The following is a 46,884-nucleotide window of genomic DNA, read 5'->3' as shown; positions in this document are numbered from 1 at the left end:
CCCGGCCGCTCGCGCTCGGCCTCCCAGTCCGCCGCCGCCAAGCCCGGCCGCTCGCGCTCGGCCTCCCAGTCCGCCGCCGCCAAGCCCGGCCGCTTGCGCTCGGCCTCCCGGTCGGCCGTGGCGAGGCGTGTCGGCTCAAACTCGGCGTCCCACGCGGCCGCTACCGAGGCTGTCGACTCCGGCTCCTGGACCGGCGTGCCATGCTGCCCCGCAACGGCACCGCCGCGTGACTCCCGCACCGGGTTGACGACGCTCAACAGCACCGCGGCGATCAGCGCGAGCAACAGCATGGGCACAAAACTCGTCGCCCGCCGCTCGATGAACAACGGCAGCATCCACATGCCGACCAGGTACACCGGAACGACCGCGATCGCGACCCGGGCCACCCGCGGGATGCCGTAGCCCCGCTGCCCGCGCGCCCGCAGCATTGTCGCGACGAACTGCGCCGCCAACACGACCACAAACGCGAGCACCGCGTGCACGACATTCTCATACAGCCCGGCCAGCAAAACCGTCACCAGAGCGGCCCGCAGCACGAGCTTGACCACCACGGGCACGCGGTCCCACAGCGGCACGACCGGCCGCACGCGCGGAAAGTCCGGCGTCTTCACCAGGGCCTGCGCAACCGCCCGCCCCGCCGCCGCGACCATGGCCGCGATGACCACCCATCGCCCGTTGAGAATGACCGGCTGGGGCGGCAGCTCGCCCGCCCACACGTGCACCGGCCGCAGCACCAGCGGGACGGCCTTCACCCACGCATACACGAGCAGCCCGGTAATGAGCACGAACGCGCCCAGCCCGACCACCGCTCGCAGCACGCCCGGCACGGATTCGGGCAGCCGCAGCTCCGCCGCGAGCGACTTGGCGGCAAGCGGCACCCCGACCGCGAGCAACAGCAACGGCAGATACTGCAGTCGCATCGTCCACAGTGGACTGTCAGCGAACGCCAGATCGCCGATGACAAACCCGATGGTGAGGTACAGCCCCACGGCACCAGACAGCGCGCCGACCACCGCGATCCCGATCAGCAGCCACAGCGCCTCGATGAACAGCACCTCGAAACCCGGGTGCACCGCACCGACGAACACTCCGGCGGCCAGGCCCACGATCGGGGCGATCAGACCGACCCACGGCCACGACGCAAGCCAGATCCCGTCGGAGGCGGCGACGGCCAGGCCGCGGGAAACCCTGCGCACGGCAAGCGGTACACCGGCCCAGACCGCATTGGTGACGATCACCTCAGCAGCCTAAGCAGCTCATGTCCATTCGCGACAGTGGCATCGGCCTCCTCGGCCCCACCCGGCCCGAGGAGGATCGCCGCGCCCGTCCCGGCCTTGCGCGCGCACTCGATGTCCTTGCCCTGATCCCCGACCATCCAGCAGCGCGTGACCGGCTCGTCCAGGAAACGGGCCGCCGTCCAGATCATCTCGGGGTGTGGTTTGCACACGCCGAGCTCGTCGCTGTAGATCTGCGCGGCGAACGCGGGGGTCAGCCCGAGCCGCTCCAGCTTGTCGCGGTGCGCCTGCCCGCTGCGGGTGTTGCTCACCACGACCACCGGCAGGCCCTCCCCGAGCGTGTAGTCGAACAGCTCGTACATGCCGTCGACCACTCTCCAACTCGGACGGTACGCCCACAGGTAGGTCAGCTCGTCGGCATGCGCCAAGAGTTTTTCCCGCGCGTCTTCGGGCCACAGGTCGGCGACCAGTTCGCCCCACAGCTTCTGCGCGCTCACCTCGACGTGATCGTGGGAGGAGTCGCGCAACTGGTCGCGCAGCGCGTCGGCACGGCGCAGCTCGGCCGCGATCTCCTCTGCCGAAAGTAAGCCGCCGATCAGCTCCTTGACCCGGTTGACGACCCGAGGCAGCAGCTCGTCGTCTGGCGTCCGCGGCGAGTCGACGATGACCCCGCCAAAATCCAGCAACAGGGCACGAGGGGCAGGCAGCACGGAATCACATTACTATCGCCAACGCTAAGCCACCGATCATGAGTGAAGAGATAAGTGCCGTCCACAGGCGACCCTTGGGCGTGTTCAATGTCTTGCCCAACAGCGCCCCTCCGCCCGCGATCAGCAGTTGCCAGCTTGCGGAGGCCACGAACACCGCCGCGATCCACACCGCACCCATCGCGCCGTTGAACCCGCCCGATGCCTGCCAACCCAGCACGAGCGCGCCGAAATACAGGATCGTGGTCGGGTTGAGCAGTGTCAGCCCGAGCAACGCACCGAACGCCCGCAGCGGCGTGCTGACGTTCAGGCCCACCTCGCCCGGCTTGCGCAGCGCGCTCAAGGCGATCCGCACGGCCAGGTACAGCAGGATCACCACGGCGATCCACCGCAGCGGCACGGCCACCGGCTGGATCCACCGCGAGAGTGAAGCCCCGCCCAACACCGCCACCAAGGCGTAAACACCGTCCGCCGCAGCCACACCCAGTGCCGCGGCCGCACCGACCCGCAACGACGTGCGCGCGGTCAGGCTCATCAGCAGGGGAGCGATCGCCCCGATCGGGATCGCCACGCCATAGCCGGCGATCAGCCCCGCCACCACCGCGGCGGTCATGCCGACGCCTTCTCGCCGGCGCTCGGAGGCGCCGCCCTGACGCAACTGCGGACCTCGCGGGAGCGCTCGGTCATGACTGCGCCTGACGCACCCGCCCCTTCGTGGCCACCGTCTGCTGTCGGCCAGCACCAATCGCCGCGACGATCAGGGGCCTTCGCATCCGATGGGGATCAATCATGCGCCCATTCTCATCCGCCCAGCTCGCCGCCCGCCAGCGATTATTCGGCGTTCTTCTCCAGCTCGACGAGGGTCGTCATGCGCGTCTGGGCATAGGCCAGACCACCGTCGGCCGTGCGCACCAAATCGTGCTGATAAACCGTCGCGTCGTCGCGGCTGTCGGCACGTTCCACCCGCCAGTACTCGGGATGCCCGCCTGCGCGTCGTGGCGTGGCTTCGTAACGCGGTTCATCTCCTGGGAGGACGGCGACACGATTTCGATGGCGATGGCCGATGGCGGGAAAGGCGACATCCTCGTCGAACGCATGGTGAAACACCGCGACATCAGCCGTCCGTGAGTCACGAGGTCCAAACTTTGATGCCCACCGCACCGGAAACGGGACGACCTGCTCGCGACAGCGCTGTGACCAGCCGCATGATGGCTTTGAAGTGCCAGGCGGTAGCCGGTGAGAGGATGAGGAGATTCCCTTCGTGCAGCTCATAGCGGAAGCCATGGTCAGGGAGCTTCTCAAGATCATCTACGGTTGGATCCGGCGTCAGTTCCATCGCGTCATGCTGTCTCTCTTCGCCAGAAAGCCTAGGCCACCGTCTTGTGTCTGACCCAGACGTTGGGCTCGATGTAGACGGCGCGGTCGTGCTCGACGTCGCACAGCACGGGCGTGAGCGCCTTCGGGACAATGACGGGCCCCGATTGGTCGAACGGCAGGCCGGTCCACTCCCGCCATTCGGCGAGCGTCCCGGGGATCACCATCGAGCGCGTTGCCACCTTCTCAATGACCCCGCCCACGCGCACGTGCACACGCAGCCATGGATCGACGGGCAGCCCGTCGTCGCGCACGCGGAAGGCGTAGCTCGACATCGGCTCGGTCGGGTCGGCCTTGCCATTGGGCCGCACCGGCGCGAACAGCTCGCGGAATCCGAGCCGCGCCACGTTTTTCCGCATGGCCGCCAGGATTTTTCCGGACAGCCCGAGCCCCTGGAGCCCCGGCTTGATCACGATCTCGATGGCCGACACCGTGTCCGGTGTGTCGCCGACGAGCTTGGTCCGCAGCGCCCGCCGGATCACGCCGTCCCAGCCGTCGTCGAACAGTTCGTCGCCGACCGACTTGAACGGGGCAGTGTAGGCCTTCGCGACGATCTCACCCCGCTCGTCCTCGAAGACCAGGATGTAGTCGGCGAACAGCTCGACGGCCACGGCGTAGTAGGTGTTGCCGATCGGGTCGTGTTTCATAAATTCGGGCCACGAATCCTCCATGTCCCAGAACGCGTCGCCCCACAGATCGGGCCGATCGGCAAGCACTGACGTACGAAGCTCCATGGGGAGGATCTTTTCGCATCGCCCGCATGAACAAAACCAAATTACCTATATGGCATATCAGCCGAATGCCCGATTGAGGCGATATGTGCGCACGAGGAGGCTTGAACCCTCAACATCGAGGTATTCGGGGGGATCCCGATGGAGAGAACGAGGTCCGCCGGCCGGCACCTCACCCCTTGGGCCAACGCCACAGCGGCTCGGCTCATCACATGCCCCATGCCCGCCTCGCAGTCCGGGCGGGCAACACCGCGGTACCCTCAAAAATCAGACGTTGAAGCCCAAGGAGCGCAACTGATCCCGGCCATCATCTGTGATCTTGTCGGGACCCCACGGCGGCATCCACACCCAGTTGATCCGGAAGTCGGACACCAGCCCGCCGCCCGGCCCGGTGCACAGCGCGGCCCGGGTCTGCTCCTCGATGACGTCGGTCAGGGGGCACGCCGCGGAGGTGAGCGTCATGTCAAGCGTGGCAACGTTTTCGTCATCCACGTGCACGCCGTAGACCAGGCCCAGGTCCACCACGTTGATGCCGAGCTCGGGATCGACGACGTCCTTCATCGCCTCGGTGACATCATCAGCCTTTGTTGCCATCACTAACCTCCACCGAACGAACCAGCGCGTCCTTCAACGCCATCCATGCCAGCAACGCGCACTTGACCCGCGCCGGATACTTCGCCACTCCGGCGAACGCGATGCCGTCGCCCAGTATTTCCTCGTCGGGCTCGATCTGGCCCTTGCCCTGCATCAGCTCCGTGAACGAGGCGTGCGCGGCCAGGGCATCGCCGACCGTGCGGCCGGTGAGCAGCTCGTGCAGCACGCTCGCCGAGGCCTGGCTGATCGAGCAGCCCTGCCCGGCGAACGAGATGTCGGTGACCTTCTCGCCGTCCACGGCGACCCGCAGGGTGATCTCGTCGCCGCAGGTCGGGTTCACATGGTGCACCTCGGCCGAGTACGGCTCCCTGAGCCCTCGCCCGTGCGGGTGCTTGTAGTGGTCCAGGATGATCTCCTGGTAAAGCTGATCGATCTGCATGGCTAGCCGAACATCCTCTTCACCTGCTCAAGGCCGCGCACCAGGGCATCAACCTCTTCAGTCGTCGTGTAAAGGTAGAACGAGGCCCGGGTCAGGGCCGGTACCCCGTAGCGTTCGCAGACCGGCTTGGCGCAGTGATGCCCGACCCGGACCTGCACACCCAGGGAGTCGAGCACCTGCCCCACGTCGTGCGGGTGAATCCCATCCAGGCTGAACGATATCGTGGCGCCGCGGCCCACGGGCACCTTCGGCCCGGCGATCCGCAGCCCCTTCACCGTGTCGAGCGCGTCGAGCGCGTACGCCGTGAGTTCCTTCTCGTGCCAGGCGATCGCGTCCATGCCGATCGCCTCCAGGTAGTCGACCGCCGCGCCGAGCCCGACCGCCTGCGCGATCGGCGGCGTGCCGGCCTCGAACCGGGCGGGCGGCGCGGCATATGTCGTGCCGGTCATCCGCACCGTCTCGATCATCGAGCCGCCGCCCTGGAACGGGGGCATGTCCGCCAACAGCTCGTAGCGCCCCCACAGCACGCCGATCCCGGTGGGCCCCAGCATCTTGTGCCCGGTGAACGCGATGAAATCCACGTCGTAGTCCACGACGTCGAACCCGCGATGGGGCACGGTCTGCGAGCAGTCGAGCATCAGCAGCGCGCCGACCTCGCGCACCCGCTCGGTGATCCGGGCCGTGGCATTGATCGTGCCCAGGACATTCGACGTGTGCACGATCGAGACCAGCTTCGTGCGCTCGTTGATGAGCTCCTCCACATTGGACTCATCCAGCCGCCCGGACTCGGTGAGCCCGAACCAGCGCAGTGTCGCGCCCGTGCGCTCGCACAGCAGCTGCCACGGCACGATGTTGGAGTGGTGCTCCATCTCGGAGATCACGATCTCGTCGCCCGGCCCCAGCCGGCTCGCGAGCGAGTGTGCCACCAGGTTGATCGCCTCGGTCGCGTTCTTGGTGAACACGACCTCCTCGGGCCGCGGTGCGTTGATGAACCGCGCCACCGTGGCCCGCGCGCCCTCGTACGCCTCGGTCGATTCGGTCCCGAGCGTGTGCACCGACCGGGCCACGTTGGCGTTGTGCATCGCGTAGTGCTCGCTGATCGCGTCGATCACCGATTGCGGCTTCTGCGACGTGTTCGCACTGTCCAAATAGACCAGTGGGTGCCCGTTGACCTCCCGGCTCAGGATCGGGAAGTCCTGCCGGATCCGGGCCACGTCAAGGCGCGGCTCCTCGGAGTACTGCGGCATCCCGTCCGGGATGGTCAGCGTGGTCATGACTCTCAGGCCCCCTGCACTGCCTTGTAGCGGTCGTAACCCTCGGCCTCCAGCTTGTCGGCAAGCTCCGGGCCGCCCTCCTCGACGATCCGCCCGCCCACGAACACGTGCACGAAGTCGGGCTTGATGTAGCGCAGGATCCGCGTCCAGTGTGTGATCAGCAGGATGCCGACATCGGTAGTCTCGTGAACCCGGTTCACACCCTCACTCACGACCCGCAGCGCGTCTACATCCAGCCCCGAGTCGGTCTCGTCCAGGATCGCGATCTTCGGCTTGAGCAGCTCGAGCTGCACGATCTCGTTGCGCTTCTTCTCGCCACCCGAGAACCCCTCGTTGACGTTGCGCTGGGCGAACGCCGGGTCCATGCCCAGACGCTCCATGGCACCCTTGAGCTCGCCGCTCCACGTGCGCAGTTTCGGGGCCTCCCCCTCGATCGCGGTCTTGGCGGTCCGCAGGAAGTTGGCCATGCTCACGCCCGGCACCTCCACCGGATGCTGCATCGCCAGGAACAGCCCTTCCCGCGCCCGCTCGTCAACGCTCATCGCGAGCACGTCTCGCCCGTCAAGCGTCACCGACCCGCCTGTGATCTGGTATTTCGGGTGTCCCGCAATGGAATAGGCCAGCGTCGACTTGCCGGAACCGTTGGGCCCCATAATCGCGTGGGTCTCACCAGCCCCGACGGTCAAATTCACCCCGGACAGAATGGGCTTCAGCTCCCCATCCGGCAGCTTGACCGACACCTGCAGGTCACGGATCTCAAGGACGCTCATTCGCTTACTCCAACATAGATTTCACCGTCGCGGATCTCGACGGGATAGACAGGGACCGGCTCGGTGGCGGGCAGCCCAGTCGGCTGACCGGTACGCAGATCAAAACGGGAACCGTGCAGCCAGCACTCCAGGGTGCACCCGTCGACCTCGCCCTCGGACAGGGCCACGGCCGCGTGCGAGCACTCGTCATAGATCGCGTAGAAGTTGTCGTCCTCGGCGTGCACGACCGCGACCGGGGTGTTGCCGACCTCCACGGCGATCGACGCGCCCTTCGCGATCTCGTCGACCGACGCCACTCGCTCGAAGTTCAATGGCATCCCTCCGCTGCCCTCCGCGGTGCCTGGCTCTTGACTCGCTCGGGCAAGCCACTCGCTCATGCGCCCGCCTCCAGAAGACGCGCCTCAATCTTCGTGCCCAGCCGCTCGCGCAGCTCCTCCACCGGAATCTTGTCGAGCAACTCCGCGAAAAAGCCCCGCACGACAAGCTTCCTGGCCTCGTCCTCGCGGATCCCGCGCGACATCAGATAGAACAGATGCTCGTCGTCAAAACGCCCAGTGGTGCTGGCGTGCCCAGCCCCTGCGACCTCACCGGTTTCAATTTCCAGATTTGGTACCGAGTCAGCGCGCGCCCCGTCGGAGAGCACCAGATTACGGTTGATTTCGTAGGTGTCGGTGCCCGTGGCCTCCGCCCGGATCAGCACGTCGCCCACCCACACCGTGTGCGAGTCGGACCCCTGCAGCGCGCCGCGATAGCCCACATACGACCGGCAGTCAGGCACGGAATGGTCGACCAGGAGCCGGTGCTCCAGGTGCTGCCCGCCGTCGGCGAAGTACAACCCCCAGGCCTCGAGGTCGCCCCCGCGGCCCGCGTATTCCACGCTCGTGTATTGCCGCACGAGATCCCCGCCCACGCTCACGTGCACGTGGATCACGCGTGCGTCCTTGCCCACGCGGAACCGGATGTGTTGCGCCTGAACGGTTTCGCGGTCCCAGTCGGCCACGGTCACGAACGTCAGCTTCGCGCCGTCACCGACCACGACCTCCACGTTGTCGGCGAGCGTCGCCGTGCCCTGCTGGTCCAACACCAGCACGGCCTCCGCGAACAGCCCCACCTTCACGAACGTGCGCGCGAACGCAAGCCCTTCTCCCCCGCCGGTCACCTTGACCACCGCCGGGCGCTCCAGCACCCCATCGACCTCAATCAGCGTCACGCCATCGGCCTTCTCATAGGCCAGCGCGCTGATCCGGTCGAACGGCACCAGGACCGGGTCCACACTGTCCACAGTGGACAGCTTCACCCCGTCCGCCTCATACGCGAGCTTCGCCGACGCGCCTTCAGTCGTCGTGGCCAGCCCACGCAACCGCCGCAGCGGCGTGAACCGCCACTCCTCCTCGCGCCCGGTCAGCGTGGGGAAATCGGCAACGTGGAACGACCTCAGCGCCTGCGACTTCGTCTTGGGCGGAGCGGTCTCAGTCAGTGTGCTCATTAACCGACGGCGCCTTCCATCTGCATCTCGATCAACCGGTTGAGCTCCAACGCGTACTCCATCGGCAGTTCCTTGGCGATCGGCTCGATGAAGCCACGGACGATCATCGCCATCGCCTCGTCCTCGGTCATGCCCCGGCTCATCAGGTAGAACAGCTGATCCTCGCTCACCTTGGACACGGTCGCCTCGTGCCCCATGGCCACGTCGTCCTCGCGGATGTCCACATACGGGTAGGTGTCGGAGCGCGAGATCGTGTCCACCAGCAGGGCGTCACACTTCACCGTCGACTTCGAGTGGTGCGACCCCTCCAGCACCTGCACGAGCCCGCGATAGCTGGTCCGGCCACCACCACGCGCGATCGACTTCGAGATGATCGTGCTGGACGTGTGCGGCGCGGCGTGCACCATCTTGGCGCCCGCGTCCTGGTGCTGGCCCTCACCGGCCATCGCAACGCTGAGCACCTCTCCCTTGGCGTGCTCACCGGTCATGAAGACCGCCGGGTATTTCATCGTGACCTTCGACCCGATGTTGCCGTCGATCCACTCCATGGTCGCGCCCTCGTGCGCCACGGCCCGCTTGGTCACGAGGTTGTAGACGTTGTTCGACCAGTTTTGAATCGTCGTGTACCGGCAGCGGGCATTGCGCTTCACGATGATCTCCACCACCGCGCTGTGCAGCGAGTCGCTGGAGTAGATCGGCGCGGTGCACCCCTCCACGTAGTGCACGTACGATCCCTCGTCCACGATGATGAGCGTGCGCTCGAACTGGCCCATGTTTTCCGTGTTGATCCGGAAGTAGGCCTGCAGCGGGATCTCCACGTTGACGTTCGGCGGCACGTAGATGAACGACCCACCCGACCACACGGCCGTGTTGAGCGCAGCGAACTTGTTGTCCCCCACGGGGATCACGGTCCCGAAGTACTCCTTGAAAATCTCGGGATGCTCCTTGAGCGCCGTGTCCGTGTCCAGGAAGACCACGCCCTGCTCCTCAAGATCCTCCCGGATCTTGTGGTACACCACCTCGGACTCGTACTGCGCCGCCACACCGGCCACGAGCCGCTGCTTCTCCGCCTCGGGGATACCGAGCCGGTCATAGGTGTTCTTGATGTCCTCGGGGAGCTCTTCCCAGCTGGTTGCCTGCTTCTCGGTCGAGCGCACGAAGTACTTGATGTTGTCGAAGTCGATGCCGGACAGGTTGGCGCCCCACGCCGGCATCGGCTTGCGCTGGAACAGGCGCAGGCCCTTCAGGCGCAGGTCGAGCATCCACTCGGGCTCGTTCTTCTTCGCCGAGATGTCTCGCACCACGGCCTCGGACAGACCGCGCTGCGCCGCGGCACCCGCGATGTCCGGGTCGGCCCAGCCATACTCGTAGGTGCCCAGCCCAGCCAGCTGGTCGTGAGCGGTCTCAGTCATCGATCTTCCTCACTATATGTTGCCCGGGAATGTGCGTGGTACACACACCATCCCCATGAGCGATGGTCGCGAGACGTTGCACGTGCGTGCCGACCAGGCGAGAGATCACCTGGGTCTCGGCCTCGCACAGCTGCGGGAACTCGGCGGCGACGTGCGCCACCGGGCAGTGATGCTGGCACAGCTGGCCGCCGGAGGCGATCGTGGACGCGCTGGCAGCGTAACCCTCGGCGGTCAGCGCGGCCGCGAGCGCCTCCGCACGGGCGAGAGGATCGTCACCCGCCTCCCGCACGGCGGCCGAGCACCGCTCCTCAAGCGCCTCCACCTGCGCGGCGGCGAAGCTCGCCACCGCCTTGTCGCCCTGCCGGCTGATCCACCTCAGCGCGGCCGTGGCCAGGTCGTCGTAGGTGTGCTTGCCGTAGCCCTCGCGGGCGGCGTCGGTCAGCACGAAGATCTTGGCAGGCCGCCCTCGACCGCGAGGCCCGCGCTGGACCCGCTCACGCTCGGTCACGAGCCCTTCGGCTAGCATCGCGTCGAGATGCCTGCGGATGGCCGCCGGCTTGAGGCCCAGCTGGGCCCCCAGCTCACCGGCCGTGGCAGCACCGTGGGACAGCAAGGCCATGACCCGGTCCCGCGTCCGCAGGTCGGGCACCTCGCTCGCCACCAGCGCAGCCTTTTTCACTACGCCAGTGTGACTTATTTCCGGGCGATCGGGCAAACGCCGCGCTCGGTGACACGCCCCACCTAAAGTTAGCCTCCCCTAACCCAGCCCCTCCAACCGCCATGGCGGCGGCAGCGCAAGAGGGGTGAGGGAGCAAAAGACCCACGTGGCGTCGGGGTGCCGACTCGGCTGGACAAGGCCGTTAACCACGTGGGTCTCGGTAGCTGTTTTACGTCGTCGGCCGCTTCACACGGACTCGACCAGTATTTCTGTCAAGGACAGCGGCTAACGAACAGCCACCTCATGTGTCCCGTTGCTATCCAACTTAGGATCACCTCCTTTCGCCGTGTACCGCGAACAGTAGCCACGAATGATCCTGATCCGCAACGGACTATTCTCGGGCCGTGCGAAAAAAGCTGCGCCAGCTCACGTTGGCCAACCTCGTGGCGAACGTCGGGATCGTGATCACGGGCGGGGCCGTGCGCCTCACCGGCTCCGGGCTCGGGTGCCCGACGTGGCCCAAGTGCACCGAGGATTCCTACGCGACAACACCCGCGCTGGGCGTCTACGGCGCGATCGAGTTCGGCAATCGCGTGCTGTCCCTGGTCGTCGGCGCGATCGCGATCCTCACGCTGTTAGCCGCGTGGCGCACATCACACCGCCGCCTCGCTGCGCTCGTCCTCGGCGGCGTGCTGTTGCAGGGGCTCGTGGGCGGGCTGACCGTCACCTTCGACCTGAGCCCGTACTTCGTCGGGCCACACTTCCTCATCTCGATGGCGCTGATCGCGGCCGCGTACCGGCTATGGCGCTCCGCAAACCCCAATCCACAGCTGACCGAGCCGCGTTTGAGGCCGCTCGCCTGGGTCGTGACGGTCGCCAGCGCACTGGTGCTCGTTGTCGGTGTGGTCGTGACGGGCAGCGGGCCGCATGCGGGCGACGACAAGGCCGTGCGCACCGGGCTCGACCCGGAAATGATCTCGCAGCTGCACGTCGACTCGGTGTTTCTGTTCGCGGGGGTCACGGTCGCGATGTGGTTCGCGGCCCGCGCGCTGGGAAGTGCCTCCGTCGCCCGCGCGGTCGTCGTGCTGGGCGTCGTCCTGCTCTCCCAGGGCGCGATCGGCTTCGTGCAGTACTTCACCGGCCTGCCCGTGATCCTGGTCGGCTTCCACCTGCTCGGCGCCTGCCTGGTGTGGATCGCAACGCTGCGCACGCTGGACACGACCGCGCCACGGCCTGCCGACTTGGCCCCCGCCGAACAACACATCGCCAAGCCTTCCGAACTGGCCGGCGTCTAGGGGTCAGCCGAGGCGGGCGCGAATCGCGGCGGCGAAGCGGGCGGGGGCATCGAGGTCGTAGCCGAAAAACAGCGACGGCTCGGTGAGCTCGACCTCTACCAGCAGCGGGTTGCCGGCCTCGTCAGGGATCAGGTCGACGCGCGCGTAAAGCAAACCTTCCGGCAGCACGGCGATCACCGCATCGCCCACGGCCAGCTCGGTCGCGGTGGGCACGCGCGGCTCGATCTGCTCCTCCTTGTACAGTCCGGGCACCCCGGTGTAGGGCCCGGAGAGCATGGGGCCCTTGCGGATCGCGTGGCTGAACACCAGCTTGCCGTCGGCCGGGTCGGCGAAGTACAGCAGCGCGGTCTCGCCATAGGTATCCACCGCGGGCAGATATGGCTGGACCATCACGAGCCGCCCGTCGGCCTGCAACCGTCCGATGTGGGCGGACGCCTCCGCCGCATGGCCCGGACCGTAGCGCCCGGTGTCGAGGCTGCCCGCGCTCACCGCCGGCTTGATCACATAATCCCCGCCGCTCGCCGGGGGCGACCAGACCTCGCCCGGCCCCACGAACGTCGTCGGGATCACGGGCACGCCCGCGGCCGCGAGCTCGGCGAGGTAGCGCTTGTCGGTGTTCCACTCCACCACCGGCGCCGGGTTGGCCAGCCGCGCCACGCTGTGTGCCCAGGCGACGAACTCCTTGCGCCGGCCGATGTAGTCCCACGGGGAGCGCAGCACGGCCAGGTCGTAGGCATCCCAGTCGACGTCGGGCGCGTCCCAGACCTCGGCCACCGCCTCGACGCCCAGTGCTCGCAGCGGCTCGACGATCAGCTGGTCGTCGGGCTCAAGCTCGGCCAGGTCGGCGCAGGTAACAAGAGCGACCCGGGCCTCAGCCCGGGTCGACGAGTGAACGGGGGTACTCACAAGATCATGTTATCAGGCGAGCTAACGCGTAAGGGTCCGCTTCGACATTGAACGCCACAGGTCGTTCGTCGGTCGCATGAGCTCGATGAGCTCCCGCTCCCACTCGTTCTCTACGGTGATGCCAGCCCGGACGCAGGCTTCGCGGGCGATGTCGGTGCTGTCGGCGAACTGGTCGCCCCACTCACCGTCGTTGCCCACGAGCACGATGCGAGCACCGCGCTTGCCCACGTATTCAATGACGCCCTTGGCTCCGCCATGCGCGGCGGCGAACTCCTTCAGGCCTGTGATCAGGCCTGCGTTTGGATGTTCGAGCGTCACCGTCGTATCTGAACCATCTGCCATGTACTGCACCTTACGCAAAACCGGGCCGCGTTTGCCGCCCCCTGATCGCGGTTTGTGACTCCTGTTACGGGACTGCAATCGCAGATTCGCCCGGTTCAGCGCGGTTTATCCGGGCCAATCAACCACACATCGGACAGCCAGTTCCAGCATCGTTCGGGTGACCCGAAAAATCCGGCGATTCTTGTATAAGCCGCGGCATTCCAGGTCAGTTGCATGACGAAACCATGACGGCCACTACGCGATCAGATGAAGACGTCGACGGCCGCGGCCACGAACACGATCGTGAGATAGGCGGTGGACCAGTGGAACAGGCGCATCGGGTTGGCCGTCTCACCGCGCCGGGTGCGCCCGTAGAGCCCGTGCGCCTCCAACAAGAACATGCCACCGCAGACGATGGCCGGTACCCCATAGATGGTGGAAAATCCCCAGGGCCAGGCGGCGAGGGAACACAGCACCGTGAGCCAGGCGTAGATGACCGCGTCGCGGGCCACATGGATCGGTGTGGCCACGACCGGCAGCATCGGGATCCCCGCACGGGCGTAATCGTCACGGAACCGGATGGCCAGCGCGTAAAAGTGCGGCATCTGCCAGAAGAAGACCACGCCGAACAGCAGCCACGCCAAGGGCGCGAGCGATCCGGTGACCGAAGCCCAGCCGATCAGCACCGGCATCGCCCCGCACACCCCGCCCCAGAACGTGTTGTGCTTGGTGGTGCGCTTGAGCCAGGCCGTGTAAATCAGGTCGTAGTAGACGATCGCGCCCACGGTCAGCCAGGTGGCCAGCGGGTTGGTGAACGCGGCCATCAATGCGACGGAGATCACGGCAAGGGTCAACCCGAAGATCAGCGCATTGCGCGGGGCGATCGCCCGGGTCACGATCGGCCGGCGCGACGTGCGGCCCATCAGCGGATCGATGTCACGGTCGAGGTAGCAGTTGATCGCACTTGACCCACCCGCGGCCAGGGACCCGCCGACCAGCACGACCGCGATCAGCCACAGCGACGGGAGCCCGTCGGCGGCCAGCATCATGGCCGGAACCGTCGTCACCAGAAGCAATTCCACGATGCGCGGCTTGGTCAGCGCGATGTAGGCCTTGATGGTCGCGAGGCGGGAGGCGGATACAACTACAGAGGCCGTGCTCACCGGGCCAAGGTTACGGCGGGTTCACGCGTGGGCTGTGCGCGGGGTGGGTAGGGTCAACTAGCGTGGAGCAACTGACTTGGTCACAGCTTGACCGCCGCGCCGTGGACACCGTCCGCGTGCTCGCGATGGATGCCGTGGAAAGTGCCGGAAACGGGCACCCCGGCACCGCGATGAGCCTCGCCCCCGCCGCCTATCTGCTGTTCCAGCGGGTGATGCGGCACGACCCCAACGATCCCGACTGGCTGGGCCGGGACCGCTTCGTGCTGTCCTGCGGGCATTCGAGCCTCACCCTCTATATACAGCTTTACCTTTCCGGGTACGGGCTCCAGCTCGGTGACCTGCGTGCACTACGGCAATGGGGCTCCCTGACGCCGGGTCACCCGGAGTACGGCCACACCCGCGGCGTCGAGACGACGACCGGCCCGCTGGGCCAGGGCCTGGGCAACGCGGTCGGCATGGCCATGGCGGCCAGGCGCGAGCGCGGCCTGCTCGACCCCGACGCCGCTCCCGGGGCGAGCCCGTTCGACCACCACATCTACGTTTTCTGTTCCGACGGCGACATCGAGGAGGGGGTCAGTCACGAGGTGTCGGCCCTGGCCGGGCACCAGAAGCTGGGCAACCTCATCGTCATTTACGACGACAACGAGATCTCGATCGAGGACGACACGAAGATCGCCAAGTCGGAGCACGTCAACCAGCGTTACGAGGCCTACGGCTGGCACACCCAGACCGTCGACTGGCGCGGCGGCGACACCGGCTACCACGAGGACGTCGAGGCGCTGTGGGCCGCGATCCAGAACGCCAGGGAGGTCACGGACCGACCGAGCTTCATCTCCCTGAAGACCGTCATCGGCTGGCCCGCGCCCAACAAGCAGAACACCGGCAAGATCCACGGTTCGGCGCTGGGCACCGACGAGGTGGCCGCGACCAAGAAGATCCTGGGCCTCAACCCGTCCTCGTCCTTCGAGGTCGATGCCGAGGTGCTCGAGCACGCGCGCGCGGTCGCACGGCGCGGACGCGAGCTGCACAAGGAGTGGGAAGCCCGGTTCGAGCAGTGGGAGAAGGACAACCCCGACCGCGCGGAGCTGTTGCGCCGCATGCAGACTCGGACCCTGCCCAACGGCTGGGCCAAGGCGCTGCCCACGTTCCCGGCCGACGCCAAGGGCATCGCCACCCGGGCCGCGTCCGGCCAGGTGCTGGGCGCGCTCGCGCCCGTGCTGCCCGAGCTGTGGGGCGGCTCGGCCGACCTCGCCGAGAGCAACAACACGACCATGAAGGGCGAGCCCTCGTTCGTCCCGGCGGAGTTCTCGACGAAGGAGTTCTCCGGGCATGAGTACGGTCGCGTGCTCCACTTCGGAGTCCGCGAGCACGGCATGGGCAGCGTCCTCAACGGCATCGCGCTGCACGGAGGCACCAGGCCGTACGGAGGCACGTTCCTGGTCTTCAGCGACTACATGCGGCCGGCCGTCCGCCTGGCCGCGCTGATGAAACTGCCCGTGATCTACGTCTGGACGCACGACTCGATCGGCCTCGGCGAGGACGGGCCGACCCACCAGCCGATCGAGCACCTCGCCGCGCTGCGCGCGATCCCCGGGCTCGACGTGGTGCGCCCGGCGGACGCCAACGAGACGGCGCATGCTTGGCGTATGGCGCTGACGCACACCGACCGGCCGACCGCGCTGTGCCTGACCCGGCAGAACGTACCCACGCTGGAGCCCGGCTCGGTCAAGGGGTTCGAGCGCGGCGGCTACATCCTGGCCGAGGCGAGCGACGGGGCCGCGCCACAGGTGATCATCATTGCCACCGGGTCGGAGGTGTCGATCGCGCTCAAGGCGCGCGAGCGGCTGGAGGAGGAGGGCCACCGGGTGCGGGTGGTGTCGATGCCGTGCCGCGAGTGGTTCGACCGGCAGGACGAGCACTACCGGCATACCGTGCTCCCGCCGGACGTGAAGGCCCGGGTCAGCGTCGAGGCGGGCATCGCCATGCCGTGGCGCGATCTGGTCGGGCCCTATGGGCAGTGCGTGAGCCTGGAACACTTCGGCGCCAGCGCGCCTTATCAAGTGTTGTTCGAGCAGTTCGGGTTCACCCCGGACAACGTGGTCGCCGCGTGCCGCGCGGCGCTGTCGCGTACCGCTCAAATAAAAGGCGAGACGACGGGAAACTGAGATGTCAGGCCACGGCTTCGCCTGAAGAAACCTTGGAGAATCGATGACGGACAGATTGAAGCAGTTGTCAGAGGCGGGCGTCGCCATCTGGCTGGACGACATTTCGCGGGAGCGGCTGGCCGAGGGCGGTTCGCAGACCAATCTCGACTATCTGCGCCGCGAGAAGCATGTGGTCGGCGTGACCAGCAACCCGACCATTTTCGCCGCGGCGGTGTCCACAAGCGACGACTACGACCTGCAGCTGCGCGACTTGGCTGTGCGCAAGGTCACGGTCGAGGAGGCCATGCGGATGATCACGACGTACGACGTGCGCTGGGCGTGCGATGTGATGCGGCCGGCGTTCGACGCGAGCGGCGGCCAGGACGGGCGGGTCTCCATCGAGGTGGATCCGCGCCTGGCGCACGACACCGAGGCGACCATCGCGGAGGCCAAGCAGCTGTGGTGGCTGGTCAACCGGGAGAACCTGTTCGTGAAGATCCCGGCGACCCGCGAGGGCCTGCCCGCGATCACGGCCACGCTGGCCAAGGGGATGAGCATCAACGTGACCCTCATCTTCTCGCTGCAGCGCTATGGCGAGGTGATGGACGCGTGGTTGAGCGGCCTGGAGCAGGCGGCCAAGAACGGGCATGACCTGTCGAAGATCCAGTCGGTGGCGTCGTTCTTCGTGTCGCGTGTGGACACTGAGGTTGACAAGCGGCTCGGCGCCGATTCGGAGTTGGCGGGCAAGGCGGCCGTGGCCAACGCACGGTTGGCATATGCGGCCTATCAGGAGGTCATGGCGTCGGATCGCTGGTCCGCGCTCAAGGAGCAGGGCGCCAACGCGCAGCGTCCACTTTGGGCATCCACGGGCACGAAGAACCCCGCCTACTCCCCCACAATCTATGTGGACGAGTTGGTCGCCCCGGGTGTGGTGAACACCATGCCGGAGAAGACGCTCAACGCGGTCGAGCAGGCGACGACCCCGATCGAGGCCGACGCGATCACTCCGAAATTGTCGGACGCGCGTGAGACCATGGTGGCGCTCAAGGAAGCTGGGATTGACTACGACGACGTCGTCGCGGTCCTCGAGCGCGAGGGCGTCGAGAAGTTCTCCGCGAGCTGGCAGGAGATGCTGCAGACCGTCCAAAGGGCATTGGAGAGCCATGGATGAGGTTTCGGTCGCGGGCGGGTTGACCGTCCGCGTGGCCAACCCGCCCCACGAGGTCTATGACGGGCTGATCGCGGCCAACGCGCCCACCCGTCTGTCCGAAAAGGACCCGGCGTTGTGGGGTTCCTCCGCCGTGGAGGAGGCGCGGATCAGATTGGGTTGGGTCGACACGTTCGAGCGCAGCCGGGCGCTCGTGCCGATGCTGGCCGAGCTGCGCGACGAGCTGTCCGATCTCGACCACGTCGTGCTCGCGGGCATGGGCGGCTCGTCGCTGGCCCCCGAGGTGATCGCGCTGACCATGGGCAAGCGGCTGACCGTGCTCGACACCACCGATCCCGGCCAGGTGCGGCGGGCGCTGGGCGACCGTCTGCTTCGGACGGTGGTGGTCGTGTCGAGCAAGTCCGGCACCACCATCGAGACCGACAGCCACCGGCGGGCCTACTGGCAGGCGTTCCTCGACGCCGGGCTGACCGAGGCCGAGGCGGGCCGGCATTTCGTCGTGGTGACCGACCCGGGCTCACCGCTGCTCGAGGTCGCCCAGCAGATGGGCGCGTTCGTGGTCCAGGCCGATCCGGAGGTGGGCGGTCGCTATTCCGCTTTGACCGCCTTCGGTCTAGTGCCGAGTGCGCTTGCCGGAGTCGACGTCTCCGAGCTGCTCGACCAGGCGGACGCGTTCGCGCCATCGATCGCGTCGGCGAGCGACAACCCGGCGCTTGCGCTCGGTTCTGCCCTTGCCACAAGGGGTTTCGCAGCGCTGGTGGAGGACGGGTCGGGCATTCAGGGGCTGGGCGACTGGGCCGAGCAGCTGATCGCCGAGTCGACCGGCAAGGAGGGCAGGGGCATCCTGCCCGTGGTCATCGAGACGCCCACGAGCGTCGGCGGCAAGGGCGAGGGCGTGCTGACCGTGACCGTTGGCGGGTCGATGTTCGCCAACCACGTGGCCGGAGGCGGGGTCGAGCCCGACGTGTCGGTCAACGGGCCGTTGGGCGCGCAGTTCCTGTGCTGGGAGGCGGCGACCGCGTTCGCGGGGCAGGTGCTCGGCATCAACCCGTTCGACCAGCCCAACGTGACCGAGTCGAAGAACAACACGGCGTCCATTCTGGACAGTGGGCCGCCCGAAGAGAGACCGTCCTTTGTGGAGGGTGCGATCGAGGGTCATGGAGCGGAGAGCGTCGCCGACGCGGTGCGCAAGCTGTTGGCCGACAGCGGTTATGTGGCCGTGATGGCATACCTCGACCGGTTCGCCGACGCCAACGTGGCCGGGGTGCGCGAGCTGCTGGCCAAGGCGGGCGGGCGGCCCGTGACGTTCGGGTGGGGGCCGCGCTTCCTGCACTCGACCGGCCAGTTCCACAAGGGCGGGCCGCAGGTCGGCGCGTTCCTGCAGATCACCGGTGCGGTGAGCGAAGACCTGCCGGTGCCGGGCAAGCCGTACTCGTTCGGCGTGCTGCAGGCCGCGCAGGCCGCGGGCGACCGGCAGGCGCTCGCGAGCCGGGGGCGCCCGTTGGTGCGACTTCATCTGACCGACCGCGCAGCGGGCATCAAGCAGCTGTTGCAGGCGTTGTCATGAGCATGAACCCGCTGAGGGATCCGCAGGACAGGCGCCTGCCACGGGTGCCCGATCCGTGCGCGCTGGTGATTTTCGGCGTGACCGGCGATCTGGCCCGCAAGAAGCTGCTCCCCGCGGTTTACGACCTGGCCAACCGCGGGCTGCTGCCGCCGGGCTTCGTGGTGCTGGGCTTTGCCCGGCGCGACTGGGCCCACGGCGAGTTCGAGGAGCTGACCCGCAAGGCGGCGATGGAGCACGCCCGCACGCCGTGGCGGGAGGAGGTGTGGGCCCGGCTTTCGGGCAACATCCGGTTCGTTGGTGGGTCGTTCGACGACGACAACGCGTTCGACCAGTTGGCGGCGACGCTGGATGAGCTGCGCGACACGCACGGGATTCCGGGCAACGCGGCCTTCTACCTGTCGATCCCGCCGTCGGCGTTTCCGGTGGTGCTCAAGCAGCTGGAGCGCACGGGCATGGCCAGCAACGCCAAGGCGGGCGGGTGGCGACGCGTGGTCGTGGAGAAGCCGTTCGGCACCGATCTGGCGTCGGCCAAGGCGCTCAACGATCTCGTCGACGACGTGGTCAGCGCCGAGGACGTGTTCCGCATCGACCACTATCTCGGCAAGGAGACCGTGCAAAACATCCTCGCGCTGCGGTTCGCCAACGCGCTGTGGGAGCCGTTGTGGAACACGAAATACGTCGACTCGGTGCAGATCACGATGGCCGAGGACGTGGGCATCGGCAGCCGGGCGGGGTTCTACGAGACCACCGGCGCGGCCCGTGACGTACTGCAAAATCATCTTTTGCAACTGCTGGCGCTGATCGCGATGGAGGAGCCGACGACGTTCGACTCGGTCCAGATCCGCGCCGAGAAGCTGAAGGTGTTGCGCGCCATCAGGGTCCCGGCCGACATCATGCGCGACACGGTGCGCGGGCAATATGTGACCGGGTGGGTCGCGGGTGCACGCGTGCCGGGCTACCGCGAGGAGGAGGACGTGTCGCCCGAGTCCACCACGGAGAGCTACGTCGCGGTGCGGCTTGGCATCCAAAACAGACGGTGGGCGGAGGTGCCGTTCTTCATCCGGGCGGGCAAGCGGCTGCCGCGCCGGGTGACCGAGGTGGCCGTGCTGTTCAAGAAGGCGCCGCACCTGCCGTTCCACGCCGACGACGTGGAGCTGTTGGGGCACAACCAATTGGTCATCCGGGTCCAGCCCGACGAGGGCGTCACGCTCAAGTTCGGGTCAAAGGTGCCGGGCACGGCGATGGAGCTGCGCGACATCACCATGGACTTCGCCTACGGCGAGGCGTTCACCGAGGCCAGCCCCGAGGCCTACGAGCGGCTCATCCTCGACGTGCTGATCGGCGATCGCACGCTGTTCCCCGACGCGGCCGAGGTCGAGGAGGGCTGGCGCGTGGTCGATCCGCTGGAGGAGGCATGGGCGGGCACCACGCCATCCTTCTACCGCGCGGGCGAGTGGGGTCCGCGCGAGGCCGACGAGATGCTGGCCCGCACCGGCCACCAGTGGCGGAGGGCCTGACATGCTCGCGTTGTGGGATACGACAGGCAGTGAGGTCGTCAAAAAGCTTGCGGCCGAACGGCGCACGGGCAGCGTCACGAGCGGGCTGGCGCTCACCCTGATCGTGATCGTCGACGAGGGGCGGGTGCGCGAGGTCGAAGACGCGGCGACCATCGCGGCCGCGTCGCACCCGTGCCGGCTGCTCGTGGTCACACGCGGGCCCGTGCCGGGGCCCGACGCCACGACCGTGAAGGCCAACGAACGGCTCGACGCCGAGATCATCGTCGGCGGGCGGCTCGGCCCGTGCGAGGCGGTGGTCATGCGCATGCACGGGCGGCTTGCCCTGCACCCCGAATCGGTGGTAATGCCGCTGCTGGCGCCCGACGTGCCGGTGGTGACGTGGTGGCACGGGCCGCCACCGGAGCGGCTGGCCTACGACCCGCTGGGGGTTGTGGCCGAGCGGCGCGTGACGGACGTGACGCAGACCGCCGACCCGACGTCGTCGCTGCGCCGCCGGGCCGACGATTACGCGCCCGGTGACACCGATCTGGCCTGGACCAGGCTGACCGGCTGGCGTTCGCTGATCGCGGGCGCCTTCGACACCGTGAGCACCGGGGTGCGGGCGGCGACCGTCACCGGCTCGGCCAACGACCCGGCCACCGCGCTGCTGCGCGGCTGGCTCACGGCCCGGCTCAACCTGACGGTCGACCTGCAACCCGCGGCCACACTGTCCGGAGTGGACTTCACCCTCACCGACGACAGCCGGCTCGCCCTGCACAGCTCGGGCGACGGCACCGCGATGCTGAGCCGCACGGGCGTGGGCGACCGGGTGCTGCCGCTGGTCAAGCGGCGGCTCGGCGAGGAGCTGGCCGAGGAGCTGCGCCGGCTCGACCCCGACCAGCCCTACGCTGCGGCGCTTGAGGCGGCCACGGGCAGCGAAGGGCTCGGCCAGCGGCCAGCGACGCGCACGCACGTCTGGCGCGACCCGCTGCGGGTGAGCACGTGACGCCGCCCAACCGCAAGGAGCCGAGCCGGCGCCCGCAGGCGATGGTGGCGGGGAAGCGGTCCGACGGTCGGTGCCGTGATGGCCGCGCTCGCTTGAGGCCGGACCGGCGCGTGTGCCGCTCGGCTGGTGGCGCTGCGCGATGGGAGGGGGCGGCGTGACGGTCGATGTGGTGGTTCATGCGGACGCGGAGCTGCTGGCGCAGGCGGTGGCCGCGCGGCTGATTGTGCGCCTGATCGATGCGCAAGCCGCGCGCGGTGAGGCGTGCGTCGTGCTCACCGGCGGGCGCGTGGCGGCCGCGGTCTACGCGGCGGTCGTGGCCAACCCGGCGCGTGACGCGGTCGACTGGTCGCGAGTGGACGTCTGGTGGGGCGACGAGCGGTTCCTGCCCATTGGCGATCCCGACCGCAACGAGACGCAGGCGCGAGCGGCCCTGCTCGACGGGCTGGCGCTTGAGCCGGGCAGGGTGCATCCGATGCCGGCAAGCGACGGGCCCGACGGGGCCGATCCGGAGCTCGCCGCCGCCCGTTACGCGGGCGAGCTCGCCCATGCGGCCGCGCCCGGGTCGGCCCAACTGCCCCACTTCGACGTGCTGCTGCTGGGCGTGGGCGAGGACGGGCACGTGGCGTCGGTGTTTCCGGAGCATCCGAGCGCCTACGAGGCGCGACCGGTGAGCGCGGTGCGGGGCAGCCCGAAGCCGCCGCCGGTCCGCATCACGCTCACGCTTCCGGCCATCAACACGGCCGAGGAGGTGTGGCTGATCGCGTCGGGCGCCGACAAGGCCAAGGCGGTGGGCATGGCGCTGGGCACCGGCGCCGGGCCGGTGCAGCTGCCCGCTGCCGGCGTGTCCGGTGTGGAGCGCACTGTCTGGCTGCTGGACCGCCCGGCCGCGCACGATGTCCCCCTGCGGTCGCGCGCCTTGCGCTAGCTTGCCTGGATACATCTCGAGTTCGGTTCGCCGGTGGCTGTGGCGAACTTGCACGCTACTTGTACCCATTTGGGGGGTTTTGCGTGACTTAGCGGCGTGGTTGCTGGTGTTATCGAAGGGTGAGCCAACCGTTCAAACTGCCGCGTTTTTATATGCCGTATCCGGCCCGCCTCAACCCCAACGTCGACCGCGCCCGTGCGCACAGCAAGGCCTGGGCGCAGTCGATGGGCATGCTCAGCGAAGGGATCTGGGACGAGCGCGACCTCGACTCACACGACTACGCGCTGCTGTGCGCCTACACCCACCCGGACACGCCGGGCGACAAGCTCGACCTGGTGACGGACTGGTACGTGTGGGTGTTCTACTTCGACGACCACTTCCTGGACATCTTCAAGCGCACCCAAGATCTGAAGGGCGCCAAGGATTATCTCGACCGCCTGCCCGCCTTCATGCCGTTGGGGCCGGGCGGCGGCGACCGTCCAAACCCGACCAACCCGGTGGAGCGCGGCCTGGCCGAGCTGTGGGACCGCACCGTGCCACACATGTCCGCGAGCTGGCGGACCCGCTTCGCCGAGGCCACCTACCACCTCCTCCACGAGTCGATGTGGGAGCTCGCCAACATCAGCGGCAACCGGGTGCCCAACCCGATCGAATACATCGAGATGCGCCGCAAAGTGGGCGGCGCACCGTGGTCGGCCGGGCTGGTCGAGTTCGCCGCAGGGGCCGAGGTGCCCGCGCGCATCGCGGCGAGCCGGCCCATGCGCGTGCTGCGCGACACCTTCGCCGACGCCGTCCACCTGCGCAACGACATCTTCTCCTACCAGCGCGAGACCGAGCGCGAGGGCGAAATCAACAACGGCGTGCTCGTGGTGCAGCACTTCTTCGGCTACTCGCCACAGCAGGCCGCCGACACGGTCAACGACCTGCTCACCTCCCGTCTGGAGCAGTTCGAGAACACGACGCTCACCGAGCTCGCGCCCCTGTTCGCCGAGCACGCGCTGACTCCCGTGGAGTGCCTTGAAGTGCTCGCCTACGTCAAGGGCCTGCAGGACTGGCAATCGGGCGGGCACGAGTGGCACATGCGGTCGAGCCGGTACATGAACTCCGAACGCTCCTTCGACGGCGGGCCCACCGGCCTGGGCGTGTCGGCCGCGCAAATCTTCAAGCGGCTCAAGGGACACGCCCACGTCCCGTACCAGCCCGTCGGCGAGCTCCGGCTGCCCGACTTCCCCATGCCGTATCCCGTGCGCACCAGCCCGCACCTGGACAGCGCACGCCGCACGAGCTGGGCGTGGGCCCGCCGGATGGGCATGCTCGACGAGGGCGTGTGGGACGAGCGCAAGCTGCGCAATGGCGACTTCGCCCTGTGCGCGGCCGGGATCCATTGGCAGGCAAGCGAACCCGAGCTCGACCTGAGCTCGTGCTGGCTGACCTGGGGCACGTACGGCGACGACTACTTCCCGGCCGTCTACGGACTCAGGCGCGACATGATTGGCGCCAAGCTGTTCCACGAGCGGCTGGCGGCCTTCATCCCCGTCGATGACACCCCGATCCCGACCCCCGTCAACGCCGTGGAGCGCGCGCTGGCAGACCTGTGGGCGCGCACGACGGCCGCGGTCGCGCCCCAATCGCGGGAGCGGCTGCACCACGACCTGCGCGACATGACCGAGAGCTGGCTATGGGAGCTGGCCAACCAGATCCAGCACCGCATCCCCGACCCCGTGGACCATCTCGAAATGCGCCGGCGCACGTTCGGCACACCGTTCACGATGAGCCTCAGCCGGCTCGCCAGCGGGGGCGAACTGCCCGCACACCGGACGCTGTCCGCGCTGGAGGTCGCGGCCACGGACTATTGCTGCATCGTGAACGACGTCGTCTCATACCGCAAAGAAATTGAATTCGAGGGCGAGCTCAACAACCTCGTCCTGGTGACCCGGCACTTCCTCGGTTGCGGGCCGCAGCAGGCGATGGACATCGCGGGCGACCTGGCCGCCTCACGGATGCGCCAATTTGAGCATGTGGTCGCCGACGAGTTGCCCGCCCTCCTGGACGAGCTGCCCACCGGCGGGCGCGACGCGGTCAACACCCACGTCGGGCGGCTGCAGGACTGGATGTCGGGCTTGCTGCGGTGGCATCTGGAGGCCCGCCGGTACCGCGAGGCCGACCTGCGCGAAGACGCAGCCCGGCCCCTCGTCATGCCTCGGTCAGAACAGGGCGCGTGCGGCGGCGCTCAGCGCCTCGCCGGAGCCGGCGGCCCCGCCGGTCAGCTCCTGCTTGAGCCACAGGCCGAGCCCCACGATGCACGCGAACCACAGAATGCCCACCAGCACGGTGTATCGATCAAGATTTTTCTCGGCGACCGACGAGCCGGCGAGGCTGGTGGAGACACCGCCGCCGAACATGCTCGACATGCCGCCGCCCTTGCCCCTGTGCAGCAGCACGAGCAGCGTCAGCATGATGCTGGTGATGAAGAGCAACACGATCAACGTGTATGCGAAGGCGATCGGCATGATGTTCCTCGGTTTGGTGGACTGATGGCGGGACCAGAATACCCGTTCTCACGACGGCTGTGTCGTGCCCGGGTCGAGTAGCCCAAGCGAGGCGATATCGGGCATGCCCAACGCCGAGTGGATGAACGCCCCACCGACGTTGGAACCGTGCAACCGGATCGCCGTGCCATAGATGATCGGGATCGAGACCGCCTTCACCTGCAGCTTCTTGTCGATCTCGGCCCAGAGCTTCCACTGCCGCTCGATGTTGGCCTCCTGCATGGCCTCCTGGATCGCCTGGTCGATCTCGGGGTCCTGCAGGTAGGAGTAGTTCGAGCCGCCGACCTCCTTGGGCTCGTCGGCCACGGCGTCGCTCTTGAACAGCGGCGGGATCACCGCGGAGCCGTTGGACCAGTCCGGGATCCAGCCCGCCCACAGCAGGTCGTATTTGGCCTGCGACTCATACTCCTTGATCTTGGTGAAGTATCCGGCGTTGGGAATCGCCTCGAACCTGACCGACACACCGATCTCGATGTAGGCGTCGACAACGGTCTTCACGAACCGGTTGACCGTCGTCGGCACATCGGGGTGGGCCAGCACCAGCTCCTTGGGGCACGGCTGCCCTGCGGCCTGCGCCTGCGCCATGAGCTCCAGCGCGGTCTTGGGATCGCCCTCGCCGTTGCGCGTGAGCACGCCGTAGTGGTCGTACTTCTCGTGTGCCCGCAATGTCGGGGAGATCATGCTGTAGGCCAGGTCGCCGATCAGCGAGCCGCCCATGGCCAGCCGGAAGCGGCGCTTGTCGAACGCGTAGATCAACGCCTGCCGACACTTCTCGTTGGTGATCCGCTTGGTGTTGATGCCCAGGTAGCGGACCAGGCCCGACGGCCCGTGCGCGGCGCGCGCCGACAGCTGCGGGTCGGTCATGACCTGCTGCACGAAGTTGGGCGCGACATCCATCAGCATCACCGTGTTGCGGGCGTCGCCCACGTCCTCGATCAGCGAGTTGGTCAGCGCCGGCACGTTGCTGTTGGCCGTGATGACGATCTCGTTGGGGTAGGCCTTGCGCACCTTGTCGGTCGCGCTCGACCAGTGGGGGTTGCGCACGAGCGTCATCTCGGTCTCTTTTTTGCGCTCGTCGTCGCCGCCCACCTTGCGGGTGCCCGGCTTGACCATGTAGGGCCCGCTGGCCAACGGCTCCAGGTTGTACTTCGCGTCGTCGCTGTCGGCGCCCGGCTTCACCGGGGCGAAAACGGTCAGCGCGACCGCGTAGTTGAAGTCGCCCACCGGGAACTTGAGGTGATATTCGACCGTCTTGGTGTCGGGACACTTCACCGACTTGAGATCCGGGTTGCTGCCGACGAACGGGCCCTCATATTTGGGCGTGTTGTCCTGCAGGTAGTTGCGCGCATAGGGCAGGCTCAGCCGGGCGAAGCTGGCGAAGTTGCGTTCGGCGCCGTATTTGAGGTGCTGGCAGGTGATCGGCGAGCCATCGGCCCACTTGATGCCGTCCTTCAGCTTGAACTGCCAGACCTTGTTGTTGTCGCTGGGCCGGCCGAGGTCGGTGGCCAGGTCGGCGGCCAGCTCGCCGCTGGCCTGCCCGCTCTCGGTCTTGAACGTGGTCAGCGTGCGCGAGATGACACGGCTCACGTTGGCGTCGATCGCGGCGCTGATGCGCTGCGGGTCGAGGTTCGCCGGCAGAGTCGGCGCGGCGATCCGCAGCGTGCCACCCTCGCGCAGGCCGGGCTGCTGCTCGGCGGCGGAGTTGCAAGCTGCGACGGTCAACGCCATGGTCACCGCAACTGTGGCGGCGTAGATGCGGCGGGGGTGACGCATGGGAACACACTCTAGGTGCCGCACCCCGCCTGTGCGAAGCGGGGTGCGGCAGCTACTTACTTGCCCAGGCGACAGATGCGGACGAATTCCTCCGCGTCCAGCGAGGCGCCGCCGACGAGTGCGCCGTCCACATCGGGCTCGGCCATGATGTCGGCGACGTTGGACGCCTTCACCGAGCCGCCGTAGAGGATGCGGACCTGCGCGGCGACATCGCGGCTCACGGTCTCGGCCAGGCGTTCCCGCACCGCGCCGATGACCTCCTGCGCGTCCTGCGGGGTCGCGGTCTTGCCGGTGCCGATGGCCCACACCGGTTCGTAGGCAATGACAACCTTCGAGACTTGCTCGGGCGTCAATCCATTGAGGGCGGCGTCAAGCTGGGTGATCGTGTAGGAGACATGGTCACCGGCTTCTCGGATGTCGAGACCCTCGCCGACGCACAAGATGGGTGTGAGTTCGTTGGCGAGCGCCGCCTTCACCTTGGCATTGACCAGTTCGTCGGATTCGTTGTGGTACTGCCGGCGCTCGGAGTGTCCAACCACGACAAAGGTGCAGCCGAGCTTGGCCAGCATCGAGCCGGAAATCTCGCCGGTGTACGCACCCGAGGCATACGCCGACAGGTCCTGCGCGCCGTGCACCAGCAGCAGCTTGTCGCCGTCGATCAGGGTCTGCACGCTGCGGATGTCGGTGAACGGGGGCAGCACGGCCACCTCCACGTCCGACAGCTCCTTCTCGGTCAGGCTGAACGCGAGCTTTTGCACCAGCGCGATGGCCTCAAGATGGTTGAGGTTCATCTTCCAGTTGCCGGCCATCAGTGGGCGTCTGTTCGTCATCGTCACGCCTCCAGTGCAATCAGTCCGGGTAGCGCCTTGCCCTCCAAGTACTCAAGGGACGCTCCGCCGCCGGTGGAGATGTGCCCGAAAGCGCTGTCGTCCAGGCCCAGGGCGCGCACCGCGGCCGCCGAGTCACCCCCGCCGACCACCGTGAAACCGTCGGTCTGCGTGATGGCTTCGGCCACTCCCCTGGTACCAGAGGCAAAGGGTTTCAATTCAAAGACACCCATCGGTCCATTCCAGAAAACCGTTTTCGCGGTACCCAGAACGGCCCCGAACTGTTTCACCGTCTCCGGACCGATGTCGAGCCCGAGCCAGCCCTCCGGCACCTCGTCCACAATGGACGTTTGGGCGTCGGCGGCGAACCTGTCCGCCGCCACGATGTCGGTGGGCAGCACGATCCGGTCACCGGCGCGGGCGAGCAGGTCGCGGCAGGTGTCGACCATCTCCTCCTGCAGCAGGGAGCCGCCGACCGCCTTGCCCTGGGCCTTGAAGAAGGTGAAGCACATGCCGCCGCCGATGAGCAGCTTGTCGGCCTTGGCCAGCAGGGCCTCGATGACCGCCAGCTTGTCGGAGACCTTGGAACCGCCGAGCACCACGATGTAGGGCCGGTCGGGCTGCTCGGTGAGCCGCTTGAGCACCTCGACCTCGCGCGCGACCAGATAGCCCGCGTAGTGCGGCAGGCGCGCGGCCACGTCGTAGACGCTGGCGTGCTTGCGGTGCACCGCGCCGAACGCGTCGTCGACGTAGAAGTCGGCGAACGCGGCGAGCTGGTCGGCGAACGCGCCCCGCTCGGCGTCGTCCTTGCTCGTCTCGCCCGCGTTGAAGCGCAGGTTCTCCAGGAGCACGAGAACACTGGCGTCCACCGCGTCGCGGGCCTGCGTGCCGACCGTGTCCGACGCGAACGTCACGTCGCGCCCAAGCAGCTCGCCCAGCCGCTGCGCGACCGGGGCCAGGGTGTAGGCCGGATCGGGCGCGCCCTTGGGCCGGCCCAGGTGCGACATGACGATGACCCGGGCACCCGCGTCGAGCAGGGCCCGCAGCGTCGGCAGGACCGCGCGGATGCGGCCGTCGTCGGCGATCGCGCCGTCGGAGAGCGGCACGTTGAGGTCGGCGCGCACGAGCACGCGCCGACCTTCGATGCCTTTGCTGAGAAGTTCGTCGAGCGACTTCATTACAGCTGGGCACCAACCAGTTTCACGAGATCGGCCAGGCGGTTGGAGTAGCCCCACTCGTTGTCATACCACCCGACGACCTTCACCTGGTTGCCGATGACCTTGGTCAGGCCGGCGTCGAAGATGCACGAGGCCGGGTCGGTCACGATGTCGGCCGACACGATCTCGTCCTCGGTGTAGGTGAGGATGCCCTTGAGCTTGCCCTCGGCCGCGGCCTTGATCGCGCCGTTGACCTCCTCGACGCTCGTGTCACGCGAGGCGGTGAAGGTCAGGTCGGTGGCCGAACCGGTCGGGATCGGCACACGCAGCGCGAAACCGTCGAGCTTGCCCTTGAGCTCCGGCAGCACGAGGCCGATCGCCTTGGCCGCGCCGGTCGAGGTCGGCACGATGTTGAGCGCGGCGGCGCGGGCCCGGCGCAGATCCTTGTGCGGGCCGTCCTGCAGGTTCTGATCCTGTGTATAGGCGTGGATCGTGGTCATCAGGCCCTTTTCGATGCCGATGGCCTCGTTCAACACCTTGGCCATGGGGGCCAGGCAGTTGGTCGTGCAGGACGCGTTCGAGATGATGGTGTGGGCGGCCGGGTCGTATTTGTCGTGGTTGACACCGAGCACGATGGTGATGTCCTCGCCCTTCGCCGGGGCCGAGATGATCACCTTCTTGGCGCCGTTTTCGGCGTGCACGCGAGCCTTGTCGGCGTCGGTGAACAGACCGGTCGACTCGATCACGACGTCGGCGCCGAGATCTCCCCACGGCAGCTTGCCCGGGTCGCGCTCGGAGAACACCTTGAACGACTTGCCATCGACGGTGATGTCGTCGGCCGTTGCCTTCACCTCGTGCGGCAGGCGGCCGAGAATGCTGTCGTATTTGAGCAGGTGCGCCAGGGTCGTGTTGTCGGTCAGGTCGTTCGCCGCGACCAGCTCGATGTCTGCGCCGGACGCGAGCAACGCCCGATAGAAATTGCGCCCGATCCGGCCGAAGCCGTTGATGCCAACCCGGATGGTCACAGGTCCCATCTCCTCTGTTGCCAGGTTTGAACTGATTGCGGCACCATCGCCGTTCGCCCTCGACACTATCCGAACTGCTGCGCCCGGGTCTGGTGGGGGCAACGTGTTTGGCTGGAGCGGCCTAGAATGCGTTAGGCCGAGGCCGACCACCCCAAGGAAGCTGATGCGCACCGAGCCGTACGACACCGATGGCCACGTCACCCCCGACCACAGGCGTGCCGAGCGGCGGCGCCAGCGTGAGCAGAAGCGGCGCAGGAAGCTGCGCCTGTGGCACAAGCTCACCATCGGGTTCGGTGCCGCGCTCGTCCTGATCAGCGCGGGCAGCCTCATCGCCATCAAGACGCTCACCAGCCACTACGAGGGCCTGGTCGCCAAGGAGGACATGCTGGGAGACATCCCGATGGCCCCGGCGCCACCGGCCGGCGAGAGCGGCCCGCTCAACTTCCTCATCCTCGGCGTCGACACCCGCAACGAGGAGGAGGTCGCCGATCCGGAGGAGCGGGGCAACCGGTCCGATGTGATCATGATCGCGCACGTGAGCAAGGACCGCCGTAGCGCGTTCATCTTCTCCATCCCGCGCGACAGCTTCGTCACCATCCCGGCGGGCGGCACCTGGAAGGGTGGCGAAAACAAGATCAACTCGGCGATGGCGTTCGGCGGCGCGAAGCTCGCGGCCAAGACGGTCTACGACCTGACCAAGATCCCGCTGAACGGCGCCGTGATCGTCAATTTCCAGGGCGTGCAGACCATGGTCGGCGCCGTGGGCGGCGTGCGGGTGTGCATCCCCTATCAGGTCAACTCCACCTTCAGCAACAAGGTGTGGAAGAAGGGCTGCCATGACCTGAGCCCGGCCGACGCCGAGGAGTTCGTGCGCCAGCGCAAGGGCGTCTCCGGCGGCGACCTGGGCCGCATCAAAAACCAGCAGCACGTCATCAAGGGCCTGATCGCGAAGGTCAAGCAGGGCGACACGCTGACCAACCCGTCCAAGCTCAACTCGCTGCTCACCACGGCCGCCCAGTCGCTGACCATCGACAAGTCGATGAACCTCACGCAGCTTGCCCTGGAGATGAAGGACATCGACCAGGAGGCCATCAAGTTCGCCACCACCCCGGTCATCGGCACCATGAACACCCACGCCGGCTCGTCCGTGCAGCTGGACATGGCCGGTGCCCAGGAGCTGTTCGCCGCCGTGCGCGACGACAAAACCGACGAGTGGCTCGCCGCCCACCCCCAGCCCGAGGTCGCCAGCCTCTAGCCGCGCCCGCGGGTCAGGCCGCCTTGAACAGGGGCAGCATCTTGGGCTCGTAGCCCAAGAGGTATTTGGCGGGATCCGCAGCGAGCACCGAGCCCAGAACGGTCCCGAAGACATCCCTGAAGTCGACGTGCGCCCGCAAATCCTCGTCGACCAGATCGGTCAGGCTTGGCTGCTCCCCGTGAAACCCACCCGTGACGCTGTCGCCCAGCACCAGGATGGGCCCGGCCGTGCCGTGATCGGTGCCGTCGGAGGCGTTGGCGCGCACCCGCCGGCCGAACTCGCTGTAGACCACGACCGTGACCCGGCGGCCTGCCCCCGAGGCGGAGATCCGGCGCATGAACGCGGACACCGCGTCGTCGAGCTGCTTGAGCATGCGTTCGTGGCCGAGGCGCTCCTGGGCGTGCGTGTCGAAGCCGCCGAGGCTCACCGAATAGATCCGGGTCGGCACGCGTGCCTCAAGACACCTGGCGACGAGCTCGAGCTGCGGGACGAGCGCATTGCCGCCGCCCGTGCCGGTGGCCAGCGCTTCGGGCTTGTCCGGCGAAGCCGACTGGCCCCCGCCCTGCTCCGCCTGCCGCACCAGCTGATCGACCCGGAGCAGGTCCGCGTATCCGGTTGCGGCACGCGTCACCAGGTCCGGTTCGTTGGGCTCGGCCTGGCCGAGCGCTGAGATCATGCCCGGCTCAATGCCCGCGGGCAGCTTGAGCCCCTTCAGGCTGACGCATGCCCCGGCTCTGGTCTGCCCGACCAGCAGCGGCGGGAGCACCGGCTCGAAACTGACCGCGGTCTCCGTGGGGGAGTTGGTGCCGTCGAGCCACCGGCCGACCCAACCGGTGTTGGCGGGCGACTCGGGTGCGGCGGTCTGCCAGATGTCCATCGATCGGAAATGGCTGCGGTCGGGCCTGGGATATCCCACCCCCAGCACGATTCCGAGGCGCTTGTCGCCCCAAAGCTGGTGCAGCCCACGCAGCACCGGGTTGAAGCCGAGCCGCTCGTCGAGGCGGAGCACCTTCTCCGGCGCGTAGGCCAGCTCGGGGCGGGCCCGGTAGTAGGCGGGATCCGTGTAGGGGACGACCGTGTTGAGCCCGTCGTTGCCACCGTACAAAGTCACCAGCACCAGGACCGGCTCTTGGCTGGCCGCCGCCTCGGCATCGGCGGACTTCGCCAGCAGTTGGGCGATGCTCCAGGAACCGAGCCCGAGCACGCCGGCTCCCCCGACCCCCGAGGCGATCAGAAACCGCCGTCGCGTGACCGTGTCCATCAAACCACCAAGTATTCCGGGCTCGCGAGGCCGAGAACCAACAGCCGCCGGGGATCCTTGACCTCGCGCATGGCCGCGTAAGTCCGATCCGACCAGCTCTTGATGCAGAGCATGTGCGCGAGACCCTCCGCTGTCAGCTTCTCCACCTGCGCCTGCTGCGCAATGGTAGCCGCCAGATCCAGCCGCAGCTGCGCGGTCGCGGACGTCAGCCAGACGGTCCCCGCCGGCCAGCCGCCGACGTTGGGCGGCGCGAAAGGCAGCTGTCCCATGTCTTCCAGCCCGTTGAGGATGCTCGACGCCGCCTTGTCGGGCATGCCGGACATGCGCAAGCCCAGCTGGCGCATGGCGCCCACGAACCACTCCACCGGCTGCTTGACCAGGGTGCCGCCGCTGGCCCGAAACGCATCGTCCTGAAACAGAACCCGCAGCATCGTCATTGGCGACGGATAAGCGGCGGCCATGTTTTCCTGCGTGCGCTTGGGCATCGCGATGGTCGACGAACCATAGCGGATCCACATCCGGGAGGCGATGAACCGCGGGGTCGCCTTGTGCTGCAGCAGGAGGTCGACCAGGCTGCCCGCCGTGAATCGCGAGGTGACACCGAGAATCGTCTTCTCCTCGGGATCGTGGCGCCCGGGAAGGAATTGGCACCGCTCAAGGTCCAAATTGACCTCCCAGCCGGTCAGCGCGCGGCCCGCCTCCTTTACATCCCGCTCCGTGTATTGTCCTATGCCGACGGTGAACAGCTCCATGAGCTCTCGCGCCAGATTTTCGTTCGGCGACTTCCTCGTGTTGAGGTGACCGTCGAGCCACCAGATCAGCGCGGGGTCGATCACCATCTGCCGGACCATCGCCACGAAATCCGGCGCCTCCCGCAGGGTCATGTGCTGCCTGAGCATCAGCTGCGGGCTGCGCACGCTCTCCACCGAGGTCGCCCAATGGCCGTGCCAGAAGAAGAGCAGCTTCTCGACCGCCTGGTGGCGAGCCGCGATCATCCGATCGAGCCACCACAGCGTGATCTGCCGGGTCTGCGCCCGGCGTTGATCATTGCCCTTGGCGCGCTCCTCCGGCGTGGACTTGGGCCGGTTGGCGAAGAAGTCCTTTCCGAGGTCGGGCACGGGGGTCTGCGCGGCGCCTGGATCGGGGCCGGCGGGTGCGACCAGCGAGGAGAGCGCGGCCGCGTAACCGGCTTTTCTGGCCGCGGTCAGCTCTGCAGCGGTCGGACCGAAGCCCGCCCGATGCAGCAGCAGCGAGAGCTCATCGGTCATAGTGGCAACATAAGCGAAGATTGGCCGGCGCGACACCCGATGGTGCCCCGCCATCGTACCGTCCACATCGACCCGGTCGAAACGAGGAAACTGGTCCGCGCAGCTCATGGCTGGTTTTCCCGCCCACGCCGGGATCGGTCGCGAGTGCACGATCCCGGCGGGCACGTGCTGCGGATCTCATCGTCACAGGCGCAGCCCAAGCGCCGCATACGCGGTCGCGAGTTGTCGCTCGACAGCGTCGGAGCTGTGGTTCTCGACCGCCCAATCACGACCGTTGGCGGCCAGCCGCCGCGCCGCCGCGCCGTCGGCGAGGAGCCGGGTGACCGCCTCTACCCAGTCAACCGGGCTATCCGCGATGAGCACGTCCTCCCCGTGCCGCACACCGGCCCGATGGGACACGGCCGACGTAGACACGGTGGGAACGCCCGCGGCAAGCGCCTGGATGAGCTTCATCTGCACGCCGGTCCCCCGGTGAATGGGCACGATGGCCACCGCCGCCTCGGCGTAATGCGTGTCGACGTCCGGCACGTCGGCGAACACCTCGACGCCATCACCCTCGAACGCGAGGACCGAACGCGGTGGTTGCGTGCCAACGATTCGCAGCCGCGCCTGCGGTGTCCGCCGCTTGATCCCCGGCCAGCATTCCTTGAGGAACCACAACAACCCGCTGACATTCGCCTCGTAGGTGAGCCGGCCGACGAAGAGCACCACCGGTTCCGGCGAGCGCGGCAGCACTCCCAGCGGGTAGTCGTATGGACTGCGCACCACGTGGGTGTTCGGCCGCTCGTTGCCCGGATCCTGCGGCGCGGACACGATCAATGGCACGCCCATGCGCACCAGCGCGTCCTCTCGCCTGCGCATCCTGGGCGCCTCGATCCGCCCCACGGTCCGCCACACCACGCCGGCCGTTTCGATCAGCTGCTCGTAGTATTCGCTGCGAAACTCGTCGAGATCCACGATGACGGGCGTGCCCGCGCACGGCTCTACCAGGTGGGCAGTGCGAAAGACGTTGAGGTGCACCGCATCGGGCCGCCACTGCCGCAGCTCCTCGCCGAGCGCCACCCGCAGGCCATTCACGTCCGCATATGCCTGCTGCAGAGCGACCTTCGTCGGCAGCGCGCCCACGCACCGCACCATCGATGCCAGGCGGTCCCGCCGAACCAGGGCCCGGCGCTCCACCGGCAACTCCTGCGCCTGCCTGACCTCTTCATCGGAGCTGACCAGACCGAGGAAGCGCACCTCGTGGTTCTTGGCGAGCATGTGGAGCAACGCATAACTCCGGGGACGGATCTTCGAGGGAATCCACGGCGCGACGAACAGGATCCTCATATGGGGAATCTCCTCAGGGCTTGGGCTAGGCGTTTGTCTTTCTTGCTGCCGTGCTTGGCGAAATACACGACCATTCCGTCGCGATACAGCCTGCGCTTGCCAACGGTTGACGTGCTCGTGCTCTCTCGGTGATCGGCCACGCTGTCGCCGACCGACGCCACGCCCCACCCGCGCTCTCGCAGGCGTTTACACAAGTCGACGTCCTCGAAGTAAAGGAAAAAGGAGGGATCGAAGCCACCGATCGAATGGAACGCCTCGGCCCGGATCAGCATGCAGAAGCCCGAGACCCAGGCGACGTCGCGAAGCCCCGCGGCCGGGCCCGTCTGCAGGTAACGCAACATCGGCACGGCGCGCTGTAACGCCTTTGAGTGGGCGAGGGTGGCCCGTAACCCACGCGGCACAAGCGCGTCGACGTGTAACGCCGCGAGCCACTCCTTCGCGATGCTCATCTCCGGCCCGGCCGAGATGCCGTAGCGCCCGTCCGGATAACGCATGGTCGGCGCCACCACACCAAGGTGGTCGTTATCCTCCAACGCTTTTTGCAGCGCCGCATAGCTTTCGGGAGTTATGCCGCAGTCCGGATTGAGCAGAAGGTACGCGTCGGCGTCGGGCGCGTGCCGTACCGCCAGATTGATGGCTTTGCCGAAGCCGACATTCGGCGACGTGAGCACATCGGGTGTGTAGCCCAGCGCCATCTGCACGCTGCCGTCGATCGACGAATTGTCGACGACCACCACCCGGTTCACCGGAAGCCGCTGCAGGCTTCCCAGACTCATCGGCAGATCCGCCGTCGAGTTGTAGGACACCACGATGCCGACCGTCTTCATGCCCGCCTCGCCATGGCGTATGCCGACAGGTAGGCCTCAACTGTGTTGTCCCATCGAAACAGGCGGCCGATGTGTTCGCGGGCGTTGTGGCCCCGGCGTGCCGCCTCATCGGGCGAACCAAGGACGCGTCGCACCGCGTCGGCCAAAGAACCGGCTTCCGATCCGATGAACAGCGATGTTTCGTCGCCGTCGACCGAAGCCGCCGGCCCCGGAGAGGTGACCACCGGACACCCGAGCGCCATCGCATGCGCCACTTTCATCAGAACGCCTCCCCCTACGATCGATGGCGCGAGCACGGCATGACTGTCCAGCATCTCGTCTCGTATGTCCGCGACCTCGCCGGTAACCACTACCCGGTGGTCCGCCGAGGCCAGCTCGATGACGTCGGCGGGCGGCCGGGCTCCCACGATGCGCAGCTCGGCGGTCGGAAAGTCGCGCCACACCAGCGGCATGACCTCACGGACCAGGAAGTGCGCGATCAACACGTTGGCCCGCCGCCACATCGCTCCCGCGAAGACCAGCCTCGGCGCCGCTGCGGCAGGCCTGCTCGCCCACTGGCGGTCACCGAGCTCCACACCGGGCCGGGCAAGCACCACGTTGCGGTTTAGCGTTGCGGCGACGACGAAATCGGCCTCAGAGAGGGTGAGCACCGCCGCGGCCCGGCGGATCGCCCCACGCTCGAACCAGCGCGTCCTGAACAGCTCGGCCAGCCGGTAGGGCTTGCTCACCAACGACGCCGACCGCAACGACTGGCGCATCACGCTTTCGGTGACGTCGTGCAGCCCCAGGACTGCATTGGGCCGCCGCCCGATGACCTCCGCGCTTTGCAGGTACTCGGCGTGGATCACATCCGGTTTGATCCGGCGAATCGCCGCGGCCACGTCGCGGTTGGCCTGATGCGGCCACGCCTGCCGAAGCCAGGCCGGCTTGACGCCAAGCCGGTCGAGGTGGCCGGCGGGCGCCGCCGCCGTGGCGGGCACCAGGGTGTAGCCCGGATCCGGTTGCCCCGTCGACATGGTGCCGGCATGGTTTTGCGGTGAGTACACGTGTAAGTCCACGCGCTTGGCGAGGCGGGGGACGAGCTGCACGATGGTGTCGGCGGCGGCGTGATCGTGGCGCAGGTTGGGTGCGAACGGCGACAGAAGAAGCACTTTCATCGGGCAAGGCCGCCGATCATCGAAGCGACGAAGGCTCGCGCCACCCTGCCCTGTTCGGCGATGCGGACCCGCGCGTCGTCGAAGACCTGCTCCGACGACGCGGCAAGCAGGGCGGCAGCGCGCATCTCCGCGGCAGCGCACTCCGGCGGCAGGACGAACTTTTCCAGTCCAATGTCGACAAAGGCATCGTGAACCTTGCGCTCATAGGCGATCGCCACCGTCGGAATGCCCAGCGAAACGGCCATCAACGCCGCGTGCAGCCGGGTCGCCAGGACCAAGCGGTATCCGCCGAGACGGCGCAGCCAATCGTCCAGCCCAGCCCTGAAATCGCCCGGCCGGTCAAGCGGATTCGCGGCCAGGCCAAGCGTCTGACGGAATGCTTCCGCGTAGATCTCGCGATCGTCTTCGCCATGTGCGCCGCGCCCATATGCCATGGCGAGGAAGTCGCCGGTCCAGCCGTCCTGCCCGAAGTCGCGGGCGCATTCGGCGAGCTTTGCCACCAGGGCATCCTGGATCTGCGGTGCCAAGGGGCGCATCGAAACCGCGAACCGGGGCGGGCCGTCCGGGCGGGCGACCTCAGGCAGCGGCACGGCGTAGGCCATGTCCCCGATGACTCTTGCCTTGGCCCCGAAGTGCTGTGCGCTCCGCAGGTCACGCGCTCCGATGGCGATGGAGGCCGCGCCGAAGGTCCGAAGCGTTGACCGGCCGAACGCCGTCGCGCCCTCCCGGACTCCGACTCCCACGGCCGCGACCGGTGTGCCGGCCAGCTTCGCCATGCCGAGGATCCGGGTGAACAGTGAGAGGGTGCCGGGCCATGCCAGGTTGGGTGACCGTTCCTGGAAAACCGTTCCGGGACCACAGATCAGAAGATCGCATTCGCTCATCAGGCTCATGGTCTTCTTGGTCCGCTGGGCCAGTCCCTCACCGCGCAATGTCGGCATCGCAGCCGTGTCCACCGAGTGCAGCTCGGCCACGCGGTCCGGGTTGGGCGAGAACACCACGAAGGTCACCTGCCCGGCCGCCGCCCGCACGCATTCCATCAAGGAGTGCAGCAGAATCTCGTCTCCGAGATTGTCCGAACCGAACCACCCGACAATGCCAACTCTCATGCTGCTTCCCCTGTGTATGTCAAAACTCGCGCGGTCCTGCGCTGTCGCGCAAGAAGGGCAATGCCCCAGATGAGATAGCACGCTCCGACCACCAGGCAAGCGGTCTGCAGCCCGAACAGGCTAACGGATGCGACCATGACGCCCCCGGCCAGCACCACACCTGTCATGGTCAGGGCCACCGGTGTGGCCAACTGGCGCACCCGGCTCGCCCAAAGCAGCGCACCGGCGACGACGAACTCGGTGACCACCGCCGACCACGCCGAACCCATCGCACCGAACCGGCCCACGAGCACCAGGTTCAACGCGACGCTCGCGGCGATGCTCGCCAGCAGAACCAGCACACGCTTCGATGCACCGCCGCCCGCCAGGAGAATCGCCGAGAGGCCGAAATTGGCGAACCGGGCGGTGAGAAACAGTGACAGGATCAGCGCCAGCTGCAGGATGGGTCCGCCCTCGGCGCCGAACAGGATTGACACGCCCAACGGCAGCCCTACGCAGATCACGCCGGCGGCGGCCAGCCCGGCCTGCAGGAAGAACCGGTAAATCGTCGTGGGCTCCGAGCCGCCTTCGCCGCCGGTGAAGACTCTTGGCGCGGCGTAGGCCAGCGCGCCGACGCTCATGGCGGAGGCCACCTGGACGGCCGGGTTGATCAGTCCCGTCGCCGAGACGTATTGGCCGACCTGGGTCGCCGCCACGAACGAGCTCAAAATCAGCACATCACCACGGAAATACAGCAGCCCCAGCAGATCCGACACGAGGTAGGGGAAACCCTGCCGCAGATGCTTGGCGAGGTGAAGCCTTTCCGGTACGCCGCCCGGCTCACGGCGACCGGCCGCCGACCAAACGGTCGCGGCCAGCGATCGGAGCATCGCCACCATCACGCAATATCGGGCCGCGTCGAGAAACGTGAGCCCGTCGAACAGCCAGAGATCCGCCGCACACACGGACGCCAGCAGGATGCTTGAGCACCCGTTGACGACCGATTCCTTCCACGCCGATGCGGTGCCCCGCACCCGCACCCACGCCGTTTCGTTCCACTGATCCAGCATGCTGGCGGCGAAAAACAGGAAGAACCCCAGGGACACATCGGTCGGCGCCACCGCCGCCATCACCGGATAGGCAACCGCAGCGACGGTGCCGAGGACGGCGAACCGTAGCGCGTGGATGCGCGTGACGTGCGAGGGCTGCACGAGTCCGGCCGGCACCTGCCGGGTCAGGTAGGTCGGCATGCCAAAGGACAGGCCGATGGCGACCAGCGACGCCGACAGGGTCGCAAGACCGTAGTAGCCAACGGCATCGACTCCCGCGCCCCGGGTCAACAGCACCACGAGCGCGAGGGTGCTGACCCGGCTGATCAGTGTGGAGACACCGAGCAGGCCGGACGACAGCGCGAGGGACGCCCGCCTCGGCGCGCGATGCCTGGTCACAATCCCGCTCACAGCAGTGCGCCCGTCGTGCGGCCGACCTCGCCCGCATCGCGCCACTGCGCCGCCCGCACGTTGAAGTAGCCGAAGCACAGGCACAGGATGAGGAAGGTGGGCGCCTGCAGCAGACCCCATCCCGTGTTGGCCGTCAGGAAGAGACCCGGCAGTGCGCTCACCAGAACTCGGGCATGGATGTTGTTGGCCTTGGAGGATTTGACCGCCTTCACGGCGCCCCACGCGACCAGGACGAGGGCCAGCCAGACAAGCGCGCCGCCGACGATTCCCAACTCGGCCGCGCTCATCAGGAAGGCGTTGTGAACCGGAACCCCGCTTGCCGTCAAGGCGTCGGACGCGCCACCGACCGCGACGTAGTTATTGGGCCCCAAGCCAAACCACGGGTGCTCTTTGATCAGCCGGAACGCCACCCCCATGACGTGCCCCCTGGACCCGCCCTCCGGGTCGGCGGAGAACCGCGCGATCATCCACGGCGCCGAAGCCGCGCACAGCACACCGACACCGCCCAGCATGATCAGGTGGGCGCGCCGCAGCTTGGCCGACAACAGCTCCAGCGCAACGAAAGTCACGACCAACGCCACGACCGCCACCAGCCCGGTGCGGCTCTGCGACAGCGATGTGCCGAGAAATATCGCCACGAGGGTGAGCCGGACGGCCCATCGTTGCAGGAGACCCCGTTTTGGTAGGACGAGAACGAACATCGCGCAGAAGAACAGCAGCTTCGCCAGCTCTCCCGGATGGCTCGTGAGACCGACCTCGCGTCCCACCAGATCGGGCGCCTGCGGGCCGGTGATCTGTCGGAGCGGGAAGCCGAACGACGCCGACTCGATCGCCAGAAGCTGTATCCAGGCGGCCACGGCGAAGGTCCACGGGACCACGGTGCCCTCGGGGTCGCGTCGTGCGGCCGCGGCACCGGCGGTGAAGCTCAGGGCCCCGAGCAGCAGGTGCGCCATCCCCGATGCCATGTGCAGGGAGAAGCCCCAGGCGAGCAGGCTTCCGATCGCCAGCCAAGCGACAAACGGGAGCCACGGCTTCAACCCGCGCCAATCCGCCGCAGATCCCCAGATCAGATAGAGAAGCATGAGTGCGATCAGCGCGCCGGTGTATGTGTAGAACGTCGGCACATGTGGGGCGATGCCGACGTAGATCCGTGCGTCGCTGTTGGCGAAGGCCATCGGGCCGACAGCCAGGCAGACGCACAGGAGCGCCGTGGGGATTCGCAGCCGTGAATCCAGGAGCAGACCGCCGATGGGCGACGCCCGTCGAAGACCGGTGACCTTTGCCCGCAGCACGGCGAAATGCGAGCTCATGGACGGAGGTGCCGCGCAGACGGGCCAAGTGGCTTGCTCAGAAGAAGCGTGGCCTCGCCGCCCAAGGTGACACGTTCGTATAGACCCGCCAGCGACTGCACAACCACTCCTGTACTACCACCCGTGTCCGCGATCACCGGATTGGGGCCCGGCTGGCTTGCGGCAAGCGAGTAACACTAACTGACAGCGCACCACGTCTCCAATCCGTCGAACGAACCGGTACTGAGGGTCAATTGTCGCCTATCGCGTAGATCGCCGGTGATGCCCGAGCGGTCAGCGCGGGCCACCGGTCGTCCGCTAGTCTCCCCTGCTACACAGATCACTAGGAGACAGGGTGAGATACCGCCTCAGCGCTGCCGCTCCCTTCGGGATCGGTTTCACGGTGACTTTGATCGCCGCCGGCGTTTCGCTGACCAACGTCCCGCTCGACTGGGATGAGGGCGCCACCCTCTCCGCCGCCACACGGTCGCCCGGCGAACTTTTCGACCTGGCAGGGTACAAGGACGCGGTCATCGCGCCCTACTACCTGGTGCTTCTCGTCTTCCTCAAGGTCGTCGGCGCGTCGGATGCGGCTCTCCGGCTTCCCTCGCTCGTGGCCATGGCCCTCGGCGCCGGCGTGACGGCCGAGCTCGCCCGGCGGATGGTGAGCCAGGCGGCGGGCATCGTTGCCGGTGTCATCTGCGCGGCGCTGCCCAGTCTCATGTTCTTCGCCAACACGGCTCGCCCCTATGCCTTCGCGTTCCTCTTCGCGACGCTTTCCTCCCTGTTGTTGCTGATTGCCGTGCGCTCGCCCCGGTGGCCCTATTGGGCTGCCTATGGTCTTTGCCTGGCTCTGACCGGAATCTTCCATCTGGTGGCGCTTTCCGTGCTGTCGGCGCACGTGTTGATCCTGGCGATCGCGTGGTGGAAGGAGCGCGACAAGCGGCTGTGGCGGGCGTTTGCCGCGTTCGCTGTCGCGCTCGCCGCTGTCGTGCCCCTGGCCCTGCTGGGAAGGCAGCAGCGATATTCGCAGCTCCACTGGGTGAAGACGCCCACCTGGGAGACGCTCGTCACCCTGCCCGGCGAGATCGCCTACAGCCCGGCGGTGGGATACCTGCTGGTCGGCCTCGCGATTGCCGCCTACGCCGCCCTGCCCTCACGCGTCTACGCCGAGCTTGTCGCGCTCGTCGCGGTCCCGGTCGCTGTCGTGCTTGGGGTTTCGCTGATCGCGCCGGTGTGGGTGCCGCGTTACGGCATCTTTCTCTTGGCGCCGCTCGCCGTGCTGGCCGCCGCGACGGTGACATCCGAGCACGTGAGATCGGTTGCCGCGCCTCGGTTCGCCCGCGCCGGCGCGATCGCGGCGGTGCTGGTCTTCCTGTCCCTGCCCGCCCAGATCTCGCTTCGGTCGACGCACAAGGCCCCGGACACTCGCGCCATGGCCGCAGCCATCCACACTCACGCAGCCAAGGGCGACGTCATCGTCTACACCGATTTCGCGTGGACGATGCGGCCGACCCTGACGCATTACCTGAGCCGGTTGGAATGGACGCAGACCGCCCAACCCCCGGACATCCTGATGAAGCACAGTGCGGCGGCGAACGGCACGCTGGAGGCGACCGAGTTTCAAGACATCCAGGGCCGGCTGGCCAATGCCCACCGGATCTGGCTGGTGGGCCCGGCCGCTGGCGTTTACGGAGCCCCCGAGGACCCGCTGTCCGCGCCCGGCTGGAAGATCAAATACATCCAGCAGCACTACCAGTTGCACGAGTCGTACACGTTCGAGGCGGGGCGAGCGGTTCTGCTGGTCGCGCGCACCGCGCCGGCGCCGGCCGCAGACTACCGGGGCGGTCACGCCGGATCGCTTGAGCCACAAGCGCTTTCCGGATGAGGCATGGCCCGTGGCCAGTCCGCTCTCGGTCAACGCCGACTGTGCCCTTGGTCACGCCGGGCTCAGCCGTTCGGCCCTGGCGAACCGCCCGAGCCCTGCAATCCTTCGGCACCACGAATGAGCGACGAGGTATCGCGCCGGCCACTAACATCGACGATAGTAAACGGACAGCGAACCGCCATTTCGGCCGATTGCCGCATTCTCCGACCGGGTTGTAGGCTTCCGCCGCAATCTCGGTGAGCGGCTCGCCTGGCAACGGGGATGGGAAGAGCGTGATGAAGACGGGTAGGGCTCATCCGGAGCCCGCACAGTCCTTACCGGCGACAGGGCGGGACGTGCGGATCAACGGCTCCACCCAGGGACCGCCGGCCGGATTCCACTGGTTCGCGCCCACCGCCGAATCGGGGCCGGCGGATGTGACCACCGAGATTCCAAGACAGAGGCCACACGAGCCGACCGTTCACTCCGGCACGACGCTTGTGCTGCCCTATGTGGGCTCACGCCCCGCCCGATTCACAAAACATCTACGGGCATGGATGGTTACCATGCCGGTGGACTTCTTCGCGGTCACCACACCCCTCCTGTGGACCATCCAAAACTGGAAGGGCGTGCTGGTCACGGCAATCATCACCGTGGTCATTTTCGCCGCGGGAGGCCTCTATCGGGGCCGGCGCCACCTGAGCATCCTGGACCTTTTTCCCAGCCTGGCCGGGCGGTTGCTCACGGCATCGGCGATCGTGGCGATGATCGCGGCGCAGCGGCACGACTCGGTGGCATATGTCGGCGACTTCATGCGCACCGTCGCGATCTCATGCGGGCTCGTCATCCTCGGGCGCACGGTGACCACGATGATGGTGCTCGTGGCCCGCAAGCGCAGATGGGTCGAGCACAGCACCATCATCGTCGGCAGCGGGCCGATCGCCGTCGAACTGGCACGGCTCATCAAGCGCTATCCGCAATACGGCTTGCGCTTCAACGGCTTCGTGGACTCCGTGGACGCCGACCAGAAGCCGGGGCTGGCACCCGTGATCGGATCGGTGGAGGAGCTTGGCACGATCGTGCGCGCCGTCGACTGCGACGTGCTCATCATCGCCGACGCCCACGCGCCCGAACCCCTGCTGATGGAGCTGATCCGGCAACCCGAGCTGGCGCAATGCGACCTGTGGGTGGTCCCGCGGCTGTGCGACTTCCACAGCCACGGTGGAAACTCGGATCACATCGGCGCGATGCCCGTCTCGCGGCTGCGCCGGGCGACCCTGACCGGTCCAAAGTGGGCACTCAAGCGCACCTTCGACGTGCTCTTCGCGTCATTGGCGCTGGTCCTGGTGAGCCCGGTCATGCTGGTGTGCGCGCTGGCCGTCCGCATCGAGGGCGGTCCGGGTGTGATCTTCCGGCAGCAGCGGATCGGCCGCTTCGGCAAAGCATTCGACCTGCTCAAGTTCCGCTCGATGCGGCCGGTGGACGAGCGCGAGTCCCAGACGAACTGGTCGGTGGCTGACGATCCGCGGGTCGGCCCGGTGGGGCGCTTCCTCCGGCGGACCTCCCTCGACGAGCTGCCCCAGCTGTGGAACATCGTGCGCGGCGACATGACCTTCGTGGGCCCGCGGCCGGAGCGACCGTTCTTTGTGGACAGATTCTCCGCCGAGCATCCGAACTATGTGCTGCGCCATCGTGCTCCGGTCGGTCTCACCGGACTCGCCCAGGTGAGCGGGCTGCGCGGCGACACCCCGATCGCCGACCGGGCGCGCTTCGACAATTACTACATCGACAACTGGAGCCTGTGGCTGGACATCAAGGTGCTCGTCCGCACGCTGGCTGAGGTCTTCAGGGCCGGCGGGCGCTAGCCGAGCCAGCGCCCGTGGGCCCGGTGACGGCACGCGGCAGCGCCGACCCGTCGGCTTATTGTGCCACCACTGCGTCGATCATGAAGTTAGCGTCGCGAAGAAGGGGGCGGCTTAGCGCGCTTGCGGTCCCCATGGGTTGTTTCCGCCCTGACCGCGGGGCAACCCGTGCTCGTCGTATGGGCCTTCCGGCGCCTGCTCGGTCGGGTTGCTGGCGGCCGGCAGCGGGGGCGGCAGATAGACACTGTCCTGATTGGACATCGGCTGCTGCCCTTCGCCGCCGCGGAAGGTCGACATGTAGTCGTAACCCCCGCCGCCCGAGACCGGATAAACCGAGATGGGCTGGGCCGACATGGGCAACGACGAGATCGGCGCGTAGGCGTTGGCCAGCGCCGCGTTGGCGGCACGGCGGCGGCCGGCGATCCAGATGATGACGCCGATCGCGATGAGCAGCGCCACGCCGAGCCCGATCACCGCCCAGAGCAGCCAGTTGCCGCTGAACAGCGAGGTGGAACCGTCACCCTCGATCGCCATGCGCTCGTTGGCCTGCTTGCGGTAGACCTGGGCGATCGAGTGGTCCGGCATGCCGACGATGACGCCGTCGAGCTTCTTTATCGCGTCGGCGTAGCGCCCGCCGAAGTAGTCGTTGAGGCCCGACCGGTATTCGTTGTCCGACGGCGACAGTGTGTTGGTGACGCCCGCATTGCTCAACAACCTGTTGACGTGGTCCAAGGGAGTGATCGCTCGGTTGGGCCGGTCCTTGGCGCCCAGGTCGGCGTTGATCATGCCGATCACGCGGCCGCCGGAGTCGACGACCATGCCGCCGTGCGAGTTTCCGCCGAGGTCGCCATCCAGCAGATAGAGCGGCGGGGTCTTGTTGCCCGATCTGCCGTTTATCCTGGCCGTCTTGTATCTGGTCGTGTGGGTCGCGGACCCCGCCTCGGACCCGAACGCCAGCAGCACCACCGGCGCGCTGACGTTGATCGGCTCCTTGGAGATCTCGGCGGTCGGCAGGCCCACCTGACCGACCTTCAGCAGCGTGACATCGCCATCGACGGCCGCGATGGACTCGACGACCTCCGCCTGCAGCGCCGGCTCGGAGGTCAGACCCGCCTGTCCCTGGAACAGCTGACCGAAGATCCGCTGATTGGGCTTGGAACCCGCTTGGTTGCCGGTGAACTCGGTCGTGCCGAGGACGTCCTTGATGAAGGCGTCCTTCTGGTCGGTGGTCAGCTGACCGACCTTGATGCGATCGGCGGTCAGCTGGTTGGTGGCACTGCCGCGAATGCTGTCCGCCGAGGGCTGCACGCAGTGCGTGCTCGTCATCACGTGACCCTGGCTGCTGACGACGAACCCGGTGCACCGGTAGATGATGACCATCGGATTGGTGTGCAGCGCCTCACCGGTGGCCTTGCGCCTCAGGAAACCCGCGACGTTCATTTCCAGGTAAACCAGCGACGGGCCGGCGATCGCGTAGGCGCGCTCCTCCATCGTGTATGACGGAACGGCGACTGCGGGCCGTCCAAAGAGCACGGCCGATGCCGAGATCAGTGCGATCGTCAGCCATGCGCTGAGCTGACGTGCGGGGGTAGGCCGGGGTGGCATGGGTGGGTCTCCTGGTATCGGCGCAGGGGCGAGCAAGACATCGGCACTAAGTCTAAGGCTGCGGGCGAGTATCGCTCACCGGAGTGGCATGGCTACACGGACAGCATTTCCGCCGTGACGGCTGCTTCCGTGTCGGGGATGCCGAGGTCGCGGGCGCGCTTGTCGGCCAGGGCGAGCAGGCGGCGGATGCGGCCGGCGATGGCGTCCTTGGTCAGCGGCGGGTCGGCAAGGCCGCCGAGCTCTTCGAGCGAGGCTTGTCGATGTTCGAGGCGGAGGCGGCCCGCGCTGGTGAGGTGGTTCGGGGCGTCGTCGGCGAGGATCTCCAGCGCGCGGGTCACCCGGGCGGCCGCGGCCACGGCGGCACGGGCGGAGCGGCGCAGGTTGGCGTCGTCGAAGTTGGCCAGGCGGTTGGCGGTGGCGCGGACCTCGCGCCGGACCCGGCGCTCCTCCCAGGCCAGCACGCTGTTGTGGGCGCCGATCCGGGTGAGCAGGGCCGCGATCGCGTCGCCGTCCTTGACCACGACCCGGTCGACGCCGCGGACCTCGCGGGCCTTGGCGGCGATGCCCAGCCGGCGGGCCGCGCCTACGAGCGCCAGCGCCGACTCGGGGCCGGG

Annotated in this window: 42 protein-coding genes and 1 pseudogene; 12 read left to right on the top strand and 31 right to left on the bottom strand. The window is 67.6% G+C overall.

The window, feature by feature from the left end:
* The 3 genes from DM816_RS12255 to DM816_RS12245 all read right to left on the bottom strand — a co-directional run.
* A partial coding sequence (locus tag DM816_RS12255; protein WP_162907370.1) for a hypothetical protein occupies window positions 1-1,238 on the bottom strand: 1,238 nt, incomplete at its 3' end.
* Entirely contained in the window at window positions 1,235-1,945 is a 711-nt protein-coding gene (locus tag DM816_RS12250) for an HAD family hydrolase (RefSeq protein WP_117210316.1), read from the bottom strand. The genes DM816_RS12250 and DM816_RS12255, both read right to left, overlap by 4 nt.
* A gap of 4 nt (window positions 1,946-1,949) precedes the next feature.
* Window positions 1,950-2,555, bottom strand: coding sequence for a LysE/ArgO family amino acid transporter (locus tag DM816_RS12245; protein WP_117210315.1), 606 nt, complete (start codon window positions 2,553-2,555; stop codon window positions 1,950-1,952).
* Between the two features lie 176 nt (window positions 2,556-2,731).
* On the opposite strand from DM816_RS12245, the gene DM816_RS42445 reads away from it, so the two are divergent.
* The gene (locus DM816_RS42445) at window positions 2,732-3,070 is read left to right on the top strand and encodes a hypothetical protein (RefSeq protein WP_162907369.1); all 339 of its coding nucleotides are present in this window, start codon (window positions 2,732-2,734) and stop codon (window positions 3,068-3,070) included.
* A gap of 1 nt (window position 3,071) precedes the next feature.
* Here DM816_RS42445 and DM816_RS12240 read toward each other — a convergent pair whose 3' ends face one another.
* The 10 genes from DM816_RS12240 to DM816_RS12195 form a co-directional block, all read right to left on the bottom strand.
* Window positions 3,072-3,278, bottom strand: a complete 207-nt coding sequence (locus tag DM816_RS12240) for a PDDEXK family nuclease (RefSeq protein ID WP_117210313.1) — start codon at window positions 3,276-3,278, stop codon at window positions 3,072-3,074.
* Between the two features lie 31 nt (window positions 3,279-3,309).
* A complete protein-coding gene (locus DM816_RS12235) occupies window positions 3,310-4,050 on the bottom strand; it encodes an N-acetyltransferase (RefSeq protein WP_117210311.1) in 741 nt (246 codons plus the stop codon).
* Window positions 4,051-4,314: 264 nt separating this feature from the next.
* A complete protein-coding gene (locus DM816_RS12230) occupies window positions 4,315-4,641 on the bottom strand; it encodes a metal-sulfur cluster assembly factor (protein WP_117210310.1) in 327 nt (108 codons plus the stop codon).
* Window positions 4,625-5,080 (bottom strand): Fe-S cluster assembly sulfur transfer protein SufU, encoded by a 456-nt coding sequence (gene sufU / locus DM816_RS12225; protein WP_117210308.1) that lies wholly within the window; start codon window positions 5,078-5,080, stop codon window positions 4,625-4,627. Before sufU ends, DM816_RS12230 begins: the two co-directional genes overlap by 17 nt.
* 2 nt (window positions 5,081-5,082) lie before the next feature.
* Window positions 5,083-6,354, bottom strand: a complete 1,272-nt coding sequence (locus DM816_RS12220) for a cysteine desulfurase (protein ID WP_117210307.1) — start codon at window positions 6,352-6,354, stop codon at window positions 5,083-5,085.
* Window positions 6,355-6,359: 5 nt separating this feature from the next.
* Complete coding sequence (gene sufC / locus DM816_RS12215) at window positions 6,360-7,124, bottom strand: Fe-S cluster assembly ATPase SufC (protein WP_117210305.1); 765 nt, start codon at window positions 7,122-7,124, stop codon at window positions 6,360-6,362.
* Window positions 7,121-7,435 carry a non-heme iron oxygenase ferredoxin subunit gene (locus DM816_RS12210; RefSeq protein ID WP_425455237.1) on the bottom strand — a complete coding sequence of 105 codons (315 nt, stop codon included), beginning with the start codon at window positions 7,433-7,435 and terminating at the stop codon, window positions 7,121-7,123. Before DM816_RS12210 ends, sufC begins: the two co-directional genes overlap by 4 nt.
* Before the next feature lie 62 nt (window positions 7,436-7,497).
* A complete protein-coding gene (sufD, locus tag DM816_RS12205) occupies window positions 7,498-8,610 on the bottom strand; it encodes a Fe-S cluster assembly protein SufD (protein WP_117210302.1) in 1,113 nt (370 codons plus the stop codon).
* The gene (sufB, locus tag DM816_RS12200; protein WP_117210300.1) at window positions 8,610-10,022 is read right to left on the bottom strand and encodes a Fe-S cluster assembly protein SufB; all 1,413 of its coding nucleotides are present in this window, start codon (window positions 10,020-10,022) and stop codon (window positions 8,610-8,612) included. The genes sufD and sufB overlap by 1 nt, the downstream gene beginning before the upstream one ends.
* Window positions 10,015-10,641, bottom strand: coding sequence for a helix-turn-helix transcriptional regulator (locus DM816_RS12195; protein ID WP_117210325.1), 627 nt, complete (start codon window positions 10,639-10,641; stop codon window positions 10,015-10,017). The genes sufB and DM816_RS12195 overlap by 8 nt, the downstream gene beginning before the upstream one ends.
* A gap of 443 nt (window positions 10,642-11,084) precedes the next feature.
* On the opposite strand from DM816_RS12195, the gene DM816_RS12190 reads away from it, so the two are divergent.
* Complete coding sequence (locus tag DM816_RS12190) at window positions 11,085-11,975, top strand: COX15/CtaA family protein (protein ID WP_117210299.1); 891 nt, start codon at window positions 11,085-11,087, stop codon at window positions 11,973-11,975.
* A gap of 3 nt (window positions 11,976-11,978) precedes the next feature.
* Here DM816_RS12190 and DM816_RS12185 read toward each other — a convergent pair whose 3' ends face one another.
* From DM816_RS12185 to DM816_RS12175, 3 genes are all read right to left on the bottom strand, one after another.
* Window positions 11,979-12,881, bottom strand: a complete 903-nt coding sequence (locus tag DM816_RS12185; protein ID WP_117210298.1) for an ATP-grasp domain-containing protein — start codon at window positions 12,879-12,881, stop codon at window positions 11,979-11,981.
* A gap of 21 nt (window positions 12,882-12,902) precedes the next feature.
* Window positions 12,903-13,223, bottom strand: a complete 321-nt coding sequence (locus tag DM816_RS12180; protein ID WP_117210296.1) for a hypothetical protein — start codon at window positions 13,221-13,223, stop codon at window positions 12,903-12,905.
* 242 nt (window positions 13,224-13,465) lie between these two features.
* Window positions 13,466-14,365: a heme o synthase gene (locus tag DM816_RS12175; RefSeq protein ID WP_117210295.1), complete on the bottom strand. Its 900-nt coding sequence runs from the start codon at window positions 14,363-14,365 to the stop codon at window positions 13,466-13,468.
* A 125-nt stretch (window positions 14,366-14,490) separates the two neighbouring features.
* Here DM816_RS12175 and tkt point away from each other — a divergent pair, with 125 nt between their 5' ends.
* From tkt to DM816_RS44375, 7 genes and pseudogenes are all read left to right on the top strand, one after another.
* Window positions 14,491-16,530, top strand: a complete 2,040-nt coding sequence (gene tkt, locus DM816_RS12170) for a transketolase (protein WP_246001907.1) — start codon at window positions 14,491-14,493, stop codon at window positions 16,528-16,530.
* Window positions 16,531-16,573: 43 nt separating this feature from the next.
* On the top strand, window positions 16,574-17,680 hold the full coding sequence (tal, locus tag DM816_RS12165; RefSeq protein ID WP_117210291.1) for a transaldolase: 1,107 nt from the start codon (window positions 16,574-16,576) through the stop codon (window positions 17,678-17,680).
* Window positions 17,673-19,244, top strand: coding sequence for a glucose-6-phosphate isomerase (locus tag DM816_RS12160; protein ID WP_117210289.1), 1,572 nt, complete (start codon window positions 17,673-17,675; stop codon window positions 19,242-19,244). The genes tal and DM816_RS12160 overlap by 8 nt, the downstream gene beginning before the upstream one ends.
* Window positions 19,245-19,246: 2 nt before the next feature.
* A complete protein-coding gene (zwf, locus tag DM816_RS12155; protein WP_170318807.1) occupies window positions 19,247-20,761 on the top strand; it encodes a glucose-6-phosphate dehydrogenase in 1,515 nt (504 codons plus the stop codon).
* 1 nt (window position 20,762) lies between these two features.
* Window positions 20,763-21,746, top strand: coding sequence for a glucose-6-phosphate dehydrogenase assembly protein OpcA (locus tag DM816_RS12150; RefSeq protein WP_117210286.1), 984 nt, complete (start codon window positions 20,763-20,765; stop codon window positions 21,744-21,746).
* Between the two features lie 154 nt (window positions 21,747-21,900).
* Entirely contained in the window at window positions 21,901-22,671 is a 771-nt protein-coding gene (gene pgl / locus DM816_RS12145) for a 6-phosphogluconolactonase (RefSeq protein WP_246001906.1), read from the top strand.
* Window positions 22,672-22,823: 152 nt separating this feature from the next.
* Window positions 22,824-24,668, top strand: a pseudogene (locus tag DM816_RS44375) (terpene synthase family protein); the annotation flags it as partial.
* Between the two features lie 207 nt (window positions 24,669-24,875).
* On the opposite strand, the gene secG reads toward DM816_RS44375, so the two are convergent.
* From secG to gap, 5 genes are read right to left on the bottom strand one after another with little or no spacing between them, the layout of a single operon-like run.
* On the bottom strand, window positions 24,876-25,181 hold the full coding sequence (gene secG, locus DM816_RS12135; RefSeq protein WP_117210321.1) for a preprotein translocase subunit SecG: 306 nt from the start codon (window positions 25,179-25,181) through the stop codon (window positions 24,876-24,878).
* Window positions 25,182-25,229: 48 nt separating this feature from the next.
* Complete coding sequence (locus DM816_RS12130; protein WP_117210284.1) at window positions 25,230-26,993, bottom strand: ABC transporter substrate-binding protein; 1,764 nt, start codon at window positions 26,991-26,993, stop codon at window positions 25,230-25,232.
* A 56-nt stretch (window positions 26,994-27,049) separates the two neighbouring features.
* On the bottom strand, window positions 27,050-27,823 hold the full coding sequence (gene tpiA / locus DM816_RS12125) for a triose-phosphate isomerase (RefSeq protein ID WP_170318806.1): 774 nt from the start codon (window positions 27,821-27,823) through the stop codon (window positions 27,050-27,052).
* Between the two features lie 2 nt (window positions 27,824-27,825).
* Window positions 27,826-28,998 (bottom strand): phosphoglycerate kinase, encoded by a 1,173-nt coding sequence (locus DM816_RS12120; RefSeq protein ID WP_117210280.1) that lies wholly within the window; start codon window positions 28,996-28,998, stop codon window positions 27,826-27,828.
* Window positions 28,998-30,002: a type I glyceraldehyde-3-phosphate dehydrogenase gene (gap, locus tag DM816_RS12115; RefSeq protein ID WP_117210278.1), complete on the bottom strand. Its 1,005-nt coding sequence runs from the start codon at window positions 30,000-30,002 to the stop codon at window positions 28,998-29,000. Before gap ends, DM816_RS12120 begins: the two co-directional genes overlap by 1 nt.
* Before the next feature lie 163 nt (window positions 30,003-30,165).
* On the opposite strand from gap, the gene DM816_RS12110 reads away from it, so the two are divergent.
* Entirely contained in the window at window positions 30,166-31,257 is a 1,092-nt protein-coding gene (locus DM816_RS12110; protein ID WP_162907368.1) for an LCP family protein, read from the top strand.
* Window positions 31,258-31,270: 13 nt separating this feature from the next.
* Here the strand turns inward: DM816_RS12110 and DM816_RS12105 are convergent, their stop codons facing one another.
* The 8 genes from DM816_RS12105 to DM816_RS12070 all read right to left on the bottom strand — a co-directional run bounded on the left by DM816_RS12105 (window position 31,271) and on the right by DM816_RS12070 (window position 40,957).
* Complete coding sequence (locus DM816_RS12105) at window positions 31,271-32,518, bottom strand: DUF1501 domain-containing protein (RefSeq protein ID WP_117210274.1); 1,248 nt, start codon at window positions 32,516-32,518, stop codon at window positions 31,271-31,273.
* A complete protein-coding gene (locus DM816_RS12100) occupies window positions 32,518-33,786 on the bottom strand; it encodes a DUF1800 domain-containing protein (RefSeq protein WP_117210320.1) in 1,269 nt (422 codons plus the stop codon). Before DM816_RS12100 ends, DM816_RS12105 begins: the two co-directional genes overlap by 1 nt.
* Window positions 33,787-33,969: 183 nt before the next feature.
* A complete protein-coding gene (locus DM816_RS12095; protein WP_117210273.1) occupies window positions 33,970-35,115 on the bottom strand; it encodes a glycosyltransferase family 4 protein in 1,146 nt (381 codons plus the stop codon).
* On the bottom strand, window positions 35,112-35,942 hold the full coding sequence (locus tag DM816_RS12090; RefSeq protein ID WP_117210272.1) for a glycosyltransferase family 2 protein: 831 nt from the start codon (window positions 35,940-35,942) through the stop codon (window positions 35,112-35,114). Before DM816_RS12090 ends, DM816_RS12095 begins: the two co-directional genes overlap by 4 nt.
* The gene (locus DM816_RS12085; RefSeq protein ID WP_117210270.1) at window positions 35,939-37,099 is read right to left on the bottom strand and encodes a glycosyltransferase family 4 protein; all 1,161 of its coding nucleotides are present in this window, start codon (window positions 37,097-37,099) and stop codon (window positions 35,939-35,941) included. Before DM816_RS12085 ends, DM816_RS12090 begins: the two co-directional genes overlap by 4 nt.
* Window positions 37,096-38,208, bottom strand: coding sequence for a polysaccharide pyruvyl transferase family protein (locus DM816_RS12080; RefSeq protein ID WP_117210268.1), 1,113 nt, complete (start codon window positions 38,206-38,208; stop codon window positions 37,096-37,098). Before DM816_RS12080 ends, DM816_RS12085 begins: the two co-directional genes overlap by 4 nt.
* The gene (locus DM816_RS12075; RefSeq protein WP_162907367.1) at window positions 38,205-39,635 is read right to left on the bottom strand and encodes a lipopolysaccharide biosynthesis protein; all 1,431 of its coding nucleotides are present in this window, start codon (window positions 39,633-39,635) and stop codon (window positions 38,205-38,207) included. The genes DM816_RS12080 and DM816_RS12075 overlap by 4 nt, the downstream gene beginning before the upstream one ends.
* An 8-nt stretch (window positions 39,636-39,643) precedes the next feature.
* Window positions 39,644-40,957, bottom strand: coding sequence for an O-antigen ligase family protein (locus DM816_RS12070; protein WP_117210265.1), 1,314 nt, complete (start codon window positions 40,955-40,957; stop codon window positions 39,644-39,646).
* A 334-nt stretch (window positions 40,958-41,291) separates the two neighbouring features.
* On the opposite strand from DM816_RS12070, the gene DM816_RS12065 reads away from it, so the two are divergent.
* Window positions 41,292-42,824 (top strand): glycosyltransferase family 39 protein, encoded by a 1,533-nt coding sequence (locus DM816_RS12065; protein WP_162907366.1) that lies wholly within the window; start codon window positions 41,292-41,294, stop codon window positions 42,822-42,824.
* A 545-nt stretch (window positions 42,825-43,369) separates the two neighbouring features.
* Entirely contained in the window at window positions 43,370-44,668 is a 1,299-nt protein-coding gene (locus DM816_RS12060) for a sugar transferase (protein WP_246001905.1), read from the top strand.
* 111 nt (window positions 44,669-44,779) lie between these two features.
* On the opposite strand, the gene DM816_RS12055 is transcribed toward DM816_RS12060, so the two are convergent.
* A complete protein-coding gene (locus tag DM816_RS12055) occupies window positions 44,780-46,270 on the bottom strand; it encodes a trypsin-like peptidase domain-containing protein (RefSeq protein ID WP_117210262.1) in 1,491 nt (496 codons plus the stop codon).
* 92 nt (window positions 46,271-46,362) lie between these two features.
* Window positions 46,363-46,884, bottom strand: a 522-nt coding sequence (gene whiA, locus DM816_RS12050) for a DNA-binding protein WhiA (RefSeq protein WP_117210261.1), incomplete at its 5' end; no start/stop codon positions are given.

It is taken from the genome of Allorhizocola rhizosphaerae, assembly GCF_003426775.1.
In the GTDB taxonomy this organism is placed as follows: domain Bacteria; phylum Actinomycetota; class Actinomycetes; order Mycobacteriales; family Micromonosporaceae; genus Allorhizocola; species Allorhizocola rhizosphaerae.
This window is presented reverse-complemented; position numbering and strand designations above follow the sequence as displayed.

Coding starts and splice junctions, on each gene's coding strand:
- DM816_RS12245 (WP_117210315.1), bottom strand. CDS start 2,555: ATGACCGCCGCGGTGGTGGCGGGGCTGATCGCCGGCTATGGCGTGGCG.
- DM816_RS42445 (WP_162907369.1), top strand. CDS start 2,732: ATGCGCCCATTCTCATCCGCCCAGCTCGCCGCCCGCCAGCGATTATTC.
- DM816_RS12240 (WP_117210313.1), bottom strand. CDS start 3,278: ATGGAACTGACGCCGGATCCAACCGTAGATGATCTTGAGAAGCTCCCT.
- DM816_RS12235 (WP_117210311.1), bottom strand. CDS start 4,050: ATGGAGCTTCGTACGTCAGTGCTTGCCGATCGGCCCGATCTGTGGGGC.
- DM816_RS12230 (WP_117210310.1), bottom strand. CDS start 4,641: ATGGCAACAAAGGCTGATGATGTCACCGAGGCGATGAAGGACGTCGTC.
- sufU (WP_117210308.1), bottom strand. CDS start 5,080: ATGCAGATCGATCAGCTTTACCAGGAGATCATCCTGGACCACTACAAG.
- DM816_RS12220 (WP_117210307.1), bottom strand. CDS start 6,354: ATGACCACGCTGACCATCCCGGACGGGATGCCGCAGTACTCCGAGGAG.
- sufC (WP_117210305.1), bottom strand. CDS start 7,124: ATGAGCGTCCTTGAGATCCGTGACCTGCAGGTGTCGGTCAAGCTGCCG.
- sufD (WP_117210302.1), bottom strand. CDS start 8,610: ATGAGCACACTGACTGAGACCGCTCCGCCCAAGACGAAGTCGCAGGCG.
- sufB (WP_117210300.1), bottom strand. CDS start 10,022: ATGACTGAGACCGCTCACGACCAGCTGGCTGGGCTGGGCACCTACGAG.
- DM816_RS12195 (WP_117210325.1), bottom strand. CDS start 10,641: ATGGCCTTGCTGTCCCACGGTGCTGCCACGGCCGGTGAGCTGGGGGCC.
- DM816_RS12180 (WP_117210296.1), bottom strand. CDS start 13,223: ATGGCAGATGGTTCAGATACGACGGTGACGCTCGAACATCCAAACGCA.
- tkt (WP_246001907.1), top strand. CDS start 14,491: ATGGATGCCGTGGAAAGTGCCGGAAACGGGCACCCCGGCACCGCGATG.
- tal (WP_117210291.1), top strand. CDS start 16,574: ATGACGGACAGATTGAAGCAGTTGTCAGAGGCGGGCGTCGCCATCTGG.
- DM816_RS12160 (WP_117210289.1), top strand. CDS start 17,673: ATGGATGAGGTTTCGGTCGCGGGCGGGTTGACCGTCCGCGTGGCCAAC.
- zwf (WP_170318807.1), top strand. CDS start 19,247: ATGAACCCGCTGAGGGATCCGCAGGACAGGCGCCTGCCACGGGTGCCC.
- DM816_RS12150 (WP_117210286.1), top strand. CDS start 20,763: ATGCTCGCGTTGTGGGATACGACAGGCAGTGAGGTCGTCAAAAAGCTT.
- secG (WP_117210321.1), bottom strand. CDS start 25,181: ATGCCGATCGCCTTCGCATACACGTTGATCGTGTTGCTCTTCATCACC.
- DM816_RS12130 (WP_117210284.1), bottom strand. CDS start 26,993: ATGCGTCACCCCCGCCGCATCTACGCCGCCACAGTTGCGGTGACCATG.
- tpiA (WP_170318806.1), bottom strand. CDS start 27,823: ATGACGAACAGACGCCCACTGATGGCCGGCAACTGGAAGATGAACCTC.
- DM816_RS12120 (WP_117210280.1), bottom strand. CDS start 28,998: ATGAAGTCGCTCGACGAACTTCTCAGCAAAGGCATCGAAGGTCGGCGC.
- DM816_RS12110 (WP_162907368.1), top strand. CDS start 30,166: ATGCGCACCGAGCCGTACGACACCGATGGCCACGTCACCCCCGACCAC.
- DM816_RS12105 (WP_117210274.1), bottom strand. CDS start 32,518: ATGGACACGGTCACGCGACGGCGGTTTCTGATCGCCTCGGGGGTCGGG.
- DM816_RS12100 (WP_117210320.1), bottom strand. CDS start 33,786: ATGACCGATGAGCTCTCGCTGCTGCTGCATCGGGCGGGCTTCGGTCCG.
- DM816_RS12095 (WP_117210273.1), bottom strand. CDS start 35,115: ATGAGGATCCTGTTCGTCGCGCCGTGGATTCCCTCGAAGATCCGTCCC.
- DM816_RS12090 (WP_117210272.1), bottom strand. CDS start 35,942: ATGAAGACGGTCGGCATCGTGGTGTCCTACAACTCGACGGCGGATCTG.
- DM816_RS12085 (WP_117210270.1), bottom strand. CDS start 37,099: ATGAAAGTGCTTCTTCTGTCGCCGTTCGCACCCAACCTGCGCCACGAT.
- DM816_RS12080 (WP_117210268.1), bottom strand. CDS start 38,208: ATGAGAGTTGGCATTGTCGGGTGGTTCGGTTCGGACAATCTCGGAGAC.
- DM816_RS12070 (WP_117210265.1), bottom strand. CDS start 40,957: ATGAGCTCGCATTTCGCCGTGCTGCGGGCAAAGGTCACCGGTCTTCGA.
- DM816_RS12060 (WP_246001905.1), top strand. CDS start 43,370: ATGCCGGTGGACTTCTTCGCGGTCACCACACCCCTCCTGTGGACCATC.
- DM816_RS12055 (WP_117210262.1), bottom strand. CDS start 46,270: ATGCCACCCCGGCCTACCCCCGCACGTCAGCTCAGCGCATGGCTGACG.